General features: G+C 74.7%; 53 protein-coding genes (2 of these 53 running past the window's edge). 23 read left to right on the top strand and 30 right to left on the bottom strand.

All coding sequences use genetic code 11. From position 1 onward, the window contains the following. A protein-coding gene (locus tag B5Y66_RS22785) for a prolipoprotein diacylglyceryl transferase (RefSeq protein WP_139820961.1) crosses the window boundary here: on the top strand, positions 1-1,026 show its end. It extends 1,332 nt beyond the left edge of the window; the window shows 1,026 of its 2,358 coding nt (coding positions 1,333-2,358); the start codon falls outside the window, past its left edge; its stop codon occupies positions 1,024-1,026. 58 nt (positions 1,027-1,084) lie between these two features. On the opposite strand, the gene B5Y66_RS23055 is transcribed toward B5Y66_RS22785, so the two are convergent. From B5Y66_RS23055 to B5Y66_RS17940, 3 genes are read right to left on the bottom strand one after another with little or no spacing between them, the layout of a single operon-like run. Next, complete coding sequence (locus tag B5Y66_RS23055) at positions 1,085-2,230, bottom strand: GNAT family N-acetyltransferase (RefSeq protein WP_079575971.1); 1,146 nt, start codon at positions 2,228-2,230, stop codon at positions 1,085-1,087. Between the two features lie 47 nt (positions 2,231-2,277). Next, positions 2,278-2,772, bottom strand: coding sequence for a DinB family protein (locus B5Y66_RS17945; RefSeq protein ID WP_217700839.1), 495 nt, complete (start codon positions 2,770-2,772; stop codon positions 2,278-2,280). Between the two features lie 8 nt (positions 2,773-2,780). After that, positions 2,781-3,416 (bottom strand): phosphotransferase-like protein, encoded by a 636-nt coding sequence (locus B5Y66_RS17940; protein ID WP_079575970.1) that lies wholly within the window; start codon positions 3,414-3,416, stop codon positions 2,781-2,783. 85 nt (positions 3,417-3,501) lie between these two features. Between B5Y66_RS17940 and B5Y66_RS17935 the strand changes: the two genes are divergently transcribed. After that, positions 3,502-5,247, top strand: coding sequence for a SpoIIE family protein phosphatase (locus tag B5Y66_RS17935; protein ID WP_079575969.1), 1,746 nt, complete (start codon positions 3,502-3,504; stop codon positions 5,245-5,247). Positions 5,248-5,264: 17 nt separating this feature from the next. Here B5Y66_RS17935 and B5Y66_RS17930 read toward each other — a convergent pair whose 3' ends face one another. From B5Y66_RS17930 to B5Y66_RS17900, 7 genes are read right to left on the bottom strand one after another with little or no spacing between them, the layout of a single operon-like run. Next, positions 5,265-6,170 carry an amidohydrolase family protein gene (locus B5Y66_RS17930; protein WP_079575968.1) on the bottom strand — a complete coding sequence of 302 codons (906 nt, stop codon included), beginning with the start codon at positions 6,168-6,170 and terminating at the stop codon, positions 5,265-5,267. Then, a complete protein-coding gene (locus B5Y66_RS17925) occupies positions 6,167-7,174 on the bottom strand; it encodes an aldo/keto reductase (protein ID WP_079575967.1) in 1,008 nt (335 codons plus the stop codon). The genes B5Y66_RS17930 and B5Y66_RS17925 overlap by 4 nt, the downstream gene beginning before the upstream one ends. Continuing rightward, positions 7,144-7,980 (bottom strand): RraA family protein, encoded by an 837-nt coding sequence (locus tag B5Y66_RS17920; protein ID WP_079575966.1) that lies wholly within the window; start codon positions 7,978-7,980, stop codon positions 7,144-7,146. The genes B5Y66_RS17925 and B5Y66_RS17920 overlap by 31 nt, the downstream gene beginning before the upstream one ends. Beyond that, a complete protein-coding gene (locus B5Y66_RS17915; protein WP_079575965.1) occupies positions 7,977-9,962 on the bottom strand; it encodes a hypothetical protein in 1,986 nt (661 codons plus the stop codon). The genes B5Y66_RS17920 and B5Y66_RS17915 overlap by 4 nt, the downstream gene beginning before the upstream one ends. Before the next feature lie 4 nt (positions 9,963-9,966). Further along, entirely contained in the window at positions 9,967-10,926 is a 960-nt protein-coding gene (locus tag B5Y66_RS17910; protein ID WP_245807197.1) for a carbohydrate ABC transporter permease, read from the bottom strand. Beyond that, positions 10,926-11,849 (bottom strand): carbohydrate ABC transporter permease, encoded by a 924-nt coding sequence (locus B5Y66_RS17905; protein WP_079575964.1) that lies wholly within the window; start codon positions 11,847-11,849, stop codon positions 10,926-10,928. Before B5Y66_RS17905 ends, B5Y66_RS17910 begins: the two co-directional genes overlap by 1 nt. Positions 11,850-11,851: 2 nt before the next feature. Continuing rightward, positions 11,852-13,114: an ABC transporter substrate-binding protein gene (locus B5Y66_RS17900; protein WP_079575963.1), complete on the bottom strand. Its 1,263-nt coding sequence runs from the start codon at positions 13,112-13,114 to the stop codon at positions 11,852-11,854. A gap of 186 nt (positions 13,115-13,300) precedes the next feature. Here B5Y66_RS17900 and B5Y66_RS17895 point away from each other — a divergent pair, with 186 nt between their 5' ends. After that, a complete protein-coding gene (locus B5Y66_RS17895; RefSeq protein ID WP_079575962.1) occupies positions 13,301-15,367 on the top strand; it encodes a cytochrome c oxidase assembly protein in 2,067 nt (688 codons plus the stop codon). Positions 15,368-15,439: 72 nt separating this feature from the next. Here B5Y66_RS17895 and B5Y66_RS17890 read toward each other — a convergent pair whose 3' ends face one another. After that, positions 15,440-16,141, bottom strand: coding sequence for a pyridoxamine 5'-phosphate oxidase family protein (locus B5Y66_RS17890; protein WP_079575961.1), 702 nt, complete (start codon positions 16,139-16,141; stop codon positions 15,440-15,442). A 94-nt stretch (positions 16,142-16,235) separates the two neighbouring features. On the opposite strand from B5Y66_RS17890, the gene B5Y66_RS17885 reads away from it, so the two are divergent. Continuing rightward, positions 16,236-17,573, top strand: coding sequence for an aminotransferase-like domain-containing protein (locus B5Y66_RS17885; protein WP_079575960.1), 1,338 nt, complete (start codon positions 16,236-16,238; stop codon positions 17,571-17,573). A gap of 57 nt (positions 17,574-17,630) precedes the next feature. Here B5Y66_RS17885 and B5Y66_RS17880 read toward each other — a convergent pair whose 3' ends face one another. Beyond that, the gene (locus B5Y66_RS17880; RefSeq protein ID WP_176168922.1) at positions 17,631-18,839 is read right to left on the bottom strand and encodes an FAD-dependent oxidoreductase; all 1,209 of its coding nucleotides are present in this window, start codon (positions 18,837-18,839) and stop codon (positions 17,631-17,633) included. 198 nt (positions 18,840-19,037) lie between these two features. On the opposite strand from B5Y66_RS17880, the gene B5Y66_RS17875 reads away from it, so the two are divergent. Next, positions 19,038-21,167, top strand: coding sequence for a S9 family peptidase (locus tag B5Y66_RS17875; RefSeq protein ID WP_079575958.1), 2,130 nt, complete (start codon positions 19,038-19,040; stop codon positions 21,165-21,167). Positions 21,168-21,201: 34 nt separating this feature from the next. Further along, positions 21,202-21,498 (top strand): SRPBCC family protein, encoded by a 297-nt coding sequence (locus B5Y66_RS17870; protein WP_079575957.1) that lies wholly within the window; start codon positions 21,202-21,204, stop codon positions 21,496-21,498. On the opposite strand, the gene B5Y66_RS22775 is transcribed toward B5Y66_RS17870, so the two are convergent. Next, entirely contained in the window at positions 21,485-22,210 is a 726-nt protein-coding gene (locus B5Y66_RS22775) for a TetR/AcrR family transcriptional regulator (protein ID WP_245807205.1), read from the bottom strand. The two genes, B5Y66_RS17870 and B5Y66_RS22775, sit on opposite strands and share 14 nt — an antisense overlap. An 88-nt stretch (positions 22,211-22,298) precedes the next feature. On the opposite strand from B5Y66_RS22775, the gene B5Y66_RS17860 reads away from it, so the two are divergent. Both B5Y66_RS17860 and B5Y66_RS17855 read left to right on the top strand, forming a co-directional pair. Beyond that, entirely contained in the window at positions 22,299-25,217 is a 2,919-nt protein-coding gene (locus B5Y66_RS17860; RefSeq protein ID WP_079575956.1) for an efflux RND transporter permease subunit, read from the top strand. Then, positions 25,214-27,532, top strand: coding sequence for a YhgE/Pip domain-containing protein (locus B5Y66_RS17855; protein WP_079575955.1), 2,319 nt, complete (start codon positions 25,214-25,216; stop codon positions 27,530-27,532). Before B5Y66_RS17860 ends, B5Y66_RS17855 begins: the two co-directional genes overlap by 4 nt. On the opposite strand, the gene B5Y66_RS22605 is transcribed toward B5Y66_RS17855, so the two are convergent. Further along, complete coding sequence (locus B5Y66_RS22605) at positions 27,518-27,691, bottom strand: hypothetical protein (RefSeq protein ID WP_176168921.1); 174 nt, start codon at positions 27,689-27,691, stop codon at positions 27,518-27,520. The genes B5Y66_RS17855 and B5Y66_RS22605 overlap by 15 nt on opposite strands. Positions 27,692-27,786: 95 nt before the next feature. Here B5Y66_RS22605 and B5Y66_RS17850 point away from each other — a divergent pair, with 95 nt between their 5' ends. Beyond that, a complete protein-coding gene (locus B5Y66_RS17850; protein WP_079575954.1) occupies positions 27,787-28,818 on the top strand; it encodes a chymotrypsin family serine protease in 1,032 nt (343 codons plus the stop codon). A gap of 25 nt (positions 28,819-28,843) precedes the next feature. On the opposite strand, the gene B5Y66_RS17845 is transcribed toward B5Y66_RS17850, so the two are convergent. The 4 genes from B5Y66_RS17845 to B5Y66_RS17830 all read right to left on the bottom strand — a co-directional run bounded on the left by B5Y66_RS17845 (position 28,844) and on the right by B5Y66_RS17830 (position 30,654). Then, positions 28,844-29,305, bottom strand: a complete 462-nt coding sequence (locus B5Y66_RS17845; protein WP_079575953.1) for a PTS sugar transporter subunit IIA — start codon at positions 29,303-29,305, stop codon at positions 28,844-28,846. Continuing rightward, positions 29,305-29,535 (bottom strand): glucose PTS transporter subunit EIIB, encoded by a 231-nt coding sequence (locus tag B5Y66_RS17840; RefSeq protein WP_079575952.1) that lies wholly within the window; start codon positions 29,533-29,535, stop codon positions 29,305-29,307. The genes B5Y66_RS17845 and B5Y66_RS17840 overlap by 1 nt, the downstream gene beginning before the upstream one ends. Positions 29,536-29,596: 61 nt before the next feature. Continuing rightward, positions 29,597-29,848: a glucose PTS transporter subunit EIIB gene (locus B5Y66_RS17835; protein ID WP_079575951.1), complete on the bottom strand. Its 252-nt coding sequence runs from the start codon at positions 29,846-29,848 to the stop codon at positions 29,597-29,599. Next, complete coding sequence (locus B5Y66_RS17830) at positions 29,845-30,654, bottom strand: GntR family transcriptional regulator (protein ID WP_079575950.1); 810 nt, start codon at positions 30,652-30,654, stop codon at positions 29,845-29,847. Before B5Y66_RS17830 ends, B5Y66_RS17835 begins: the two co-directional genes overlap by 4 nt. Before the next feature lie 302 nt (positions 30,655-30,956). Between B5Y66_RS17830 and B5Y66_RS17825 the strand changes: the two genes are divergently transcribed. Further along, positions 30,957-32,294, top strand: a complete 1,338-nt coding sequence (locus B5Y66_RS17825; protein WP_079575949.1) for a PTS transporter subunit EIIC — start codon at positions 30,957-30,959, stop codon at positions 32,292-32,294. Beyond that, entirely contained in the window at positions 32,294-33,976 is a 1,683-nt protein-coding gene (ptsP, locus tag B5Y66_RS17820; protein WP_079575948.1) for a phosphoenolpyruvate--protein phosphotransferase, read from the top strand. The genes B5Y66_RS17825 and ptsP overlap by 1 nt, the downstream gene beginning before the upstream one ends. A 42-nt stretch (positions 33,977-34,018) precedes the next feature. Here the strand turns inward: ptsP and B5Y66_RS17815 are convergent, their stop codons facing one another. The 3 genes from B5Y66_RS17815 to B5Y66_RS17805 all read right to left on the bottom strand — a co-directional run bounded on the left by B5Y66_RS17815 (position 34,019) and on the right by B5Y66_RS17805 (position 35,754). Continuing rightward, positions 34,019-34,576: a vitamin K epoxide reductase family protein gene (locus B5Y66_RS17815; RefSeq protein WP_079575947.1), complete on the bottom strand. Its 558-nt coding sequence runs from the start codon at positions 34,574-34,576 to the stop codon at positions 34,019-34,021. A 59-nt stretch (positions 34,577-34,635) separates the two neighbouring features. Beyond that, positions 34,636-34,908 (bottom strand): HPr family phosphocarrier protein, encoded by a 273-nt coding sequence (locus B5Y66_RS17810; RefSeq protein WP_079575946.1) that lies wholly within the window; start codon positions 34,906-34,908, stop codon positions 34,636-34,638. A gap of 69 nt (positions 34,909-34,977) precedes the next feature. Further along, positions 34,978-35,754 carry a TetR/AcrR family transcriptional regulator gene (locus B5Y66_RS17805; protein ID WP_079575945.1) on the bottom strand — a complete coding sequence of 259 codons (777 nt, stop codon included), beginning with the start codon at positions 35,752-35,754 and terminating at the stop codon, positions 34,978-34,980. 100 nt (positions 35,755-35,854) lie between these two features. On the opposite strand from B5Y66_RS17805, the gene B5Y66_RS17800 reads away from it, so the two are divergent. Together B5Y66_RS17800 and B5Y66_RS17795 are read left to right on the top strand one after the other, a co-directional pair. Then, the gene (locus B5Y66_RS17800; protein ID WP_079576016.1) at positions 35,855-36,817 is read left to right on the top strand and encodes an ATP-binding cassette domain-containing protein; all 963 of its coding nucleotides are present in this window, start codon (positions 35,855-35,857) and stop codon (positions 36,815-36,817) included. After that, on the top strand, positions 36,814-37,659 hold the full coding sequence (locus B5Y66_RS17795; protein ID WP_079575944.1) for an ABC transporter permease: 846 nt from the start codon (positions 36,814-36,816) through the stop codon (positions 37,657-37,659). Before B5Y66_RS17800 ends, B5Y66_RS17795 begins: the two co-directional genes overlap by 4 nt. Before the next feature lie 62 nt (positions 37,660-37,721). On the opposite strand, the gene B5Y66_RS17790 is transcribed toward B5Y66_RS17795, so the two are convergent. Together B5Y66_RS17790 and B5Y66_RS17785 are read right to left on the bottom strand one after the other, a co-directional pair. Further along, a complete protein-coding gene (locus B5Y66_RS17790; RefSeq protein ID WP_079575943.1) occupies positions 37,722-38,561 on the bottom strand; it encodes an aldo/keto reductase in 840 nt (279 codons plus the stop codon). Between the two features lies 1 nt (position 38,562). After that, a complete protein-coding gene (locus B5Y66_RS17785) occupies positions 38,563-39,321 on the bottom strand; it encodes a cation diffusion facilitator family transporter (protein WP_079575942.1) in 759 nt (252 codons plus the stop codon). 83 nt (positions 39,322-39,404) lie between these two features. On the opposite strand from B5Y66_RS17785, the gene B5Y66_RS17780 reads away from it, so the two are divergent. After that, positions 39,405-39,650, top strand: coding sequence for a hypothetical protein (locus B5Y66_RS17780; protein ID WP_079575941.1), 246 nt, complete (start codon positions 39,405-39,407; stop codon positions 39,648-39,650). An 87-nt stretch (positions 39,651-39,737) separates the two neighbouring features. Continuing rightward, a complete protein-coding gene (locus B5Y66_RS17775) occupies positions 39,738-39,959 on the top strand; it encodes a hypothetical protein (protein ID WP_079575940.1) in 222 nt (73 codons plus the stop codon). A 3-nt stretch (positions 39,960-39,962) separates the two neighbouring features. Here the strand turns inward: B5Y66_RS17775 and B5Y66_RS17770 are convergent, their stop codons facing one another. Continuing rightward, positions 39,963-40,514, bottom strand: coding sequence for a TetR/AcrR family transcriptional regulator (locus B5Y66_RS17770; RefSeq protein WP_139820960.1), 552 nt, complete (start codon positions 40,512-40,514; stop codon positions 39,963-39,965). A gap of 103 nt (positions 40,515-40,617) precedes the next feature. Between B5Y66_RS17770 and B5Y66_RS17765 the strand changes: the two genes are divergently transcribed. After that, on the top strand, positions 40,618-41,814 hold the full coding sequence (locus B5Y66_RS17765) for an FAD-dependent monooxygenase (RefSeq protein WP_079575939.1): 1,197 nt from the start codon (positions 40,618-40,620) through the stop codon (positions 41,812-41,814). Here the strand turns inward: B5Y66_RS17765 and B5Y66_RS17760 are convergent. Then, the gene (locus B5Y66_RS17760; RefSeq protein WP_079575938.1) at positions 41,807-43,030 is read right to left on the bottom strand and encodes a DUF418 domain-containing protein; all 1,224 of its coding nucleotides are present in this window, start codon (positions 43,028-43,030) and stop codon (positions 41,807-41,809) included. The genes B5Y66_RS17765 and B5Y66_RS17760 overlap by 8 nt on opposite strands. Positions 43,031-43,191: 161 nt before the next feature. Here B5Y66_RS17760 and B5Y66_RS17755 point away from each other — a divergent pair, with 161 nt between their 5' ends. Both B5Y66_RS17755 and B5Y66_RS17750 read left to right on the top strand, forming a co-directional pair. Continuing rightward, positions 43,192-45,165: an NHL domain-containing thioredoxin family protein gene (locus B5Y66_RS17755; RefSeq protein ID WP_079575937.1), complete on the top strand. Its 1,974-nt coding sequence runs from the start codon at positions 43,192-43,194 to the stop codon at positions 45,163-45,165. Positions 45,166-45,200: 35 nt separating this feature from the next. Beyond that, positions 45,201-46,070 (top strand): carbohydrate kinase family protein, encoded by an 870-nt coding sequence (locus B5Y66_RS17750; RefSeq protein ID WP_245807196.1) that lies wholly within the window; start codon positions 45,201-45,203, stop codon positions 46,068-46,070. A gap of 19 nt (positions 46,071-46,089) precedes the next feature. On the opposite strand, the gene B5Y66_RS17745 is transcribed toward B5Y66_RS17750, so the two are convergent. Together B5Y66_RS17745 and B5Y66_RS17740 are read right to left on the bottom strand one after the other, a co-directional pair. Beyond that, positions 46,090-46,815: a response regulator gene (locus B5Y66_RS17745; RefSeq protein ID WP_079575936.1), complete on the bottom strand. Its 726-nt coding sequence runs from the start codon at positions 46,813-46,815 to the stop codon at positions 46,090-46,092. Next, positions 46,812-48,146 (bottom strand): sensor histidine kinase, encoded by a 1,335-nt coding sequence (locus B5Y66_RS17740; protein ID WP_079575935.1) that lies wholly within the window; start codon positions 48,144-48,146, stop codon positions 46,812-46,814. Before B5Y66_RS17740 ends, B5Y66_RS17745 begins: the two co-directional genes overlap by 4 nt. A gap of 132 nt (positions 48,147-48,278) precedes the next feature. On the opposite strand from B5Y66_RS17740, the gene B5Y66_RS17735 reads away from it, so the two are divergent. Further along, positions 48,279-49,118 carry a GAP family protein gene (locus tag B5Y66_RS17735; RefSeq protein WP_079575934.1) on the top strand — a complete coding sequence of 280 codons (840 nt, stop codon included), beginning with the start codon at positions 48,279-48,281 and terminating at the stop codon, positions 49,116-49,118. 16 nt (positions 49,119-49,134) lie between these two features. On the opposite strand, the gene B5Y66_RS17730 is transcribed toward B5Y66_RS17735, so the two are convergent. Further along, positions 49,135-50,166, bottom strand: a complete 1,032-nt coding sequence (locus B5Y66_RS17730) for a phosphotransferase family protein (protein WP_079575933.1) — start codon at positions 50,164-50,166, stop codon at positions 49,135-49,137. A 31-nt stretch (positions 50,167-50,197) separates the two neighbouring features. Then, complete coding sequence (locus tag B5Y66_RS17725) at positions 50,198-50,842, bottom strand: HAD family hydrolase (protein ID WP_079575932.1); 645 nt, start codon at positions 50,840-50,842, stop codon at positions 50,198-50,200. Positions 50,843-50,941: 99 nt separating this feature from the next. Here B5Y66_RS17725 and B5Y66_RS17720 point away from each other — a divergent pair, with 99 nt between their 5' ends. After that, positions 50,942-51,826, top strand: coding sequence for a sugar phosphate isomerase/epimerase family protein (locus tag B5Y66_RS17720; RefSeq protein ID WP_079575931.1), 885 nt, complete (start codon positions 50,942-50,944; stop codon positions 51,824-51,826). A 30-nt stretch (positions 51,827-51,856) separates the two neighbouring features. Here B5Y66_RS17720 and B5Y66_RS17715 read toward each other — a convergent pair whose 3' ends face one another. Beyond that, on the bottom strand, positions 51,857-52,459 hold the full coding sequence (locus B5Y66_RS17715) for a TetR/AcrR family transcriptional regulator (RefSeq protein ID WP_079575930.1): 603 nt from the start codon (positions 52,457-52,459) through the stop codon (positions 51,857-51,859). Between the two features lie 52 nt (positions 52,460-52,511). Between B5Y66_RS17715 and B5Y66_RS17710 the strand changes: the two genes are divergently transcribed. The 3 genes from B5Y66_RS17710 to B5Y66_RS17700 all read left to right on the top strand — a co-directional run. After that, on the top strand, positions 52,512-53,078 hold the full coding sequence (locus B5Y66_RS17710) for a DinB family protein (RefSeq protein ID WP_079575929.1): 567 nt from the start codon (positions 52,512-52,514) through the stop codon (positions 53,076-53,078). A 104-nt stretch (positions 53,079-53,182) separates the two neighbouring features. After that, entirely contained in the window at positions 53,183-54,190 is a 1,008-nt protein-coding gene (locus tag B5Y66_RS17705; RefSeq protein ID WP_079575928.1) for a hypothetical protein, read from the top strand. Between the two features lie 821 nt (positions 54,191-55,011). After that, on the top strand, positions 55,012-55,422 hold the 5' portion of the coding sequence (locus B5Y66_RS17700) for a pirin family protein (protein WP_079575927.1). Its footprint extends 645 nt past the window's final position; 411 of the gene's 1,056 nt are visible here — the first part of the coding sequence; its start codon is at positions 55,012-55,014; the stop codon falls past the right edge of the window.

The following is a 55,422-nucleotide window of genomic DNA, read 5'->3' as shown; positions in this document are numbered from 1 at the left end:
ACCGCGGCGTGGCTGATCGAGCAGGGGCTGACCAGCAACGCCGTCATGCCCCAGCCCGGCTTCACCAGCAACGGCTTCGTGCGCAACACCGACGGGACGACCGACTACGGCTTCACCGCCTCGCTGGTCGGCGGTACCGGTGACGTCCACGTCGAGCTCCGCACGGCGGACGGCGCGCCCTTCCCCGAGGGCGTCGTGCTCGTGGACGCCAGCGGCCGGGTCGTCGACAGCGTCACCCCGGGTCAGAAGGTCTTCGTGCGCGTCCCCGCGGGGATGAAGGTGGCCGACCTCCCGCCGTTCCAGCTGTGGGGGTCCGCCGAGGGCACCGAGCAGGGCAGCCCGCACTTCTACACCGGCTGGGACCACAACAACCATGGCGAGGGAACGACCGACCCCGCGACGGGCGAGTGGAAGCCGGCCGAGTTCCAGCACTGGTTCATCGGCCTGGGCGAGCTCGACCGTCCGTCGACGGCCTGGGACTGGATCGGCGTGTCGCTCGCGGACGAGCCTGAGGACCCGACGGACCCGACGGACCCGACGGACCCGACGGACCCGACGGACCCGACGGACCCGACGGACCCTGCGGACCCTGCGGACCCGACGGACCCGACGGACCCTGCGGACCCCACGGACCCGACGGACCCGACGGACCCTGCGGACCCGACGGGCCCGACGGACCCGGCCGACCCGGCCGACGACCCGGCCGACGAGCCGGCCACGGCCGAGCCGTCCGACGAGCCGAGCGCCGACGACCGGGGCACCACCGAACCGAGCGCGCCGGTGTACGTCAGCCACGAGGGCGTCGTCGTCGCGGCTGCGGACGCGGCCGACCCGACCAACCTCGGTTCGTCGGACTCGCGACCGGCCCCGCAGGTGGTCGCCACCGCGCCGGGTCGCCTGGCGCAGACCGGGAGCGACCCCGCCCTGCTCGCGGCGAGCGCGCTCATCGTGCTCACGGGTACTGGGCTGGTCCTGGGCGCCCGCCGTCGTCGCCGGACGGAGGCCGAGGGTACCGGCGCCGAGTGACGGGACACCGCGACGGCGTGGGCCCGCACCCTCAGGGGTGCGGGCCCACGCCGTCGTGTCAGGGGTCGGTGCGCCGCACGTCGCCGGACGCGTCGACCCGCCAGCCGGCCTCCGCCGCCCAGGCCTCGGCGCGGTCGGTGATCTGGGCGATCAGCTCGCCCTTGGCGTCGGCGTAGGCGTTCATGTCCGACCAGTCCCGGGCAGCGAGCTCCCGCTTGAGGGCAGCGTAGGCGGCGCGGTCGTCGGCGTCGTGCCGGAGCCGGTCGCGGAAGAGCAGGTGCCGGCGCTCCCAGTCGCTGCCCGCCGCGCAGACGTGGACGTGCACGTCGAGCTCGGGCGTGCGGACCAGCCGGTGGCCGGGCTCGCGAGCCCGCAGCACGTACCCGGCGGCGAGGAGCGCGGGGAGGTAGGCCTCCTCGTTCTCGACGTCCGGCACGCTGACGTCGATGTCGACGATCGGCTTCGCCGCGAGCCCGGGCACCGACGTCGATCCCACGTGGTCCACCCGCACCGCGACAGGGCCGAGGGCGGCCTCGACGCGCTCACGCTCCCGCTCGAACCGCGCCGGCCACCCCGGGTCGGGGTCGACGACGACGATCTCGCGCTTCTCGACGCCGCCGACCAGCTCCACCCCGGTGACCTGTCCGGCGGGCACGGGCTGCGCCCGCCACTCGGGCGCGAGGACCGACCAGACCTCGATGTCCTGCCGCACCCCGCGGTGCTCGTGGTGCTCGCGCAGCACGCCGTCGCGCCGCATCCCCAGCCGCCGGGCGACGGCGATGCTCGGCGCGTTGCCCGACGCCGCCCACCACTCGACGCGGTGGATGCCGCGCTCGCGGACCGCCCAGTCGATGATGGCGCGCGCCGCCCGGGTCACCAGGCCGCGCCCCGCGGCCGCCGGCTCCAACCAGCAGCCCGCCTCGGCCGTGCCCTGGGCCACGTCCATCGTGCGGAACAGCACGCCGCCCACCAGCGTGCCGTCCAGCCAGATGCCGTAGAGGCGCCCGGTGTCGGTCGCCGCCTTCTGGGCGTACGCGGCGAGGAACGACCGGCTGGACTCCAGGTCCGTGATCCGGTCGGGGAGGGGCACGAACCGCCCGACGAACTCCCGGCCGCGGTCGATCGTCGCCAGCAGCTCCTCGGCGTGCCACGGCTCCAGCGGGCGCAGCTGGGCGCCGTCGTCGCCGAGGGACCTCGCGAACATCGTTCCTCCTGGTGTGCGGTGCAGTACGGGTGGTCGGTGCCGGACGGTCAGTAGCCGCGCTCGCCGTCGGTGAGCTCGCGCAGGAGGTCCAGGTGGCCGAGGTGGCGCGCCGTCTCCTGCAGGAGGTGGCCGAGGATCCACCGCAGCGAGACGAGCGGCAGGCCCGGTGGCGAGAGCCGCTCGAGCGTATCGAGGTCGTGGGCGGCCGCGATGCGGCGCGACGTCGCGCACTGGGCGTCGTAGGCGTCGAGGAGCTCGGTGAGCGGGGCGTCCGGCACGACCCAGTCGGTCCCCGCCGGGCTGGGGCCCGCCTGCCCGAGGAACGACCGCACCATCCAGTGGTGCTCGACGTGCGTGAGGTGCGCGACGATCCCCACGACCGTCGTCGCGGGGGACGACGGCACGAGCGGCCGCTGTGCCGCCGCCTCGTCCAGGCCCTCGCACTTCGGGCGGACCGTCGCGCGCTGCCAGTCGAGCCACTGGGTCAGCACCTCGCGGTCGTCGGGCTGCGGGGGCGGGAACCGGCGTCCGGGGGCGTCCACGGGTGCACTCAAGCAGGTGGTGGACCCGGTGTCGACGACGAGGCCTGCGTGCCTGGCGGGCCGGGTGGCGCGGGCGCGAGCGGCAGGGCGCCCAGGATCGCGTCCGCGACCTCGGCCGGGCTGCGGGTCGACGCGTCGATCGTGAGGTCGAACGGCTCGCCGTCGGCGACGTCGAGGTGGCCGCGGGCGTTGCCCGGGTGGCGGCCGTGCGTCCGCCCCGCCTCGCGCGCCTCGACCACGGCGAGCGGCGCGGTGAGCCGCACCCACCAGACCCGGTGGCCGGCGAGGTCCCGCCGCCATGCGGGAAGGATCGTCCCGTCGACCGGCATCTCGTCCAGGATGACGTCGTTCCCGGCGTCGAGCAGCGCCCGCACCGCGGCGCGCTGCCCGTCCAGGAGCCGTTGGCCGGCCTCGCCGTAGCGGATCTGGGCGCGCGGCCGGCCGTCGTCGTCGACGGTGTCCTCGTACCAGAATCCCGGGCCCGGCCCGCGCGGGTGCCCGGCCCAGTGGTGCGGGAACATCGCGAAGAAGTGGTCGAGCCCGACCACGAGGTGCGGCGTGGTGAGGCGTTCCTGGAGCACGGCGGCGACTGCCGACTTCCCGACGCTGGACGTGCCGACGACGGCGACGAGGTGACCGGGCATGCCCTGAGTGTCGTGGTCCGCGAGGACGCCGGCAACGACGCCGCCGACGCAGACGACAAGACACCTGTCTGGATATTATTCCGGTGTGGGTCCGGGCTGGTTCGAGGAGGCGACCGCGCGCAGCGCCGTCGGTCGAGAAGCGCGTTCGGTCGCGTGGGAGGCCACGCCGCTGGGGCGCCCGGACGCGTGGCCGGTCTCGCTGCGGCACGCGGTGCGGCTGTGCTTCTCCACCCGCTTCCCCGTGATGATGGTGTGGGGTCCGGACCTGACGCTGATCTACAACGACGGCTACCGCGACATGCTCGGCACCCACAAGCACCCGGCCGCCCTCGGTGCTCCGGCGCCGGTCGTGTGGCGAGAGATCTGGCACGACGTCGGACCGTTGTTCGAGCATGTCCTGGAGACCGGGGAACCGACGTGGAGCGAGGACCTGGCGCTCCTGATGAACCGGTCGAGCTTCGACGAGGAGACGTACTTCACCTTCTCCTACAGCCCGTTGCTCGACGACGACGGCGCGGTGGCGGGCGTCCTCGACATCGCGACCGAGACCACGCACGAGGTCGTCAACCAGCGTCGCCTCATGATGCTGGGGGAGCTGCAGGCGACGCTGCCCACCGCCTACGTGGACCTCTCTTCCTTCGCGGGGCCCGTGATCGACGTGCTCTCCCGCAGCAAGGACCTGATGCGCGCCGCGGTGTACGACGTCGAGAGCCCTCCCGGGATCGTCCGCGAGACGGGCACGGCGCGGGACGAGGGAGAGCTGGCCCTCGTGCAACGAGCCCTCGCCAGCGGTCAGCGGGAGGTCGCCGACGGCGTCGTCGTGAAGCCGGTGCGAGACGCCGGGCAGCCCGGGCACCTCGCTGTCGTCGTGCTGCGTGCCACCCGGTCGCGCCCCTGGGACCCGGACTACGCGCGCTTCCTGTCCGTGGTGGCGTCCACCACGGCCGCGACGCTGCGGGACGTCGTCCACCGGCAGCGGACCGACGAGGCGCTGCGACGCCGGGCGGCACGCTCGGAGGAGGAGAGCGCGCGCGCCCGGGAGGTCTCGATGGCGCTGCAGCGGGCCGTGCTCACCGAGCCCCCGGACCTCGACGGGCTCGAGGTGGTGGTGCACTACCAGCCCGCCGCGGCCGAGCGTGACATCGGCGGGGACTGGTACGACGCGTTCGTCACGAGGGACGGCGCCACGGCGGTGGTCATCGGGGACGTCGTCGGTCACGACCTGGACGCGGCCGTCGCCATGGGGCAGCTGCGAGCCCTCGTGCGCGCGATCGGCTACGACAGCCAGGCGACGCCGGCCAGGGTCCTGGAACGGGTCGACGGGGCCGTCGACGGGCTGGGCCTCGCCGGGCCGTTGACGGCCACCGCCCTCGTCGCGCGCATCGAGGCGGACGGCGGGCCGGGTGGGCGCGCCCGCACGGTGCGGTGGTCCAGCGCGGGCCACCTCCCGCCGATCCTGGTCCGCGGCGACGGGACCGCCGAGATCCTCAGCGTGCGCAACGACCTCCTGCTGGGCCTGAACCCCACGACCGTGCGCACGGACCACACGGTGCAGGTCGCCCCCGGAGACACCCTCCTGCTCTACACGGACGGCCTGGTCGAGCGCAGGAGCGGTGGGCTGCGCGGTCGCATCGACGCGCTCGCCCGACTGCTCGAGGGCACCCAGTCGCTCGCGCTCGAGGACGTCGTCGAGTCCGCGCTGACGGGCATGCTCACCGAGGCGGCCGACGACGACGTCGCCGTGGTGGCGGTCCGGGCGCTCGCCGCGGCTGCGACCGTGGCGGGCGCGGACCCCGAGAGCATCCCGGCTCAGGCGGACGTGCCGGTGTAGGGGGTCAGCGGGGCGAGTCAGCGGCGCGAGCCGTAGAGACGGTCGGCGGTCCCGGACCACACGGCCGCCGCCGCGTCGTCGTCGAGGGCCGGGAGCGCTCGGGCGGTGCGCTCGACGATCTCCGCGTACGGCGCGACGCGCGCCGACATCGGCCAGTCGCTGCCGAACAGCAGGCGGCCCGGCCCGAGCAGGTCGACGGCGGTGCGGACGGCCGCGGCGACGCGGGCCGCGTCGTCCGGTGGCGCGTGGTCGGCGGCGGCCCGGTGCAGGCCGGAGACCTTCGCGTGGGCGCGCGGACGGGCGGCGAGCGCCGCGAGCGCGTCGCGCCAGGCGTCGTCGGGCGCGCCGGTGCCGAGCCCCAGGTGGCAGACGACGACGTCGAGGTCCGGGTGCCGCCTGGCGAGCGCCGCGACGGCGGGGAGCTGCGCGGGCCGCACGAGCGTCTCGAGCACGCGGCCCGACGCCGCCAGGCCCTCGCACAGCGCGTCCAGCCCGACGACGTCGGACAGGTCCGCCGCGCCGCCCGGGACGGCGAGGCGGATGCCCGCGACCCGGACGCCCGCCGGGGTGCCGTCGTCGATCAGCGCCTGCGCCGTGCCGGCCCATGCGGCGGGGTCGTCGGGGCGGGCGCCGTACTGCAGCACGACCGGGCCGGGCAGCGGCCGGTGCACGGAGGCCTCCCGCGCGAGCCAGCGCGCCTCCGCCTCGGTGTCCGCGGCCTGCACGGCCACGGCCGCGCGGACCGGCACCGGCGACGTGCCGGCGGCGCGCCTCAGGTCGTCGGGGCCGACCCGCGCCGGCAGGCCCAGGTCGTCCCGGAACCACGAGATCCGCATCGCCGCCGTGTCCCACAGGTGCACGTGCGCGTCGACGATCCCGGTCGTGCCGCCGACCGTGCAGCTGCGCGCGTTCTGGGCGCTCACAGCGCGCGCAGCTGCATGTTCGGCGCGGCGATCGCGTCGAGCTCCGCCCACAGGTGCTCGGGGACGGAGACGTCGGCGGCGTCGGCGAAGACGTCGACCTCGGCGGGGGTGCGGGCGCCCACGACGACGGCCTCGACGCCCGGCACCCGCAACGGCCAGCGGGCGGCGGCCGCGGCCAGCGTGGCCCCGGCCGCGTCGCACGCGGCGGCCATCCGCAGCGCCCGGTCCACCTGCTCCGGCGACGCCGGGTGGTAGTCGAAGAACGGCGCGGCCACGGGATCCGCGAGCACGCCGGAGTTGTAGACGCCCGCGGCGATCACCCCGACGCCGCGCTCGCGAGCGGCGGGCAGCAGGTCGTCCAGGGCCGTGCGGTCGATCAGGGTCACCCGCCCGGCCGGCATGACGACGTCCAGGGCACCCGCGCTCTCGCGGACCAGTCGCGCCACGGGGGCGTTCCGGCCCATCCCGACGCCCACGGCCCGCACGACGCCCTGGTCACGCAGCTCCAGCAGGGCGGGCAGCGCCCCGCGCAGGGCCTCGTCCACGTCCGCCGGGTCGTGGAGATAGACGACGTCGACACGGTCGGTCCCCAACCGGGCGAGGCTGCCCTCGAGCGAGCGCAGCACGCCGTCGCGGCTGAGGTCGCCGACGGTCGTGCCGCCCGGCCCGCCGGTGCCGCCCGTGGGGACGGGCGCGCCGTCGGCGTCCACGATCACGCGGCCCACCTTGGTGGCGATCACGACCGTGTCCCGGTCGACGTCGGCCAGGGCGCGGCCGAGCCGCAGCTCGCTGACCCCCTCGCCGTAGTGCGGGGCCGTATCGAAGAACCGGACGCCGCGTTCGAGCGCGCGCCCGACCGTCGCCTCGGCGTCGCCCTCCGCCACCGGGGTGAACAGGTTGCCGATGGGGGCGCAGCCCAGGCCGAACGACGACGCGGCGACGGTCCCGGCGCCGCCGTCGGGGCGCGCGGACGTCAGAGGGCGGAGCCCTGCGCGGAACGCCATGCCTCGAACTCCCCTCGGGTGTCGGGGGTCAGGGGGTAGTAGTCGCTGAGGCGGGCGCCCTCGTCGAGGCGGAGCCGGCTGAAGACCTCCCACTCCTCGTGGTCCTGCGCGGACGCCACGACCTGGTCGGCCATCGCCCGGGGCACGATGACGGGGCCGTCGTCGTCCGCGACGACGAGGTCGCCGGGCATGCACAGCACGCCGCCGACGGCGACGGGCACGTCGTAGGCCCAGGGGAACAGCTCCGACTGCGAGGCGTAGTGCGGGGTGACGCCGGTGGACCACACGGGCAGGCCGAGGTCGCGGATCCTGCCGGAGTCCCGGATGCGCCCGTCGACGACCATGCCGGCGCCGCCCTTGCGCTGGAAGTAGCGGGCGAGGATGTCGCCCACGCACCCGGAGAACCGGCTGCCGTACGCCTGGATCACGAGCACGTCGCCGGGCCGCACCGCCTCGAGCACGTGCCACAGCGCCGTGTGCCGCTCCACGTACTCCTGCTCGTCGCCGGCGGCGAGGTCCTCGCGCTGCGGCATGAACTGCAGCGTGAGCGCCGAGCCCACCACGCGGTACCCCGGCTTGAGCGGCCGCGGTCCCTCGACGAACGAGTGCCGGATGCCGAGGCCGTGCAGCTTGGCGCACGCCGTCGCCGACGACACCTGGCCGAGCCGCTCCAGCGTCTCCGTGTCGGCCCGCTCGTACGCCGAGCCGCGCACGGGCAGCGCGATCTCGGGCCGGACGAGCCCTGAGGCGGGGTCGGTGGGCAGGACGTCGACGGGCATCCCGTCGGTGGCGAGCGCGTCGGTCATGGTCGGGCTCCTTCGTGGTGCGGGCGGTGCTGGTGGCGCGGCTGGTGGCGCGGCTGGGCTGCGGCGGGGGCGGTGAGCAGCACGACGTCGGCGCGGTGCGACGGCGGCAGCTCGACGAGCAGGTCGGGGGCGTCCAGCGGGACGGTGGTGGCGGTCCGTGTGCCGGCGCGGGCGGCCGACGCCGTGGACGGGCCGGGCCAGTCGCCGCCCTCCTCGCCCCGCGTGACGACGCCCGTGAGGCGCTCCTCGCCGAACCGCGAAGGCCGCACCCGCACACGCCGGGCGTGCGTGGGGGACAGGTTGACGAGGCTGAGCTCGACGCGGCCGGTGCCGTCGGCGTCGCGGTCGAGCCCGGACACGAGGGCCGCGACGTCCGGCGGCAGGCCGGGGCGGTCGCGGTCGGCGTCGGTGTACGCGACGGCGGCGAACGGCAGGCCGCCGTTGTACAGGGTCTGCGGCGTGCCGGTGATCAGCTGCCCCAGCACCTCGGTGACGACCGGGTTGGCGCGCTGCCAGAAGTGCAGGTGCACCGTCTCGGGGTCCACGGGCTCGGCGTCCATCACCGCGACGCGGCGGGCGAGCTGGCCGAGCGCCATCGACAGCGCGCGCTCCGGGTAGTCGAGCAGCGAGCCGTCGAGGAACGCGAGCCACGGTCCCTCGTGCCCGGCCTCGACCTTGTCGCGGAACGGGCGCACCTCGTCGGAGCCGGGGAGGCCGTCGAGCACCCGGTCCAGGCGCTTGCGGTCGGCGTCGTCGCGCGTCCACCACCACAGCCAGGTGGGCAGGTCGAGCTGCAGCGGGCCGTAGTCGAACCAGCCGTCCGCGCCGAACCGGTACGGCACGAGCGTGGCGGGCTCGGCGGCGTGCGGCCCGAGGCGCTCGAGCCAGCTGCCGCGCAGGCTGAACGGCGTCTCCGTGACGGGCGCGGTGATCGCGTGGTCCAGCGCGGTGTCGAGCATGGTGCGCACGAGGTCGAGCGGCCCGTCGTCCCTGGTGCCTGGCACGGTGCCCGGCACAGCGCCCGACACGAACGACGCGTTGATCGCGCCGATCAGCGTGCTCATGCCCACCGAGTGCAGCCCGTGCGGCCAGGTCCAGCCGTAGTGCCCGCCGTACCAGGCGCCGTCGTGCAGGCCGCCGACGGTGCCGTCGGGCGCCACGTTGTCGGGCATGAGGCCGCCCGCCGCCGCGGCGCGCTCGCGCCAGCCGTCGACGTACCGCGCCACCCACGAGGCGGACGCGGCGTCGCCGTCGTACAGCCAGCGGTTGGTGACCAGGGACGTCGCGGCGAGGTTGACCGCCGTGTCGCCGGCCGCGCGACGCTGCAGCTCGTCGCCCATGAGCCGGGCGTGCGCCGGGTCCTCCAGGTCGGACCAGCGCGTGATGCCGGGCAGCCCGTGCAGCGGCAGCCCGTAGGCCTCCATGTAGTCCAGCGACGCCGGGTAGGTGAGCCACTCGGTGCCGAGCCCTTCCAGCGGCCCTCGCGCCCCGTTGTGCGGCGCGGTGACGATGTTGCGGGCGGGGTCGTAGTTGCCGTGCGCCGGGTCGGTGTACAGGGCCGCGAACCGGCGGGCGCGGTCGGCGAACCGCTCGTCGCCCGGGTCGGCCGCGCACAGGCCGTAGAAGAACAGCAGCGACTCGCCCTGGTGGAACCAGTCGTACCCGTTCTCGTACTCGCCGGTGAGCATGCCGGCCTCGGTGAGCTGCGCCGTCACGCCCTCGAAGTGGTGCTTCGCCGCGTCGAGGATCGCGTCGCTGCCGCCGAGCGCGTAGAACGCGGGCCAGTTGAAGAACGGCTCGTACAGGTCGTCCACGCCGTCGCGGTGCTCGAAGCCGCCCGCGTGCAGGATGCGGCCGTCCGGCCCGGAGTAACGCGCCGAGAACAGGCGCCACGCCTCCTCGGTCGCGTCGAACAGGCGTCGCTCGAGCACCGCCCAGGCGGGGACCTCGTGCAGGGGGGTCGTGGGGATACGTCCGGTCATGGCGTCAGCCCTTCGTCGCCCCGGCGACCAGGCCGCCGATGATGTGCCGCTGCATGAGGACGAAGAACAGGATCGCCGGGGTGACGGCGAGCAGCAGCGTCGGGAACACGGTGGTGTAGTCGGTGGAGAACTCGCCCACGGCGGCGTACACGCCCGTCGTCACGGTGTAGATGCCGGAGCCCGGGCCCAGGATGATCTGCGGGCTGACGAAGTCGTTCCAGACGCTGATGGAGTTCAGCACGACGATCGTGGCGACCACCGGCTTCATGATCGGGAAGATGCACGCCCAGAAGGCCCGGATCTTGCCCGCGCCGTCCAGCGCCGCGGCCTCGTCGATGTCGCGGGGCACGGTGCGCAGGTAGGCGGCGAACAGGAAGATCGTCACCGGCAGGGTGGCCGCCGTCTCGAACAGGATGAAGCCGGGGATGGTGTTGATGAGGCCGAGCACCCGCAGCACGAAGACGACGGGGATCAGCGTCACCTGGCCGGGGATGAACAGGCCGGACACGAAGAGCAGCAGCAGGCCCAGGTGCCACTTCGAGCGGCCGCGCGCGATGACGTACGCGACCGGCGCGGCGAGCGCGATGCCGCACAGGTTGACCAGCGCCACGAACAGCAGCGTGACGCCGTACGCCCGCACGACGTTGAACTTCTCGCTGGTGAGCGCCGCCTGCAGGTACTCCAGGCTGAAGGTGTCCGGGGTGATCGCCAGCGGTGAGGCGATGATCGCGTCCTGCGGCTTGAAGGCGTTGATCACCATGATGTACAGCGGCACCACCATGACCAGCGCCACCAGGCCCAGCACCACCCACTTGAGCACGGTGCCCACGCCGGGCCGGGGGCGGGGGTGCGGCCGTCGGGTCCGCGGGGTCGTCGCGGGGGGTGCCGCGTCGGCCGCCGTCCCCGCCCGGACGACGCCCGCCGCCGCGGCGCCCGTCGCCGTCGTCGTCTCTGTCGTCGCCATCAGTCCGCCACCTTCTTCTCCGCGCCGCGTCGCGCGAACGTCACGGCGAGGCCGAGCACGGCCGTGACGATCAGCAGGATCACGGACTGCGCCGCGCCGAACCCGAGCTCGGACTGGCCGAACGAGTCCCGCAGGATCTGGTACACGATCGTCTGGGTCGACCCGGCCGGGCCGCCGTCGGTCAGGGCGAGCACGATGTCGTAGACCTTGAGCAGCCCCACCAGCGTGAGCACGAGGTTCACGGTGAACACGGGGGCGATGAGCGGCAGCGTCACGTTGCGGAACTGCTGCCACTTCGAGGCGCCGTCCACGGTGGCGGCCTCGTAGTACTCGGTGGGCACCGACTTGATGCCCGCGAGGAACAGGATCATGTTGAAGCCGAAGGACGACCACACGATCGTGAGGATCACGCTCGCCTTCGCGAACCCGACCTCCGTGAGGAACGGCACGGGGCCGACGCCGAGGTGCCCCAGCAGGCCGTTCACCGCGCCCTCGGGGGCGAGCATCGCCGACCAGAGGAACCCGATGATCAGCGAGCTGATGATGTACGGGTAGAAGAAGATCGTGCGCAGCAGCGTGTTCGCGCGGCCGTTGCCCGCGATGAGGGCGGCGATGAACAGCCCGACGGCGTTGCACAGCACCGTGCCGCAGAACGCGACGACGGCGGTGAAGACGGCCGCGTCCACGGTGCGGGGGTTGCGGAAGGCCTCCGCGTAGTTGTCGAAGCCGATGAACGTGAAGTTCAGGCTGTAGCCGTTCCAGTCGGTCAGGCTCAGCACGAACGCCAGGAACATCGGCACGATGAACATCGCCAGGAAGACGAGGACGGCGGGGCCGCCCATGACGATGCCGGGCAGGCGGTCGCGCCACACGCGCGCCGCCGGACGGCGGCGCGCGCGGGCGGGGGAGAGGGTGGCAGCCATCGTCAGCCCGCGGTGGACGCGAACCAGTCGTCCATCGCGGAGTCGACCTTGTCGGCCGACGTGCCACCGATCAGCGCCTGCGTCTGTGCGTTGATCTCGTCCGAGTAGCCGGTCGGCAGCGTGCGCTCGCCGTAGCCCTGGCCGGTCGGGGTGTACGACTCGGCGGGGGTGTCCGCCACGATCTGCAGCAGCTCCTTGCCCAGGTCGTCCATCTCGTACTCGTAGCCGTCGCGGAAGTTGCCGTCCACCTCGAGCTGGCTGGCGACCGCGTCCTGGTCGGTGACGAGGAACTCGACGAGCTCGGCCGCCGCGTCCTGGCTCTCGCTGGACTTGAGGATCGAGTACGGGCTGGCGATGTTCGCGCCCATCGCGGGGGCGTCGACGCCTGCGACGGCGGGGGCCCGGAAGACGCCGATCTCGGCCTTCTCCTCGGCCTTGGCCTCGGTGCCGGCGAACCAGCTGCCCATCGGGTAGATCGCGGTCTTGCCGGTCAGGAAGGCCTGCTCCGCGTCGGGGTACTTGATGCCGAGCGAGTCCTTGGGGATGTAGCCCTTCGCCACCCAGTCGGCGTAGGTGGCCACGGCGTCGCCGTAGGTGTCGGAGAACGTCGCCTCGCCCGCGCTCATGTGCGCGAACCAGTCCGGGTCCTCGGCGATGATCGACGGCAGGCCCAGCGCCTGCAGGGAGTGGCTGGTCATCCAGTCGCCGCCGGTCTGGACCGGCGTCCAGCCGGCGTCCTTGAGCTTGCCGAGCGCCGCGGTGAGCTCCTCGACCGTGGTGGGCACCGCGGCGATGCCCGCCTCCTCGAAGGCGGTCTTGTTGTAGAACCACAGGCTCTGCAGCTGGAATCCGATGCCGGCCATGTAGTACTTGCCGTCGATCGAGTACTGGTCGGCCAGCGGGCCGGACTTCGCCCAGTCGTACCGGGACAGGTCGACCAGCTCGGGGGCGAGGTCCGTGGTCGGGGGCATGGACTGGACGACGTCGGGCGCGTCGCCCGCGGTCAGCAGGCGGGGGAGCGCGGCGGCCACGCCCTCGGCGCCCGGGTTCTGGACGACGACGTCGATGTCCGGGTGGGCGTCCTCGAACGGCTTGACCAGCTCGTTCCAGTACTCCTCGGTGAGGTTCGGGGTGACGTTGACGAGCAGGCTCACCTCGGAGGTGCCGCCGGAGCCGCCGTCGTCGTCGGAGCCGGCGCAGCCGGTGAGCGCGAGAGCGGCCACCGTGAGGGTGCCCACGCTCGCCAGGGTGCGGTGCTTGATCATCGTTGATCCTCTCGGGTTGCCGCCCTGCCGGGGACGCTGCTGTGCGTGCCCGTGACGTTCGGCTACGACTGTGGAGTAACGCCTCGGAGAGTAATCGATAATCGTTGGATTGGGAAGGGAGGTCTGCGGGGGAGCGTCACACCCTCGGCGGCCCGGGCCGCCGCCCGCCGCCCATAGGCTGGACGGGTGACCACCGCAGCCCCCGCCGTGCAGCGGCCGGGCGGTACCCCGAGCGTGCCGCCGCGGCCCTGGTGGCTCGTCGCCGCCGGGCCCGCAGCCGTCCTCGTCGCCGTCCTCGCCGTCCTGTGCGGCGGAGCCTACTCAGGGGCGTTCCAGGCCCTGAGCGGGTTCACCGACCCGGGCGCGGTCGTCCGCTACGGGCTTCCCGTGGCCACCGTGCTCACCGAGGTCAGCGTCTCCGTGACGCTCGGCGCGCTGCTCACGGCCGCGTGCCTGGTGCCGCCCGGGCGCGTGCAGGCGCGCGTGCTCGCGACCGCCGGTGCCGCGAGCGCCGTCTGGGCCGTGGCCGCCGTCGTCCAGCTGGTGCTGCGGTACGCCAACATCTCGGGCACCTCGCCGGCGTCGCCCGCGTTCGGGCAGGGCCTCGCGCAGTTCGTCACCGACCTCGACCTCGGCAGGCTCTACCTGGCGATCATCGTGGTGGCCGCCCTGACCTCCGCGCTCGCGATGGCCGTGCGCGGCGCGGTGGGCGCGCTGTGGACGACCCTCTTGCCGCTCGCCGCCCTGGCGATGCAGTCCACGACCGGGCACGCGTCGGGCGCCGCGAACCACGAGCTCGCCGTCGGCGCGATGCTGCTGCACCTGGTCGGCGCCGCCGTGTGGGTGGGCGGGCTGGGCGCGCTGCTCGTCGTCGTGCTCACCCGGGGTGGCGGACGTGGCGAGGGGCGCGAGGACGTCCGCACCGCCGCGGCCGCCGTGGCGCGCTACTCCCCGGTCGCCGGGTGGTGCTTCGCCGCCGTCGGCGTCTCCGGCATCGTCAACGCGTGGCTCCGCATGGAGTCCTTCGGCGACCTGCTCACCCCGTACGGCGTGCTGCTGCTCGTCAAGGCGCTGCTCATGGTGGCGCTGGGCGGGTTCGGGTTCGCGCACCGGATGTGGATCGTCGGCCGGCTGGGCCGGGCCGACGCCGCGGGCGCCGTGCGCCGGCTGTTCTGGCGGCTGCTCGCCGTCGAGCTGCTCGTCATCGGCGCGGTGTCCGGCGTCGCCGTGGCGCTGGGCTCCACCGCGCCGCCCGTGCCCGACGAGGTCCCCGTCGACGTCTCGCCCGCCTTCCAGCTCACCGGCGAGGCGCTGCCGCCCGAGCCGACCATGTCGCGCTGGTTCACCGAGTGGAGCCTCGACCCGCTGCTGGCGTTCGCGTGCGTGGCCGGCCTGGTGGTCTACGTGCGCTGGGCCGTGCGGCTCGCCCGTCGCGGGGACAAGTGGCCCGTGGGGCGCACGGCGTCGTGGTGCCTGGGCATGGTCGTGATGTTCTGGGTGACCAGCGGCGGCCCGGCCGTGTACGGGCACGTGATCTTCAGCGGCCACATGGTGCAGCACATGGTCCTGGCGATGCTGGTGCCGCTGTTCCTCGTGCTGGCCGCCCCGGTCACGCTGCTGCTGCGTGCCATCCCGGCCCGCAAGGACGGCAGCCGCGGCCCGCGCGAGTGGGTGCTCGCCCTGGTGCACTCCCGGGTCGGTCAGTTCCTCGCCCGTCCGGTGGTGGCCGCCGTGCTGTTCGCCGGAGGCATGATCGCGTTCTACTACACGCCCGCGTTCGAGTTCGCGCTGCGCAACCACGCCGGGCACGTGTGGATGATCGTGCACTTCACGCTGGTGGGGTACCTGTTCGCCAACGCCCTGGTGGGCATCGACCCGGGCCCCAAGCGCCCGCCGTACCCGCAGCGGCTGCTGCTGCTCTTCGCGACGATGGCGTTCCACGCGTTCTTCGGCGTCGTGCTCACGTCCGGCACCTCGCTGCTCGTCGCCGACTGGTTCGGCAACATGGGGCGCCCGTGGGGCCTGCCCGCCATCGACGACCAGCAGCGCGGCGGAGGCGTCGCGTGGGGCATCGGCGAGCTGCCGACGCTCGCGCTCGCCATCGCCGTGGCCGTGCAGTGGACCACGTCGGACGAGCGCGAGGCCCGCCGTCGCGACCGCCAGGCCGACCGTGACGGCGACGCCGAGCTCGAGGAGTACAACGCCATGCTCGCCAAGATGGCCGACCGCGACGACGAGACCCCGCCGAGGTAGTTCGAAACCCCGCGAGGTAGTTCACCTCTCCGCGAGGTAGTGGTCCAGTCCACTACCTCGCGGAGGTCTGAACTACCTCGCGGAGAGTTGGACTACCTCGCGCGGGTCCGTCAAGAGCTCGACGTGCGCGGGGACCGGCTCGCGGGTTTCGGCGTCGGGGACCGCGGCGCCGACCGTGCGCCGGACCGGCACATGCCCGGCCCAGCCCCCGGCGGCGACGTCGGCCGGGTCGTCGACCGGCGCGCCGGCGCGGGTCTTCATCGACGCCTCGCGCAGAGGCACGGCCAGCACCGCCGTCGCGGCGAGCTCCTTGCGGGTGGCGGGGCGCAGCGTCGCGGACCGGCCCGGTGCCAGGTGGTCGACGATCGCGTCCAGGGCGCGGACGCGCTCGTCGTCGTCCGTGACGGGGCGGGCGACGCCGATCACGACCGCCGACCGGTAGTTCATCGAGTGGTGGAAGCCGGACCGCGCCAGGACCAGGCCGTCGAGCTCGGTCACCGTGACGCACACGGTCGTGTCCGTCGCCCCGACCAGCCAGCGCGCCGCCACCGACCCGTGCACGTACAGCGTGCCGCCGTCGTCCGGGCCGTCGAGGTCGACGGCGTAGGCGCAGGGCAGCACCACCGGGTGCCGGCCGGCGCCCTCGCCCACGTCGACGCCGAGGTGGGCGACGAGCCCGTCGGCGAGCAGGGCGTGCAGTGCCGCGCGGTCGGAGACAGCACGGTCCCGGCCGCGCCGCACGGTGGTCCTCGGGGTGGGGGAGAGGGCGTCCATGGCACTACCGTGGTCCCCTGGTTGGCCTGTCGTCACGAGCCATTTCTCGCGCAGTCCGGCAGGCCACTTTCCCACCCGACAGGCAGGAGTCCCGATGGCCGCGCTCCCGGTCCGCCTCGACCGCCGTGGTCGCGACCCGCTCGGGGCCCAGCTGTCCGGCCAGGTCCGCGACCTGGTCACCCGCGGCACCCTCCGGCGCGGCGACCGGCTGCCCAGCACGCGGGCCCTCGCGGCGGAGCTCGGCGTCGCGCGCTCGGTGGCGGAGCAGGCGTACGACCAGCTCGTCGCCGAGGGATGGCTGACCGCGCGTCGCGGGGCGGGCACGTTCGTCTCCGCCGAGGCGGCGCCGCGTCCCGCCGCACCGGCCCGGCGGCCGTCCGGGCCGGGCACCGGGCTGGTGCGCCTCAGCACCGGCGAGCCGTGGATCGACCCCCGCCACCGCGCGGGGTGGCGGCGCGCGTGGCGGGAGGTGTCCGCGGCGACGCCGCCCCGGGGTTACGACGACCCGTGCGGCCTGCCCGAGCTGCGGGCCGCGCTCGCGGAGCGCCTCGGTCGCACCCGGGGCCTCGTCGTGGATGCCGACGAGGTCGTCGTCACCGCCGGGACCACCGCCGGGTTCCGCGACCTGCTCGCGGTGCTGCCCCCCGGCCCCGTCGGCATCGAGGACCCGGGCTACCGGGCCGCCGTCGCGACCACGCAGGCCGCCGGCCGCACCGTCGTCGACCTGCCGGCCGAAGCCCGGCACGAGGCGGCGGCGCTGCGCGGCCTGGCCGCCGCGTACGTGACCCCGGCACACCAGCACCCGCTCGGCCGGGTGATGCCGGCCGCCGACCGGATCGCGCTGCTCGCTGCGTCGCGGGCGACGGGCGCCGTCGTGGCCGAGAACGACTACGACTCCGAGCTGCGGTACGACGTCGCGCCGGTGCCCGCGCTGGCGGCGCTCGGCCGGGACCGGGTCGCCTACCTGGGCACCGCGTCGAAGTCCGCGCCGCCCGGCCTGCGGGTCGGGTGGCTGGTGCCGCCCCCGCCGCTGCTCGACGACGTCGTGCGGCACCGCGCCGTCGTGCACGACGTCGGGGCGTGGCCCACGCAGCGGGCCCTGCTGACGCTGCTGCGGGACGGCTGGCTCGACGCCGTGCTGCGCACGGCGCGGCGCGTGTACGCGGAGCGGGCTGCCCGAGTCGCCGCGGTCATGGCGCCGCACGCCGAGCCGGCCGCGACGTCCGCCGGCATGTACTCCACGTGGCTGCTGCCGCAGGACGCCGCGCTGTCCGCCCGCGACGCCGCGCGCCAGGCGGGTTTCGACCTGCCCCTGCTGTCCGACCTGTGCCGCACCGCCGGGCACACCGGTGTCGTCGTCGGGTTCGGCGGGGTGGCCGACGCCGAGCTCGATCGCGCGCTGGCGGCGATCCGGACGGGGCTGGGCGGCTGACGTAGCGGTTCCTTCGCGTCCCACGCCCCGACGCGAAAGACTCGCTACGTCGGTCGGCTACAGGAGGCCGTCGACGACCTTCGCCGCGAGGCCGAGCGCCGTCGTCGTGCCCAGGCCGTCCGCGACGGTCACGGTGGTGACCCCCGGCGCGGGGTCGGTCACGACGAACGGCGTGCCGGCGAAGGGCCCGCGTCGCGGGCGGGGCACCGCGACGTCGGGCACCGACCAGCGCTGCCGCACCTCGACGGGCCGGCCGAGAAGGGCTCGTGCCTCGCGCAGCAGGAGGGCGTCGGCGGTCTCGGAGCGCTCGGGGTCGCGGTCGTGGCCGGCGTCGTCGCGGCGGTCGGCGTCGGTGCGGCGCGCCTCGCCGAGCAGCAGGGTGTCGCCGTGCGGGGTGAGCGCGAGGTGGACGCCCGCGTCGAGCAGCTCGGGGGCGTCCGTGCGGAGGCGTTCGCGCACGTCCGCCAAGGCGGGGGAGTGCGCGGAGGCGGCGTCGCGCAGCAGGGTGGTGCCGCCCAGCACGGCCGGCCCGGCGGGGTCGTGGCGGGCCGGTGTCGCCACCCGCAGCACCTGCCGCACGTCGTGGCGCAGGCCGGCGCGTGCCGCCTCGTCGGGGAAGAAGCGGTCGAGGTCGGGGCCGACGGCGACCAGCGCGCGTCGCGCGACCACCTCGCCGCGCGACGTGCGCACCAGGGTGCGTCCCGTGCCGGCCTCGAACGTGAGCGCCGTCGTCGACCAGGCGACGTCGGCTCGCGGCCGGGAGTCGAGGGCGGTCGCGAGCGACCGGAGCGCGTCGCGCGGGTCGATGCGCAGGTCGAGCGGGAGGAACGCGCCGCCGACGACGTCCTGCGCCGCCACGTGGGCGCGCTCCGCGGCCTGCGCCGCGCCGAGCAGCTGGGCGTCGCCGTCGCGGGCGGCCACGAGGTCGTCGAGCACGGCCAGCTCGTCGGCGGAGCGCGCGACGACGACGGCGCCGGTGTCCTTGACCCAGAACCCGGCCTCCCGGCCCAGCTTCAGCCAGCGCTCGCGCGACGCCAGCGCGCACGACAGGGTCGCGGCGTCCTGCGTGGTGACGGCGACGTGGCCGCTGCGCCGGGCGGACGCGCCCGCGGGCCGGGGGTCGCGCTCCACCACCAGCACCGAGTGTCCGCGGGCGTGCGCCTCCAGCGCGTGCGCGAGCCCGACGACCCCCGCCCCGACGACGACCAGGTCGGCGGTGGCGGGCAGCGGCGGCAGGTGGGCGGCGCGGGGCGACGGCGGTCTCACGACCAGACCGTGCCCGATCGCGCCGTGCCCGCTCAACCGCAGGAGGCGTCGTCGCGAACAAGTTCAGCGAACGTTCATCCCGCGTTCCCCGTGCGCCCACTCCGGGCGCCGAACAGGCGGTTGTGCACGGAATAGCCGTCCATTCGGTGCACAACGGCCTGGTCGGCGCGGGGCGAGGGGCTGTGGTAGACCGGGCGCGTGACCCAGGACGACGCCCCCACGCCCTTCCACGACCTCGACCGCTACCTGGAGCTTCCTCGCGTCGGCGGGCTCGCGCTCAGCCCGGACGGCATGCGCCTCGTGACCACCGTCCAGACGCTCGACGCGAAGCGCACCGGCTGGACGACGGCCGTGTGGGAGGTCGACCCGACCGGCGTGGCCCCGGCGCGCCGCCTCACGCGCAGCCGCAAGGGCGAGTCGTCGGCGGTCTTCGCGGCGTCGGGCGACGTCCTGTTCACGTCCGCCCGGCCGGACCCGGACGCGGACAAGGACGCCGAGGAGCCGAGGACGGCGCTGTGGCTGTTGCCCGCGGACGGCGGCGAGGCGCGGGTCGTGGCGACGGCGCCCGGCGGGATCGGCGGGGTGGTCGCGGCCCGCGCGGCCGACGTCGTGTCCGTCGCAGCGCCGGTGCTCCCCGGCGCGGCGGGTCTCGCCGAGGACGAGAAGCTGCGCCAGGACCGCACCGACCGCAAGCTCTCCGCCATCCTGCACGCCGGGTACCCGGTGCGGCACTGGGACCACGACCTGGGCCCGGACGAGGACCGGCGGTTCGTGGGCTCCCTCGGCGCGGGCGAGGTCACGACGGGCTCGGCCGGCGGGGAGGGTCGTCTGACGCTGCGTCAGCTGACCGGTCCGGGCCGCCAGCTCGACGAGCACGAGGTCGACCTGACGCCCGACGGCACCACGCTCGTCACGACGTGGAACGTGGCCGACCTGGGGGCGGCGCAGCGCGGCACCCTGGTCGCGATCGACACGGCGACCGGGGAGAGCCGGGCACTGGTGGACGACCCCGACGCGGACGCCTTCGCCCCCGCGGTCTCCGCGGACGGGCGGTGGGTCGCCTACGTGTCCGAGACGATCACGACGCCCGAGCAGTCGCCGGTGGTGCGGCTCGGCCTCGTCTCTCTCGACAGCCCCGACGCCGACCCCGAGATCCTCGCCGACGACTGGGACCGCTGGCCGACGTCGGTCGTGTGGCTGCCCGACGGCTCCGGGCTGGTCGTGACGGCGGACGAGGACGGCCGCGGCCCGGTGTTCCTGCTGACCTTCGGCGCGGACGGCCCCGGCGGGCAGGAGCCCGTCACGGTGGAGCGGGTCACGGCGGACGACGCGACATTCACCGACGTGCGCGTCGCGCCCGACGGGTCGGCGCTGTACGCGCTGCGCACCAGCTACGCCGCGCCGTCTGAGCCCGTGCGCATCGACCTGGCGGCGTTCGCGGCGACCGGCGCCGCGGGCGAGCGCACCCCCGTGGCCGCCGACGCGCTGCGCGGCCCCTCGCCCGCCCCCGCGCTGCCCGGCACGCTCACCGAGGTCGAGACGACGACGGCGGACGGCGCGCGCGTGCGCGCCTGGCTGGCGCTGCCCGGGACCGCCGCGGCGGACGCCCCCGCGCCGCTGCTGCTGTGGATCCACGGCGGCCCGCTGAGCACCTGGAGCGCCTGGAGCTGGCGCTGGAACCCGTGGCTGATGGTGGCCCGCGGATACGCCGTCCTGCTGCCCGACCCGGCCCTGTCGACCGGGTACGGCCAGGACTTCGTGCAGCGCGGCTGGGGCGCGTGGGGCGGCGCTCCGTTCACCGACCTCATGGCGATCACCGACGCGGTCGAGGCCCTGCCGGAGGTCGACGCGACGCGCACCGCCGCCATGGGCGGGTCGTTCGGCGGGTACATGGCCAACTGGGTGGCCGGCCACACCGACCGCTTCCGCGCGATCGTCACCCACGCCAGCCTGTGGGCGCTCGACCAGTTCGGCCCCACCACCGACCACGCCTACTACTGGGCCCGCGAGATGACCCCCGAGATGGCGGAGGCGAACAGCCCGCACCGGTTCGTCGCCGACATCCGCACCCCGATGCTCGTGATCCACGGCGACAAGGACTACCGCGTGCCGATCGGCGAGGGCCTGCGGCTGTGGCGCGACCTGCTCACGGAGTCCGGCCTGCCCGCCGCCGACGACGGCAGCACCGTGCACCGCTTCCTCTACTTCCCCGACGAGAACCACTGGGTGCTCGCGCCCCAGCACGCCAAGGTCTGGTACCAGGTGGTGCTGGCGTACCTGGGCGAGCACGTGCTGGACGCCGAGCCGGAGCTGCCCGCCTACCTCTGAGGCCGGCGGCACCCGTCTGGGTACCGTGGGAGACATGGGCCTCGGGTCGCGCGTGCGGATCCGGCAGCCGTCGCTGCCGCCGGCGACGTGGGTGGTCGACGAGTGGCAGGCCCCGGACGTGTTCGCCTGGACCAGCCGCGCCCCGGGCGTGCGCACGCGAGGCCGGCACGAGGTACGGGCGCTCGACGACCGGCGGAGCGAGGTGACGCTGTCGATCCGGCAGGACGGCGCCCTCGCCGGCCTCCTGTGGCGCTGGACCGGGGCGACCGCACGGCGGTACGTCGACCTCGAGCTCGCCGGTCTCGCCGCGGCCGTGGTCAGGCGGGGGTGACGATGAGGTCCACGAGGACCTCGAGCATGGCGCTGGCGTCGCGGCGGGTGCCGGCGGCGGGGAGCATCGCGGCGCGCTGCCCGGCCTCGTGGGCGCCCAGCAGCAGGTCGATGGCGACGCGCTCGTCGATCGCGAACCGCAGGCCGAGGGCGGCCATGACGCGGTTCAGCGCGGCGATCATCTCCTCGCGCAGCTGGTGCTGCTGGTCCACGTAGCGCTGCGCGACCTGCGGGTCGCGCAGGGCGAGGAGCTCGAACTCGAGCTCCATCACGCACCACGAGGCCTTGGCTGCCTGGTCGGGCAGCACCGAGGCGATGACCTCGCGCACGGTGGCGCGGAACCCCTCGGGCGTCTGCAGGGCCGCGGGGTCCACCGTGGTGACCGCATGCTCGAGGGCGCCGAGGTGGCCGCGGGCCTCGCGCTCGGTGAGCGCGAGGAACAGCTCTTCCTTGCTCGCGAAGTTCGAGTAGAACGCGCCGCGGGTGAACCCGGCGGCCTCGCAGACGGCCTCGATCGACGCAGCCTGCACGCCCACCTGGGCGAACACCTCGAAGGCGGCGTCGAGCAGGCGCTCGCGGGTGCGCTCGCGGCGGGGCGAGCGGCCGGAGACGACCGTAGCCTCGTCGGGAGTCGCGCTCTCGGTGGTCAGGGGTCCTCCTCGGGATGCTGCCGGTACCGGCCCGGTGCGGGCGCCGCGCCCGGCCGGGCCCACTCTAGCCAATACAGAGACGTATCGGATACGTTCGTGCATCGGATACAGTGCCGTATCGAACCCCTGCACCGTCGTCCCGGGAGAGCCTGTGTCCTCCGTCCTGTACTCCCTCGGCCGCTGGGCCGCCCGGGCCCGGCGGCTCGTCGTCATCGGCTGGTTGCTGGTGCTCGCCGTGGTCGGCGGCGCGGCCGGACTGCTCTACCAGGGCTTCGACAACTCCGTGACGATCCCGGGCACCGAGTCGCAGGACGCGCTCGACAGCCTGTCCGCCACGTTCCCGCAGGTCAGCGGCTCCTCCGCGCAGATCATCGTCGTCGCGCCCGACGGCTCCACGATCGAGGACGACGCGGTGCGCGGCCCCGTCGAGGACGCCGTCGACGACATCGGGGAGCTCGACCAGGTCGCCGCAGTGACATCGCCGTACGACGACCAGATGGCCGCGTCGGTCAACGACGACGACACGGCCACGCTCCTGACGATCCAGCTCGACGGCGACCAGTCCGTCATCACCGAGGACACCAAGGACGCGCTGCACACCGCGAGCGACGACCTCGCCGCCGCGCTGCCGGCCGGCTCGCAGGCCAGCCTGGGCGGTGAGCTGTTCAGCGTCGAGTTCCCGGCCCTGAGCATCATCGAGGCGATCGGTGTCGTCGTCGCGCTCGTCGTCCTCATCATCACGCTCGGCTCGTTCGTGGCGGCCGGGCTGCCGCTGATCAACGCGCTCATGGGCGTGGGCGTGTCCATGCTCCTGCTGCTCGCGGCCACCGTGTTCGGTCCGATCAACTCCACGACGCCGATGCTCGGCCTCATGCTCGGCCTCGCGGTGGGCATCGACTACGCGCTGTTCATCGTGTCCCGGCACCGCGAACAGCTCGCCGCGGGGCTCGAGGTGGACGAGTCGATCGCGCGCGCCGTCGCGACGGCCGGCTCGGCGGTCATCTTCGCGGGCCTCACGGTGATGATCGCGCTGGTGGGCCTCGGCGTCGCCGGCATCCCGTTCCTCACCGTCATGGGCATCGCCGCCGCGGTGGCGGTCGGTATCGCCGTGCTCATCTCCCTCACGCTGCTCCCCGCGCTGCTGTCCTTCTCCGGCGAGCGGCTGCGGCCCCGCGCCCCCAGGGCGGCGCGCAAGCCGAAGGGCAAGGCCCGGCGCGCCGCGGCACGGGCCGCCGCGGGGCCGGCCGACGGCGCCCACCACAACCGGTTCTTCGACGGCTGGGTGCGTGGCGCCACGCGCTTCCCCGTCCTGACGATCGTGCTGATCGTGGGCGCCATCGCCGCCCTCGCGTGGCCGGCCACGAACCTCCGCCTCGCCCTGCCGGACGCGGGCACCCTGCCGGAGGACAACAGCGCCCGCGTCACGTACGACCTGGTGGGCGAGGAGTTCGGCGAGGGCTTCAACGGCCCGCTGATCGTCACCGGCTCGATCGTCACCAGCAACGACCCGGTGAAGCTCATGGACGAGCTCGGCGACGAGATCGGTGACCTGCCCGGTGTCGCCGACGTCCCGCTGTCCACCCCGAACCCGTCGGCCGACACCGGCATCATCCAGGTGGTCCCCGAGGGCGGGCCCACCTCGCAGGAGACCAAGGACCTGGTCAACGAGATCCGGGACCAGCACGACCACTACCTCGACACGTACGGCGTCGACCTGTCCGTCACCGGCTTCGCGGCCGTGGGCATCGACGTCTCCGACAAGCTCGGCGCGGCGCTGCTCCCGTTCGCCCTCGTCGTGGTCGGCCTGTCGCTGGTGCTGCTGACGATGGTGTTCCGCTCGATCTGGGTGCCGGTCAAGGCCTCGCTCGGCTACCTGCTGTCCGTCGGGGCGGCCTTCGGGGTCGTCACCCTCGTGTTCGAGAACGGCGTCCTCGCCGACGCCCTCAACGTCACCAAGCTGGGCCCCGTCATCAGCTTCATGCCGATCATCCTCATGGGTGTGCTGTTCGGCCTGGCGATGGACTACGAGGTCTTCCTGGTCTCCCGCATCCGGGAGGACTACGTGCACGGCGGTGATGCCCGGCGCGCGGTGCGCACCGGCTTCCTCGGTTCGGCCAAGGTCGTCACCGCCGCCGCCGTCATCATGTTCGCCGTCTTCGTCGCCTTCGTGCCCGAGGGCGACATGACGCTCAAACCCATCGCGCTCGGCCTCGCGGTCGGCGTGCTGGTGGACGCGTTCGTCGTGCGGATGACGCTCGTGCCGGCGGTGCTCGCCCTGCTCGGGGAGCGGGCCTGGCACATGCCGCGCTGGCTCGACCGCATCCTGCCCACGTTCGACGTCGAGGGCGAGGGTCTCACCAAGGAGCTGCGCCTCGCGTCGTGGCCGGAGCCGGACGCGAAGGACGCGGTCGCCGCGCGCGACCTCGAGGTCGCCGGGCCGGAGGGCTCCGACGTGCCGGTCGTCGGGCCGGTGAGCGTGCGTGTGCCCGAGGGCGGCGCGCTCTGCGTGCACGGCGACGCCGCGGCCCCGGTCTCGGCGCTCCTGCTCGCCCTCGCCGGGCGGATGGCGCCCGACGCGGGCGCCGTCAAGGTGACCGGCCTCGTGCTGCCGGAGCGCGCGATGACGGTGCGCGGTCGCGTCGCCGTCGTCGACGCGCTCGCGGAGCACGGCCGGCCGGCCGCCGTCGTCGACGCCGCCGTGCGCGACGGTGCGCAGGTCGTGGTCGTGGACCGCACCGACGCCGTCGCCGACCGCCCGGCCCGGGAGGCGCTCGCCGCCGCCCTCGCCCGGGCGCAGCGCGGAGGGACGGCCGTGCTGCTGGGTGCCAGCGGCGTCGCCGCGACGGACCTGCTCGACGACGGCACCGGCCGGGAGGTCGCCGTGCTGGACGTCGGCGCCGGTTGGGGCGCGCCCAGCGCGCTCACCGGGGCGGAGGTGCCGCCGCCGGCCCCGCCGGTCGCGAACCAGGCCCCGGTGGTCGAGCCCGTCGAGACCCAGGACGCGGTCTCGACGAGCTCGACCGGCGGTTCGAACGATGAGGACACCCAGATGCAGGAGGTGCGGGCATGACCGCCCCGACCATCGAGAACGCCGTGCGACGGAACCCGTGGCGCATCGCCGCCGTCGCGCTGCTGCCGATCATGGTGCTCGGGCTGCTGCTCGCCGCGCTGTGGAACCCGCAGGACCGGCTCGACCAGGTGCCGGCCGCCATCGTCAACCTCGACGAGCCGGTCGAGGTGCAGGGGCAGACCGTGCCGCTCGGCCGCCAGCTCGCGTCCGGGCTGGTCAGCGGCGGCGAGACCGCCGACGGCGCCAAGGCCGCGCAGCCCGCGGACGACGCCACCAACTTCGCCTGGACGATCACCGACGAGGACTCCGCGAAGGCCGGGCTGGTCGACGGCACGTACGCCGCCGTCGTGACGATCCCGGAGGGCTTCTCCGCGGCCGCCACGTCGTACGGGAACGACGACCCGTCCGAGGCGCGGCAGGCGACCATCGACGTCAGCACGCCGCCCGGCGGCCGCGTGGCCGACGACGCGCTGGCCCGCGTCGTCGCCGCGACCGCGACGTCCGTCATGTCGAGCACGCTCACCGAGACGTACGTGGACAACGTGCTGGTCGGCTTCAACGACCTGTCCGACGGCATCGGGCAGGCGCAGGACGGCGCCGTGCAGCTCGCCGACGGCGCGGGCCAGACGGAGGACGGCGCCGACCAGCTCGCGGACGGCGCGGGCCAGGTCGCGGACGGCGCGGGCGACCTCGCCTCCGGCGTGGGGGAGCTCGGCACCGGCGCGGACCAGCTCGCGTCGGGCGCCGGCGACCTGGCCGGGGGCGCGGACCAGCTCGCGGGCGGAGTCTCGCAGAGCGCGTCGGGCGCGGACGGCATCGCGAGCGGGGTCGAGGACCTCGCCTCGGGCACGCAGGGCCTGGCCGGCGGCGCCCGGGACCTCGCCGACGGCCTCGCGCTGCTGTACGACGGCACCCCCAAGAAGCCCGGCGTCTCCGCGATGCCCGAGCAGACGCAGCAGCTCGCGGACTACGCCGCACTGCTGTCCACGGGCGTCGGCGACCTGGTCGCATCTCTCTCGGGCGCGGCCGACACGGCCGGTGACGCGCTGACCGACCTCTCCGACCGGCTCGGGTGCGACGGCTCGGCGGGCGAGCTGCTTCCGCCGGAGATCGCCGAACTGCTCACGCCCGAGCAGCGTGCCGAGCTGGCTCAGGCCCTCTCCGGCCAGTCGAAGCAGGCGTGCGCCGACATCGCGAAGGCGCAGAAAGATCTCGACGGTCAGACGACGCAGCTCGGCCAGCTCGACCAGCTCGCGACCGGGGTCGCCCAGGGCACCGGCGATCTCGCCGCGGGAACACCGGCCCTGGCCTCCGGGATCTCGGACCTCGCGGACGGCGCGGACGGCCTGGCCGGCGGCATGGAGGAGACGGCGTCCGGCGCGGGTGACCTCGCGGTGGGGGCACGCGGCCTCGCCGACGGCCTCGGCTCGCTGAGCACCGGCGCCTCCACCCTCGCGGGCGGCGCGGGCGAGCTCGCGACGGGCACGCAGGGGCTGGCCTCCGGCGTGGGCGAGCTCGGGACCGGTGCGACCCAGCTCGCGACCGGCACCGAGGGCATCGCCTCCGGGGCCGGCGACCTGGCGGGCGGCGTGGGCCAGCTCGCGTCCGGCGCGGACGACCTGGCCTCCGGCCTCGACGACGCGAAGAACCAGATCCCGACGTACTCCGACGACGAGCGCAAGACGCTCGCGTCGGTGGTCGCGGAGCCGGTCGCGGCGCCGTCGGCGTCCGGCATCAGCACCGGCGCCTCGGGCCCGCTGTTCGCGGTCGTGGCGCTGTGGCTGGGGGCGCTGGCCCTCCTGACGGTGTTCCCGCCGGTGGTCGCGCGGGCCCTGGGCTCGACGCGCGACTCGGTGCGGCTGGCGCTGCAGGCCTTCGCCCTGCCGGCCGCCGTCGGCGCGGGCACGGGCGCCCTGGTGGGCGTGGTCCTCGCGGCGGTGGAGAACCTCGACGTCGGGGGGTGGTTCGGGTCGATCATCGTCGGCGCGGTCGCGTCCGTGGCGTTCGTCGCCGTGCACCAGGGCTTCCTGGGCTGGCTCGGCAACCTGGGACGCGGCATCAGCCTGCTGATCGCCGTCCTGCTCATCGCGACCGGGATCGTCGCGACCGTGCCCACCCTGCTCCAGGGGCTGGTCGACGCGCTGCCGGTCGGCGCCGCCCGCGACGCCCTGACGGCGGTGGTCGTGCCGGCCGCCGGCGGCCTCGGGATGGGCGTCACCCTGCTCGTGCTGTGGGGGCTGGGCGGCCTCGCCCTGGCGGCGCTCGTCACCGCGCGCGGCCGCAGGTTCGGCGTCGGGCGCCTACTGCGCGCCTGAGCGGGCGGCCGCGCGCTGCCACCGCAGCACGAGGACGGCGTCGGCGCGCCGCCGTGCCGCGTGACCCAGGTGGGCCACCTGGCGATGCTCGAGAAGAGCGTGCAGGTCGTGGTCGAGCGCCCAGGACAGGGCGCGGCAGACGTCGTCGAAGTCGGGCACGAACGAGGCTGGAGCGGGTCTCACGCGGGGAGAGATGTCCGACTCGCCGGTTTGTGACAACCGGGTGTGTCACAGGTCTGCACCAGACTCGCCGCATGGACCTCACCCAGGCGCGCGAGACCAAGGCACGGCTCACCGACTTCGCCCGTGACCTGGCCGAACAGCACGGGGTGCCCGCCAGCCCGTACGCGGTGGGCGACGACGCGACGCCGGCTGACGTGGTGCGCGCGCCCACCCTGTCGCTGGGTCTGGCGCCGCAGGGCGACGGCGGCTTCGGCATCGCGGTGCGGTACCGCCTCGGGGTCCCCACGGCACGGTCGTTCGTGCGCAAGCTGGCCGCCGAGGCGGGCGACGCGGTCGACGTGCGCCGCACCGGGCGCATCAGGACTCTCGGGGCTCAGGTCCGCCCGCCGGTCGTGACGGCGCGCGCTCTCGGGGAGACGGACCGCGTGCGCCCGCTGCGCCCGGGCGTCTCCGTCGCGCACGTGGACGTCACCGCGGGCACGCTCGGCGCGTTCGTGCTCACGACCGGCGACGACTCCGCCGCGCGGTACGTGCTGTCCAACTTCCACGTGCTGGCGGGGTCGCCGTCCGCGCAGGTGGGGGACGTCGTCGTGCAGCCTGGGCCGGCCGACAGCGGTCGGGCGCCGGCGGACCGGGTGGGCACGCTGGCCCAGGTCGTGCCGCTGACGCCGGGAGAGCCGGCCACCGTGGACGCCGCGCTCGCGCTCCTGGACGACGGGATCGAGGTGGACCCGGCCTACCCCGTGGGGCCGGTGACCACGACCGCCGTCGCCGCGGGCGGCGAGTCCGTGGCGAAGATCGGCCGCACCACGGCGCTCACCCAGGGCCGCGTCACGGCCATCGAGATGGACGACGTCGTCGTCGGCTACGGGGACGAGCTGGGCGCCCTGTCCTTCGACAACCAGATCGAGGTGGAGGGCGTGGGCGGCACGTTCTCCCGGGGCGGCGACTCCGGCTCGCTCGTGTACCGCGAGGACGGCGTCGCGCTCGGCCTGCTGTTCGCGGGGTCCGAGACGGGCGGCACCGACGGTACGGGCCTCACGTACTGCAACCCGATCGACGCGGTCCTCGAGGCGCTGGGCGTCGCCCTGTCGCCGAGGTAGTCCAAGATGGACTACCTCGGCGGGCTCACCCCCAGGTGAGCAGGTCCTCGCCGTGCTCCACCATCGTGCCGACCTGGGCCAGACGGTCGACGGCGTCGGGCGTGGCCTCGAGCGCGACGACCGGGCAGACGGCGGACCTGCCGCCGTCGCGCACGGCGGCGGGGTCCCAGGTGACGAGCACGGTGCCACGCCGGACGACGTCGCCCTCGGAGGCGTGGGTCGTGAAGCCCTCGCCGCCGAGCCTGACCGTGTCGATGCCGAGGTGCACCAGCACGGCACGGCCGTCCTCGTGCTGCACGACGAACGCGTGCGGGTGCAGCTTGACGATCGTGCCCGTGATGGGCGCGACCGCCTCGCCCCCGCGGACTCCGTCGGGCTCGATCGCGAGCCCGGGGCCGACGAGTCCGGCGGAGAACACCGGGTCGTCCACCTCGGAGACGTCCACGACGGTGCCGGTGACGGGTGCGAGGACGGTCAGGGCCGTCATCAGCGGAGGTCCTCGATGTCCGAGGCGAGGGTGTCGGCCTCGGGGCCGACGATCACCTGGATGGCGATGCCGGAGCGCACGACGGCGATGGCGCCGGCGGCGGTGAGGCCGGCGTCGTTCACCTTGGCGGGGTCCTCGACCTCGACGCGCAGCCGGGTGATGCACGGCTCGAGGTCGACGATGTTGTCGTCTCCGCCGAGCGCGTCGAGGATCTGCTGTGCCTTGCTCATGATGCTCCTTGGTGGGTCCGGGTGGAGATTCCGGGGGAAGGCTGGTGGGGGAGGGCCGGGCTCACATGAGCTCGGCGAGGTCGGAGGCGATCGTGTCGACGCGAGGACCGACGACCACCTGCACGACCCGCCCGTTGATCATCACGCCGTAGGCGCCGGCGCGCTTCAGCAGCGCGGCGTCGACGAGCGCCGGGTCCTTGACGAGGGACCGCAGCCGGGTGGTGCACGGGTCGATCTCCTCGATGTTCTCCACCCCGCCGAGGCCGGTGAGGATCGAGGCGGCGAGCTGCGCGTCGGGGTCGGGCGTGCTCATCGAGGGCTCCCTTCGGGGATGCGTCCGGGCTGGACGGGGCGGCCGGCGTCGGTGCCGGCAGGTCGGGTGCCGGGAACCAGCGTGGGGCGCGCCTCGCGCAGGGGCACGAAGACGCTGTACCGGTCGCCGCGGTAGCAGGTGCGGGAGTACAGGAGGGCGGCGTCGCCGCCGAAGGTGCGGTGCACGGTGCGCATCACGGCCTGCGTGCCGCGCATCTCCAGGCGCTGCAGCTCGTCGGGCGTGCCGTCGGCGGCGGTGATCGTCTCCTCGCCCCAGGTGGGCTCCAGGTCGTGCGCGCGCAGGGCGGCGTAGAGGCTCTCGGGGACACCGTCGTCGAGGAGGCCGGGCACGAGGTCCGCGGGGATCCAGGAGTCCTCGATGCTCATCGGGGTGCCGTCGGCGGTGCGCAGCCGGACGACGTGGTGCACGGGGTCGCCGGTCGCGCGGTCGAGCGCCTCGGCGACGTGCGGGGGTGCCGGGACGGTGGCGGCGTCGAGCACCTCGGCGCCCGGGGTGAGGCCGCGCCGTCGGGCCTCCTCACCGAAGGTGGTCAGGCGCATCTCGAAGTCGGCACGGGGCGGGGCCACGAAGGTCCCGCGGCCCTGCGCGCGCTCGAGCACGCCCTCGGTGACGAGCGCGTCGATCGCCTGGCGCACGGTCATGCGCGAGACGCCGAACTGCTCGGTGAGGCTGCGCTCGGACGGGATCGCGTCCCCGACGGCGAGCCCGCTCGTGACGAGGTCGGCGAGGTACGCACGCACCGCGAGGTACTTGTGCTCGCCGGGGCGAGCGCCGTCCCTGACCATCCTCGTGTCCTGTCCTGCCCTGTGATCGGCATCGATCTGCGTGGTGTCCGACATCGGGACAAGTATCGGGTGTCACACCCGGTGCGCCGTCCCGACCTCGGCCGGAGCCCGCTGAGCGAGCGGGGTTGACACATCATGAGGTCTAGACCACTCTTCCTGCAAGTGGTCCAGACAACCTGCCGGTGGCAGCGTGTGGATCACGGCAATGACGCCCGCACCGCCGTCGCGACACTGCCGCCGGACGACGCAGGCCTGGCCCTGCAGGACACGCCCGCCCCCGGGCCATCCATCGGAGGAGAACCATGACCACGGTCGCAGAGACCAAGCAGAAGCGGGGAATCCCCGGCCTGGCGCAGCTGCAGCGCGTCGGCCGCTCGCTGATGCTGCCCATCGCCTCGCTGCCCGCCGCCGCACTGCTGCTGCGCCTGGGCCAGCCCGACATGTTGGGCGCCGACGGCGTGGCCGGCACGCTCCCGTGGATGCAGCCGGTGGCCGACGTGCTCGGTGCCGCGGGCAGCGCCCTGATCGACAACCTGCCCGTGCTCTTCGCGCTCGGTGTCGCGGTGGGGTACGCCCGGAAGTCCGACGGCACCACCGGCCTGGCAGCGCTCATCGGGTACCTGGTCTTCACCGGTGTCACCGACGTGCTCTCGCCGGCCATCGGCCTCGGCCTCGACGAGAACGGCGAGCAGGTCCTCATCAACTACGGCGTGCTCGGCGGCATCGTCATCGGTCTCACCGCCGCGCTGCTGTACCAGAAGTTCTACCGGATCAAGCTGCCGGCCTATCTGGCGTTCTTCGGCGGACGGCGCTTCGTCCCCATCATCACGGCCGGCGTCTCGGTGCTCATCGGCGTGGTCTTCGCGCTCATCTACCCGGCCTTCGACTGGCTCATCAACGACCAGATCGGCGCCTTCGTCACCGGCTCCACGGTGCTCGGCGGCTTCATCTTCGGCACGGTCAACCGGCTCCTCCTGCCGTTCGGCCTGCACCACCTGCTGAACTCGCTGCCCTGGTTCCAGTTCGGCTCGTTCACGAACTCCGCCGGCGACGTCGTCCACGGCGACATCGCCCGCTTCCTCAACGGCGACCCCACGGCGGGCACGTTCATGACCGGCTTCTTCCCGATCATGATGTTCGCCCTGCCCGCCGCGGCCCTCGCGATGATCCACACCGCCAAGCCGAAGAACCGCAAGGTCATCGCCGGTGTGCTCGGCTCGGCCGCGCTGGTCGCGTTCGTCACGGGCGTCACCGAGCCGCTCGAGTACGCGTTCGTCTACGTCGCCTACCCGCTGTACGCGATCCACGCGGTGCTCACCGGCACCTCGCTCGCGCTCGTCAACGCGATCGGCATCCGCGACGGGTTCGGCTTCTCCGCGGGAGCCATCGACTACCTGCTGAACTTCCGGATCGCCGAGATGCCGGTGCTGCTCGTCCTGATCGGGCTCGGCTACGCGGTGCTCTACTACTTCTTGTTCCGGTTCGTCATCACCAAGTGGAACCTCAAGACCCCCGGCCGTGAGGACGACCCGGAGGAGACCGCCGCCGTCGTCGGCGACCAGGCCGCCGAGGAGCAGAAGGAGGCCGCCGAGGCGGCCGCGGGCGGCGCGGGTCCCGCGAAGGAGAGAGGCTCGGCCTGATGAGCATCACCCTCACCGGTGCCCCGGTGAGCCCCGGGCGGGCGGCCGGCGTCGTCGTGACGATGCCGGCCCCCGTCCCGGAGCCCCCGGTGGCGGCCCTCGACACGTCCGACGCCTCCGGCGCCGACGAGGCGGTGTCCCGCCTGGGCGCCGCGACGTCGGCGGTGCAGGAGCGCCTCGCCGCGCAGGCGGCGCAGGCCACGGGGACGGCGGCCGACGTGCTCGCCGTGACCGCGGCCATGGCGGCCGACCCGACCCTCGCCCGCGACGCCGAGCGCCGCGTGCGCGAGGAGTCGCGGACCCCCGAGCGGGCGGTGTGGGACGCCGCGAACGCGCTCGCCGCGCAGCTCGAGCCGCTCGGCCCGCCGCTGAGCGAGCGGGCCCGCGACGTGCGCGACGTGCGCGACCGCATCGTCGCCGAGCTCACGGGCGTGCGCCCGCCGGGCGTCCCCTCGCCGGGGCACCCGTTCGTGCTGGTCGCGGAGGACCTGGCGCCCGCCGACACGGCGACCCTGGACCCGGAGGCGGTCGTCGCCATCGTCACCAGCGGCGGCGGCCCCACCTCGCACACCGCGATCCTGGCGCGTGCGCTCGGCATCCCCGCGATCGTGGCCGTGCGCGGCGCCGACGACCTCGCCGAGGGCGAGACCGTCGTCGTGGACGGCGGCGCGGGCACCGTGCTGCGCGACCCGTCGGACGCCGACGTCGAGGCTGCGCGGAGCGCCGTGCGCGTCGAGCGCGAGTTCGACGGTCATGGCCGCACCGCGGACGGGCACCGGGTGGAGCTGCTCGCCAACGTGGCCGACCCCGAGGCCGCACGGGCCGCCGTCGCGGCCCACGCCGAGGGCGTGGGCCTGTTCCGCACCGAGTTCTGCTTCCTGGGGCGCGACGTCGAGCCGACCGTCGAGGAGCAGGTCACGGCCTACCGCGGCGTGCTGTCCGCGTTCTCCGGCCGCAAGGTCGTGGTGCGCACCCTCGACGCGGGGGCGGACAAGCCGCTGCCCTTCGTCACGGCCGACGACGAGCCCAACCCGGCGCTGGGCGTCCGGGGCCTGCGCACCGCCGTCGCCCACCCGGAGGTGCTCGACCGGCAGCTGCAGGCGATCGCGGAGGCTGCCGCGGCGGAGTCCGCCGACGTGTGGGTGATGGCGCCGATGGTCGCCACCACGGACGAGGCGCGGTCGTTCGTCGCCGCGTGCGAGGCGCACGGTCTGACGCGGGCCGGCGCGATGGTCGAGGTGCCCGCGGCCGCGCTGCGGTCGCGGTGGGTCTTCGAGCACGCCACGTTCGGCAGCATCGGCACCAACGACCTCACCCAGTACGCGATGGCGGCCGACCGGTTGCTCGGCGACCTCGCCGCGCTCTCCACGTCGTGGCAGCCCGCCGTGCTCGAGCTGGTGCGTGCGACCTGCCAGGGCGCGCACTCCCGCGGCCGCCCGGTGGGCGTGTGCGGGGAGGCGGCGGCCGACGCGGTCCTGGCCCCCGTGCTCGTGGGGCTGGGCGTGACGTCGTTGTCCATGACGCCGCGCGCGCTCGCGGACGTCGCGGCCGTGCTGTCCGAGGTGACGTTCGTGCGGTGCCGCGAGCTCGCGCGCGTGGCGCTGGAGCAGCCCGACGCCGACGCCGCCCGCTCCGCCGTCCGGCGCGAGCTGGCCGACGTCCTGGAGCCCCTCGGTCTTTGACCCTGCCGAGATAGAGCGCGTGTCCTGCGCTCTATCTCGGCGTCAGGCGAAGAGGGCGACCCCGTACTTGAGCAGCACCGCGACGGCGAGCAGCGCGAACCATGTGGCGGTGAGGATGCCGAACGCGCCGGAGCGCACCAGCGACATCGCCCAGGACTGCATCCGCGCGGGCCAGTAGAGGTTGTCCTCGAGGATGTTCCAGTGCAGCATCGACGCGAAGACGAGCGTCGTGGAGACCGTGATCGTCAGGCACCACGGGCACAGCGCGCCGATGACGGACATCGACTGCCAGAAGAGCCAGTACGCGAAGACGAAGCCCAGCAGGTAGACGGTCTGGGCGGCCGTCATGAACCAGCGCGGGAACCGCACGCCGGCCAGCCCGGCGACGGCGACGGTGATCACGACGGACTCGGCGATGAGCCCGAGGAACGCGTTGGGGAACCCGAACAGGCTCGCCTGCCACGACGTGCCGACCGTGCCGCACGAGATGACGGCGTTGATGTCGCACGACAGGGCGGCGTCGGGGTCCGCCGCGAGCTCGACGGCGTCCACGGACAGCACGAAGGCCGCGACCAGCCCGACGAGCGCGCCGACGAGCATCTCGCCGAACAGCCAGCCGGGCGAGTGGAAGAACCCGCGCGGCCGGAGGGCCCGGTCCGTCAGGCCACCGCTTCGGAGGACAGGAACTCGACGAGCGCGTCGAGCGCGGCCGTCGCGTCGTCGCCGTCGGACTCGGTGCGCAGCACCACCTCGTCGCCGACCGACGCGCCGAGCGTCATGATCCCGAGGATGCTCGCCGCGTCCACGGCGTCGCCGCCGGCGGTCTTGGCGATCTTCACCGGCACGGGCTGCTGGCCGGCCTTCTGCGCGAAGAGCGCGGCCGGGCGGGCGTGCAGGCCCTCGGTGATGGCGACGACGACGGTGCGTTCCATGGGGTCCTCCGGGGACGGTGGTCTGGACCAGTTCATCGTAGGGAGGGCGAGGCGGGAAGGGAAGCCCGCTCAGCGCGCGCCGCGCGCCCGGTCGATCGCCATCTCGACGGAGTCGAGCAGCCGGTCCAGCGACGCGTCGAAGGGGGTGGCCTCGGCGTCGAAGCCCCCCGCGTCCCAGATGCGCAGCATCGTCGGGTAGCGCTGCGGGTCGAAGTGGTCCACCCAGAAGCTGCTCATCGACGTCCAGTACTCGTCGTTGCTCTGCCCGGAGGCGTCCTTCTCGGTCGACTCCGCCACCGTGGAGCGCGCCAGCCCGCGGACGAACGCGTCGACGAGCCCGAGGATCTCCACCACCTGCCGCTCGGGCAGGCCGGTGTCCACGAGGGTGCGCAGCCCGCACTCCTGCGCGTCGAGGACCGCCGGGGTGAGCGGGAGGCGCCACATGTTGGTCTGCAGGATCCACGGGTGGCGCTGGAACAGCTCCCAGTGCGCGCGGGCGTAGGCGGCGAGCCCGTCGCGCCACGTCGCCGTGGCGGGCGGCAGCGGGAGCTCGGCGAAGGCACGGTCGATCATCAGGTCCAGCAGCTCCGTGCGCCCTGGCACGTACGTGTACAGCGACATCGCGCCGACGCCGAGCCGTGCCGCGACCTTGCGCATCGACAGCGCCTCCAGCCCCTCGGTGTCCGCGATCGTGGTGCCCGCGCCGACGACGTCGTCGAGGGTCAGGCGGGCGCGGCGGCCGCGCCCCGACGGCTGCGGCGGGTCCCAGAGGAGGGCGAGCCGGCGCACGACGTCGGGTGGGCGTGGGACGCCGTCGGCCGGCGGCTGTGACGAAGTGCTCGACATGAGTCGTCATCCTCCCATCCTGGCGAAGGGGGGCCTTGTCGGACCCCCCGGCTAGGTTCGACACTAGTTCCAGTACACCGTACGAGAGAGGGGTGTGGTCATGATTCGAGCACGCGGGCTGACCAAGACGTTCAGCCGCCGCAAGGAGACCGTCGAGGCAGTCAAGGGGATCGACGTCGACGTGGCGGAGGGCGAGCTCGTCGCCTTCCTCGGCCCCAACGGGGCCGGCAAGTCCACGACGCTGCGGATGCTGACGTCCCTGCTGGAGCCGACGGCGGGCGAGGCGACCGTCGCCGGGTACGACGTCGTCGCGCACCCGGCGCAGGTACGGGCGCGGCTCGGCTTCATCGGACAGGGCAACGGGGGCGGGTTCAGCTACAAGGTGGTGGACGAGCTGCACAACCAGGGGCGCTTCTACGGGCTCGCGCCGGAGGTCTACAAGGAGCGCGCCGCCGACCTCATGGCGGCGCTCGAGCTGGGCGGCCTCGAGAAGCGGTCGGTCCAGTCGCTGTCCGGAGGCCAGCGCCGGAGGCTCGACGTCGCGCTCGGGCTGATGAACCACCCGCCGCTGCTGTTCCTGGACGAGCCCACCACCGGCCTCGACCCGCACTCACGAGCCAACCTCTGGGGCCACATCACCGCGATGCGCGAGCGGTACGGCATGACCGTGGTGCTCACCACGCACTACCTCGACGAGGCGGACAGCATGGCCGAGCGCGTCGTCGTCATCGACCACGGCGAGATCATCGCCGACGCCGCGCCCGGCGTCCTCAAGCGCCGGCACGCCGACGACTCCCTCACGCTCGTGGTCGCGACCGACGACGGGGCTGCGGTCCGCGCCGCGCTGCCCGACGACCTCGGGGACGCCGAGCTCACGGCACACGGGACAGGGCTGCAGGTGCGGGTGCGCACGGCGCAGGGCGCCGAGGAGCTGCCCGTCGTCATCGAGGCGCTTCGTGTCGCCGGCATCACCACCACGTCGGCGAGCGCCCGCCAGGCCAGCCTCGACGACGTGTTCCTCAACCTCACCGGCCGGAGCCTGCGCGAGGAGGCGGCAGCATGACCGAGCAGACCCGCACCACCACGACGACGCAGCGCGAGGCGCCCCGAATCGTCACGCGCACCGGCCCGGGCAAGTTCTTCGCGGACACCGCGGCAGTCTTCACCCGCGAGATCCTGCTGGTGCTGCGCGACCCGTTCACGCTGATCTTCTCGCTGCTGCAGCCGCTCATCTTCCTCGGCCTGTTCGGGCCGTTGCTCACGGGGACCTTCGGCGGCGGCTTCGGCGCCGAGGGCGCGAGCACCGCGGACACCCTGCAGTGGTTCGTGCCCGGCGTGATCGTCATGATCTCGCTGTTCGGCACCTCGATGACCGGCTCCAACCTGCTCTACGAGGTCATGACCGGCTCCTACGAGCGGGTGCTCGCCACCCCGCTGGACCGGTCGGCGATCCTCGTGGGCCGGGCGCTCAAGGAGTTCGCCCCGCTGCTGGTGCAGGGGCTCCTCATCGCGGTGGTCTGCATCCCGTTCGGGTTCACGTTCCACCTGCTCCCGGCACTCTTCGGGCTCGCGCTCCTGGGCCTGTTCGGCATCGGCGTCGGCGCCCTGTCGCTCGCGCTCGCGCTGGCGTCGAAGAACCGCGAGTGGCTGTTCTGGGGCGTGCAGCAGTCGCTGCTGTTCCCGCTGCTCATCCTGTCCGGGATGATGCTGCCGCTCGAGGCCGGCCCGTCGTGGATGCAGACGGCGGCGAAGTTCAACCCGCTCACGTACATGGTCGACGCCGAGCGCGTCCTGTTCGGCGGCACCTTCGCCGACACGGCCGTGCTGTGGGGCGTGGTCGCCGCGGCCGTCACGTGCGCCGTCGGCCTCCTGGTCGGCATCCGCGCCACGCGCAAGGCCGTCTGAGTGCGCCACGCTGGTTGAGCCTGTCGAGACCCGGGTCTCGGCAGGCTCAACCACCGATCGGGTCAGCGGCCGGTGTTGTTCATGTGGTCCGGGTGGGAGCCGATGCGCTCGTCGCGGTCGAGGCCGGTGATGGCGGCCATGTCCTCCCCGGAGAGCTCGAAGTCGAAGATCTCCAGGTTCTCGCGGATGCGCGACGGCGTCGCGGACTTGGGGAAGACGACGTCGCCGCGCTGGACGTGCCAGCGCAGCACGACCTGGGCGGGCGTGCGGTCGTGGTCGGTGGCGATGCGCGCGAGCGTCGGGTCCTCCAGCACACGGCCGCGGCCCAGCGGGGACCAGGCCTCGGTGACGATGTCGTGCTCGGCGTCGAACGCGCGGACCTCCTCGTTGCCGAACCACGGGTGGATCTCCACCTGGTTGACGGCGGGCACCACCGTGCCCTCCGCGAGGATGCGTCGCAGGTGCTGCGGTTGGAAGTTCGAGGTGCCGATCGCGCGGGCGCGCCCGGAGCGGTAGAGCTCCTCGAGCGCTCCCCACGCCTCGACGAAACGGCCGACCGCCGGCAGCGGCCAGTGGATGAGGAACAGGTCCACGTGGTCCAGCCCGAGCTCCTCGAGGGAGCGGTCGAACGCCTCCAGCGCGGCGTCGTGCTCGTGGAACGCGTTGTTCAGCTTGGTCGTGACGAAGAGCTCGTCGCGCGGCAGCCCGGCCGCCGCGATGGCCTCGCCGACGCCGCGCTCGTTGCGGTACATCTGTGCGGTGTCGATGTGCCGGTAGCCCGCCTCGAGGGCGGTCAGCACCAGCTCGCGGGTCTGCTCCGGCGGGACCTTGAAGACGCCGTAGCCGAGCTGCGGGACCGACGTGCCGTTGTTCAGGGGCAGGGACGGGATCTCGGTGCTCATGTCACCCATCTTGTCCCGGGCGCGCCGGCGTCGCAGCGACGGTGTCCGATGGCGCGCAGCAGCCGTCGTCGCACCCGTCCTCGCAGGAGTCGCAGCCGTCGTCGTCGGCCGCGAGGAGCGCGCCGACGGGGGTACAGCAGGCGTCGCCCCGCCAGGCCTCGACGCCCTCCCGGACGGCGAAGCCGGCGATGACCAGGGCGGCGAGCGGGTCGGCCCACGACCAGCCGAGCGTGGCGTTGAGCACCAGCCCGACCAGCAGCACCGCCGACAGGTACGTGCAGATCAGGGTCTGCTTCGAGTCGGCGACGGCCGATGCCGAGCCGAGCTCGCGGCCCGTGCGACGCTCGGCCCACGAGAGGAAGGGCATGATCGCGAGGCTGACCGCCGCGAGGGCGATGCCCACGGGGGAGTGGTCCGGCTCCGCCGCGCCGAGCAGCGTCCGGGCGGCGTCGAGCGAGACGAACAGGGCCAGCCCGAAGAACGACACGGCGATGAGGCGCAGCGCGAGGCGCTCGCGGCGGCGCGGGTCCGGCGCGGCGAACTGCCAGGCGACCGCGGCCGCCGACAGCACCTCGACCACCGAGTCCAGGCCGAAGCCGACCAGCGCCGCCGACGACGCCGCCCGCCCCGCGGCGATCGCGACGACCGCCTCGACGACGTTGTACGCGATCGTCGCGGCGACGATCCAGCGCACCCGGCGCTCGAGGAGCGCGCGGCGCACGGGCTGCAGGGGGCGTAGCGGGAGGCTCGTCACCCGCATGACGGTACACGGATACCTGTACCGTTGACCAGGGTCGATGGAGGTCGCCGCTCCGCGGAGGTACCAGCAGGCATGCTGTACCCATGTCGAAGAGTCTGCCCCTGGGCCCCACCGTGATCGACGACGACAGCGAGGTGCGGTTCGTCGCGGGGACGAGCCAGTTCGCGATGCGTCTCAAGGACGGGCACCTGCACGTGCGCGCCATCGACGTCGGCGAGGGCGAGGCGCAGATCTCGGTGGTCCCGACGTCGAAGAGCACCCTCAACCTGCACATCGAACGCCGGCCGTCGCACGGCCCCGTGGAGGTCGAGGGCCCGACCGTGCGGTAGGCGGGCGCCCGCGAGGACGCAGGTCACGGTGCTCGGACTGTGGCCCTGCTGGCGGGTGGCGCACAATGGAGGGGTCGGAGGTGTTCCATGGTCACGATCGACGAGGCGCGAGCCGCCAAGCCCGCCCTGCGCGAAGCGCTCGAGAGTGTCGAGGGGGTGCGCGGCGTCGGGCTCGCCCAACGCGGCGACGAGGCGGACTGGGTGCTGCAGGTGAACGTCGTCTCGCTCCGCGCCCGCAAGGACGTGCCGCCCCAGGTGGACGGCGTCCCCGTGCAGGTGCAGGTGGTGGGCGCGGTCACCGCGCTCTGACGATCAGGCGGCGAGCGCCGCCAGCGCGGACACCTGCTCCAGCAGCTCGTCCGCCCCGACGGTGTCAGCAGGGTCGAGAAGCACCCGCGACACCGCCCCCAGCAGCAGCATCTGCACGAGCGCGCCCTGCGCCCCGGGGACCCCGAAGAGCTCGGCCAGCGCGGTGCGGGCGTGCGCGTTGTCGGCGGCGAGGGCGGTGGCTCGCTCCGGGTCGCGCGCGGCGGCCGCGACGAGCTCGAGCTGCACCGCCCAGAGGGCCCGGTCGTCGGCGACCGAGGCCATGACCCGCTGCCACACCGCACGGAACCGTCCGCCGGGCGACGCCCCCAGATCTGCCGCCCCGATGGACTCCAGCACGTCGCCCCAGTCGCGCAGCGCGTCGACGAGGGCCGCGTCGAGCAGCGCCTCCTTGCTGCCGAAGTGATAGCCGATCGCCGCGAGGCTCACGCCGGCCGCGGTGGCGACGTCGCGGGCCGTGGTGCGGGCGTACCCCTTGTCGCGGAGGCAGGCCCGGGCGGCGGCGAGGAGCGCGGCCCGGTTGTCGATGGAGCGCATCGGCCCATGGTAGCTCGAACGTCTTACACGAACGTCTTGCACATATGTCTTAATCGGGTCTAGCGTGGTGCGCGCCACCTTCCTCACGGTCAGGAGAACTCCCATGAACCGCTCCGTCCTCGTCTCCGGCGGCGGCGTCGCCGGCCTCGCTCTCGCACACCGGCTCGCCGCGCGCGGCGACGTCGTGACCGTCGTCGAGCAGGCCCCCGCGCCCCGCGCCGGCGGCTACAAGGTCGACGTGCGGGGCGCCGCGCTGCAGGTGCTGGACCACATGGGCCTGCTGGAGGAGGCCCGGACCCTGCGCACCGAGGTCCGCGCCGGCAGCGTCGTCGACGCCCGCGGGCGCCGGGCCGCCAGCATGGACGGCGACACCTTCGGCGGCCGCGGGCACGACGACGTCGAGCTGCTGCGCGGCGACCTGCATCGCCTCCTGCGCGAGGGGGCCGCCGGGGCCGAGCACGTCTACGGCGACTCGATCGCGAGCCTCGAGGACACGGGCGACGGGGTGGAGGTCGAGCTCGCCTCGGGCCGCACGGGGCGCTACGACGTGGTGGTCGGCGCCGACGGGCTCCGCTCCCGGACGCGGAACCTGGTGCTCGGCCCGGACGAGCGGCACGTCGTCGACCTCGGGTACTACGTCGCCGTGGCGACCGTCCCCAACCGGCTCGGCCTCGACCGCGAGGAGGTCACGTACGTGGGGCCCGGCCGCACCGCGCTGGTCTACGCGACGGCCCGGGAGGAGGGGGCGCGAGCGATGTTCCTGTGGTCGTCGGGGCCCCTCGGCCACCGGGACCTCGGGCGCGCGGGCCGCGAGCGACTGCTCGCCGACGCGTACGCGGGCGAGGGGTGGGAGGTGCCCGGGCTGCTGGCCGACGTGCCCGCGTCGCCCGACCTGCTGTTCGACTCCCTCAGCCAGGTACGCGCCGAGCGCTGGTCGGCCGGGCGCACCGTGCTGCTCGGCGACGCCGCGTACTGCGCGTCGGCCGCCTCCGGGCAGGGCACGAGCCTCGCGCTCGTCGGCGCGTACGTGCTGGCCGCCGCCCTCGGCACGCACGACGACCCCGCCGGGGCGTTCGCGGCCTACGAGCGCAGGATGCGCCCGTTCGTGGCGGCCAACCAGGCGCTCGGCCCCGCGAACATCAAGCGGATGGTCGTCGGCTCGAAGGGCCAGGTCCGCGCCTCGCTCGCGATGCTGCGGGTCATGGACAGGCTGCCCGGCAAGGACCGGATGATGGCCGCGATGACGGCCCCCATCCACCGGGCGGCGAACGCGATCGAGCTGCCCGAGCTGGTCAGCTGACCGAGCCCGTCGGGCGCGGGAGGCGCGCTCGCCGCGGGCCGCGCCCGCGAGATGCCAGGTGCCGCAGCAGCCGCTCGGCCGGGCCCCGGACGCCCCGGCCGTCCAGCGCGGCAGAGACGACGACCGTCGTCGCCCAGACCGCGACGGCCAGCAGGGTCGCCGCCGCCGTGCCCAGGTGCGCGCCCAGGCCGACGAGAGGCAGGGTCAGGAGCAGCACGAACACCACGGACTGGCTGAGGTAGGCGCTCAGCGAGCGTCGGCCGGTGGCGGCGACCGCGCCGACGACGACCCCGGGGCGGCCGGGGGACCGGGACGCCAGCAGGGCGAACACCGCCGCCAGTCCCAGGCCGCCCGCCACGCCCGTCAACGCATGGACGACGGCGAGCGTCACGGAGCCGGAGACGCCCGGGGCAGGGAGGTAGCCGCCCGCGACGATACCGCTGGGGGCGCCGCCCGCCACGGCCAGCAGGATCCCGACCAGCGCCGTCCGGCGCAGCAGCCGTCGGTGGAGGAACGGCTGCTCGAGGACGTGGTGCCGGGCGGCGACGACGCCGACGAGGGCGGCGGTGACCACCGGGAGCAGCCCGAACGGCGCCATGACCCACTCCATCGGGCGGGAGGCGAGCGCGGCGAGCGGGTCGGTCATCTCGAACGACCAGAGGAAGCCGCGTTCCGGACCCGTCGCCAGGCCGTAGACCAGGCCGGTCACGACGGCTGCGGGCACCAACCAGAGCCCGGCCACCCACAGCAGCGCACGGTCCGACCGCCGCATCAGCGCCGCGAGCAGCAGACCGACGACCCCGTACCAACCGAGGATGTCGCCAGGGAAGAGGAGCATCCCGTGGACCGCGCCGAAGGCGATCAGCACGACGCTCCGCCGCCGCTGGAACTGCCGGACCTCCGCGTCGCCCGCGCCCTCGCTCCGTCGCCGCTCGGACAGCTGGACCATCCCGTACCCGAAGAGGAACGCGAACAGGGGGTAGGCCCGCCCGTCGACCAGCGTCACCACGGCGGCGGACACGGCGTGGTCCACCGCGCCGTCCTCGACGACGTGCTGGCGAAAGCCGTACGGGCGACCGACCAGGTAGATCATCACGTTCGCTACGGCAATCAGCGCCAGCATCCAGCCGCGGGCCAGGTCCGGGGCCGGCGACCGCCCGAGGAGCGGCGGAGCCGAGGGTGTGCCTGCGGGCACGGCCGTGGGGAGAGGGCTCATGCCGTCACGCTAGGGAGCGGCAGGTCGAGCGCGGGTCCCCCGGTCGGCCCCGGTCCGGGACTGCGCGGACGGACACTGCCGTCCACCGAACGGACGACGCGCGGTCGGCCCGCGGCCGGCGTCCGTGATGGAGGGACCCGGACCTGCCGCAGAATGGCGGGGTGACCTCTTCGACCCGCCTGCCCCGCGTCCGCGCCTCCGAGCTGGTCGGCCGCGGCTGGCTCAACACCGGCGGCCGCGACGTCGCCCTCGCGGACCTGCGCGGCAAGGTCGTCGTCCTCGACTTCTGGACCTTCTGCTGCGTCAACTGCCTGCATGTGCTGGACGAGCTGCGCGAGCTGGAGGAGGGGCACCGTGACGAGCTGGTGATCGTGGGCGTGCACTCGCCCAAGTTCGCGCACGAGGCGGACCCGGACGCCCTGGCCGCCGCCGTCGAGCGGTACGAGGTGCGCCACCCGGTGCTCGACGACCCCGAGCTGGTCACGTGGGGCGCCTACACGGCGCGCGCCTGGCCGACGCTCGTCGTTGTCGACCCGGAGGGGTACGTCGTGGCGCAGATGGCGGGGGAGGGCCACGCGTCGGCGATCGAGGCGATCGTCGAGGAGCTGGTCGCCGAGCACGACGCGAAGGGCACGCTGCACCGCGGCGACGGGCCGTACGTGCCGCCCGAGCCCACGCCGAGCACGCTGCGCTTCCCCGCCAAGGCGGTCGTCCTGCCGTCGGGGAACCTGCTCGTCGCCGACGCCGGTCACCACTCCCTGGCGGAGCTCGGGCCGGACGGCGAGACCCTGGTGCGCCGCATCGGGTCCGGCGAGCGGGGCCTCGCCGACGCGCGGGGCTCCGCGGACGAGGCGCGGTTCAGCGAGCCGAACGGGCTGTGCCTGGTGCCCGACGAGCTGCGGCCGACCCTCGGGTACGACGTGCTCGTCGCGGACACGGTGAACCACGCGCTGCGCGGGGTCGACCTGGCGACCGGCCGGGTGCGGACGGTGGCGGGCACCGGCGAGCAGTTCATGGTGGGCGGGCAGGAGAACGTCGTCGGGACGACAGACGCGTTCGACCCGGGCGCGACCCTCCCCGCGGCGTCCGTGCGGCTCAGCTCCCCGTGGGACGTCGCGTGGTCGCCGCGGCTCGGCGCGTTCGTCGTCGCGATGGCCGGGAACCACACGCTGTGGGTGTTCGACCCGCTCGCGCTCGAGGGCCACGGCAGCCTCCGGCTGCTCGCCGGCACGATGAACGAGGGGCTGGAGGACGGCCCGGGGGCGCAGGCGTGGTTCGCGCAGCCGTCCGGGCTCGCCGCGGCCGCGGGCCCGGACGCGGGCGACGCGCTCTGGTTGGCCGACGCGGAGACGTCGGCCCTGCGCCGTGTCGTGCCGGACGACGACGGCACGGTCACGGTGAGCACCGCCGTCGGACAGGGGCTGTTCGACTTCGGCCACCGCGACGGCGCCGCGGCCGACGCGCTGCTGCAGCACCCGCTGGGCGTGGCGTCGCTGCCCGACGGCAGCGTGGTCGTCGCGGACACGTACAACGGCGCGCTGCGCCGGTACGACCCCGCCACGCAGCAGGTCACCACGCTCGCCACCGGCCTCGCGGAGCCGAGCGACGTGCTCGTCGAGACAGCGGTCGGCCCTTCGACGGGCTCGGGGCAGGCGCGCCTGCTCGTCGTGGAGTCCGCGGCGCACCGGTTGACGCGGGTCGCGCTGTCGGCGGACGTCGCGGGCCAGGTGCTCGACGGCGGTGCGCACCGCACGGCGCGCCCGGCGACGGAGGTCGCGCCCGGAGAGCTCCGCCTGGACGTGCCGTTCGTGCCCGCGCCGGGCCAGAAGCTCGACGACCGCTGGGGCCCGTCCACCGAGCTGCGCGTCAGCGCCACCCCGCCGGAGCTGCTGCTCGACGGCGCGGGCGACGGCGTCGAGCTCGATCGCGTGCTGGTGCTCGACCCGGACGTCGCCGAGGGCGTGCTGCACGTGACCGCCAAGGCGGCGTCGTGCGACGTCGTCCCGCTCGGCCCGGACGGCGAGCCCGACCCCGAGGTGTTCCCCGCCTGTCACCTGGCGCAGCAGGACTGGGGCGTGCCGGTCCGCGTGACGCCGGACGGCGACGCCTCGCTGACGCTCCCGCTGCGCGGCTGACCGGCGCCGCCGGCCCCGCGGCCTAGGGTTCCGGCGTGACCACCACCCTGACCCCCGGCGACGTCCTCGTCGCCGGCCCTGTGTCCTGGAACCGCATCGTCCACCTCGACGCGCTCCCCGAGCCGACGCCCCACACCGTCTTCGCGCGCGGCGCCTACGACACGGTGGGCGGCACGTCGGCGGGCAAGGCCCTCAACCTGGCGAGCCTGGGGCGCGGCGTCGTGCTGCGCACCGTGCTCGGCGACGACGACGAAGGCGCGCGGGTGCGCGACGTGCTCGACGACGCCGGGGTGCGCGTGCTGGCCGAGCCGTCACCGGACGGGCGCACCGAGAGCCACCTCAACCTCATGGATCCGGTCGGCGACCGGGTGTCGGTCTACCTGCGTGCGCCCGGCGAGGTCGCCGCCGCAGGGCCCGGGTGGGACGCGGCGCTCGCGGCCGTGGACGACGCCGCGGCCGTCGTCGTCGACCTCGCCGCGCACTCCGTCCCCGTGCTGGCGGCGGCGGCCGAGCGGGGCCGCGACGTGTGGGTGGACCTGCACGACTACGACGGCGTCACCGCGTTCCACCGCCCCTGGGCGGAGGCCGGCACGCACGTCTTCCTCAGCTCCGACCGCCTGCCCGACCACCGCGCGTTCATGGCCGGGCGGCTCGACGCCGGGGCGCGGCTCGTGGTGTGCACGCACGGCGCGCGCGGCGCGACGGCCCTGGACGCCGACGGCTTCGTCGACGTGCCCGCCGAGCGGGTGGACGACGTCGTGGACACCAACGGTGCGGGCGACGGCTTCTTCGCGGGCTTCCTCGACGCGCACCTGCGCGGCGCGGGCCTCTCCGAGGCGCTCGCGGCGGCGGCCGCGCACGCCGCGCGGGTGGTGCGCAGCCGGGCTCTCTCCCCGGCGGGGTGACGGGAGGCGGGGCGCCGGGTCAGGCCAGGCCGACGTCCCGCGCGACGATCGCCGCCTGCATCCGGGACACCACGCCCAGCTTCGCGAGCACCCGCGACACGTGCGTCTTGGCCGTCGCCTCGGTGATCACCAGCTCGTCGGCGATGCCCTGGTTGGACAGCCCGCGCCCCAGCGCGCCGAGCACGTCGACCTCGCGCGGGGTGAGGTCCGACAGCCGCGGGTCGGCGGGCGCCGCCGGCGGCCCGTCCACGTCGGGCGCGGGCCCCGGGGCCGCGCCCGTCAGCTGCGCCAGCACGCGCCGCGTCACCTCCGGCGCGAGCACTCCGTCCCCGGCGGCGACGCGGCGCACCGCGTCGAGCAGCGCCACGGGCTCCGCCGTCTTGAGGAGGAACCCCGCCGCGCCCGCCCGCAGGGCGCCGTCCACGTACTCGTCCAGGTCGAACGTGGTGAGCACCAGCACGTCGGCCAGGCCCTCGGCGACGATCGCGCGCGTGGCCGCGATGCCGTCCGTGCCCGGCATGCGCAGGTCCATGAGCACGACGTCGGGGCGCAGCGCGCGGGCGTTGGTCACGGCGGCGTCCCCGTCGGCCGCCTCGCCCACCACCTCGACGTCGTCCGCGGCGTCGAGCAGCAGCCTCAGCCCTGCGCGGATCGCGGCGTGGTCGTCGGCGACGAGCACGCGGACCGCGCCGCCACCGGTCCCGCCGTCGTCCGCGAACCCGGCCCCCGCCTCCGTCGTCGTCATCCCGCCGTCCCTTCGTTCCTTCCGCCGGTCTCCGCGCCGGCCGGCACCCGCGCGCGCACGGCCCAGCCGCCGTCGTCCGTCGCCCCGGCCTCGAAGGTGCCGCCGAGCGCCTCCGCGCGCTCGCGCATGGTGAGCATCCCCGTGCCCGCGCTGAGCGGCATCCCGGCCGCGTCCACGGCAGGCCCCGGCCCTGTCGGCGGCGGCGCGTTCCGCACCTCCAGCAGCACCGCACCGCCGCGGGGGCGTGGGCCGCGGGCGAGGCGGACCGTCACCGGCGCCCCGGGGGCGTGCTTGCGGGCGTTGGTGAGCGCCTCCTGTGCGATCCGGTAGAGGGCGTGCCCGACGGCGGCCGGCAGGTCGGCGCGGGCGACGCCGCCCGGGTCCTCGGTCGTCACGGCGGTGCCGGCAGCCCGGGCGACGTCGAGCAGGTCGTCCAGCCGGTCGAGCCGGCCGGGCGCGGCGAGCGGGTCGCGCGGGGCGTCCGCGCGCAGCAGCCCGATCATCGACCGCATCTCCGTGAGCGACGCGACGGCGCTGGCCCGCACCTGCTCGAGCGCGCCGCGGTCGCGCGCGGCGTCCGGCGGGGTGCTGAGCGCGGCGCCGGAGTGGATGGCGATGGTCGACAGGTGGGAGGCGATGACGTCGTGCAGGTCGCGCGCCATCGCCGCCCGCTCTGCCCGCACGGCCTCGTGCCGGTCGAGCTCGGCGATGCGCGCCAGGTCGGCGGCCCGCTCGCGCTCCAGCTCCGCCGTCCGGCGAGCCTCGTCGGCACGCGACCGCTCCACCGCCGCCAGCTCCGACTTCTGCCGCACGTTGGTCGCCCACCACATCGGCACCAGCAGGATCGCGCCGAGGTTCAGCCCCGCGTAGACGAACGCGCGCACGTCGCGCGACGACTCTCCCGCGGCGACCGCGCCGGCGACGCTCAGCACGATCGCCGTGCCCCACAGCCACCGGCGCGCGGTCGTGCCGGACCACATCGCCGCCGCGTACAGCAGGTCCCACAGCACGAGCAGGATCGCGAGGCTCCCGCCCCAGGCGAGGTCGACCAGGGTGACGCCGACGCCGCCGGCGAGCGCCAGCATCGGGCGGGATCGCTTGGCGAGCGTGAGCGCGCACCCGACGGCGAGGAGCGCGACGCGCCACCACGGTTCGGGGGTCGTCGCGCCGAAGGGCCCGCCGTTGAACAGGTCGACGAGCCCGACCTGGAGGAAGAGCCAGCCCAGCACGAAGAGCGTCACGGCGGTGGTGACGTCGCTGCGGCGGTCGTCGCCGCTCCACAGCCCGACCAGCCTGCGCAGGCGGGCGGTCGCGGCGTGGTCCGTGGTCACGGCCCCATCCCAGCACAGCGGCGTCGCCCGGGGATCGTCCGAAAGGGGTATGCCCGCCCCGGGGGACCCGGCGGCCGAGGATCACTCGTTCGGCGGACGCCCCGGTCGGCGCCTCGCCACCAGGATCGTGGGATGGACCTTCCCTTGGACCTCGGTGGCCTGGAGGGCGCCGGGCTCGGCGCCATGGCGGGCGTGCTCGTCGTGCTGGCGCTCATCGACTCGACCAGCTTCGGCACGCTGCTCATCCCCGTGTGGCTGCTCATGGCTCCCGGCCGGCCCCGCGCGGGGCGGATGTTCGCCTACCTGGGCACGGTCGCCGTCTTCTACCTCGCGGTAGGGGTCGCGGTGCTGCTCGGCGCGGGCGCCTTCCTGGACAGGTTCGGGGACGCGCTGGACTCGCGGCCCGCGCTGATCGTGCAGCTCCTGCTCGGTCTCGGCCTGTTCGCGCTGAGCTTCCGGTTCGACGGCAAGCGGGCGCGGGCGCGCGCCGCGCGGGAAGGGGCGCGGCCGGGCCGGCTCGTCCGCTGGCGGGAGCGTGCGATGGGGATCGAGACGGCCGGCGCCGTCATCCCGGCGGACGCCACCCCCGGCCTGCTCCCCGCAAGCACGACGGCGACGGCGGTGCGGCAGCGCTCCTCGCTGCTGCCGCTCATGGGCCTCGCCCTCGGCGCGGTGGCGCTCGAGGTCGGCACGATGCTGCCGTACCTGGCCGCGATCGGCCTGATCACGACGTCGGACCTCGGGACCGGCACCGGCGTCGGTGTCCTGGCCGTCTACTGCGTGGTGATGGTGCTCCCCGCGCTGCTGCTCCTGGGGGGCCGCCTGGTCGCGGCCCGGGCCGTCGACCCGCTGCTCGTCCGGCTGGAGAGGTGGCTGTCGAAGAACGCCGCGGAGATGACGGGCTGGGTGCTGGGGATCCTCGGGGTGCTGCTCGCGCTCAACGCGATGGGCAGCCTCGGCTGGACCGGCTGACCGGGCGCGGCGACCGTCAGGCGCCCAGCTCGTCCAGCATCTGCAGCAGGTTGGCGCGCGCGGTGCGCTCGTGGCCGGCCACCCAGTCGCCGGCGTACGCGCGGGGCACGATCTCCACCACCAGCAGGCACGCGAAGTACGCCCGGTACAGCCGCAGGCGCTGCCAGGCGTCGGGGTCGCCGGAGCCCGGGGTGCCGTCGCCGATGCCCAGGTCGCCGCCGGCGTCGCGGTACCCGGCCAGCAGGTCCGGGTCCACGGCGCCGGCGCCGAGCTGGTCCGCGCCCACCAGCTCGAACACCGGGTCGCCCCACAGGGCTCGTTCGCCGTCGAGGGCCCCGACGACGGTCCGGTCGGCAGGGTCGAGCAGCAGGTTGCCGGGCCACAGGTCGGCGTGCACGAGCCGGGGCGTCGTGACGTCGGCGAGCAGGTCGCGGTGGTCGTCGACGGCGGCGAGCAGCCGCGCCGCGGGGAGGTCGACGCCCCAGCGCGCGGCGTCGTCGAGGGCGGCCCGCACCATCCCCGCGAACGCCTCCGGCCAGGTGGGCGCCGCGAGGCCGGCCTCGGGCGCCGGGTACCCGAACCGTCTGCCGTCGTCGGGGGCGCCGTCCTGGCGCGTGAGGTCGTCGCGCGTGAGGCGGTGCAGCCGGGCCATGAGCGAGCCCAGGGACCGGCGCGCCCGGGCCGCGGCGGCGTCGTCCAGCTCGAGCGTGCTCCACGGGTCGCCCGCGAGGAAGGTCGTGACGAGGGCGTCGCCGTCCACGTGGGCGCGGGTCGTGTCGACGTGCAGCACGCGCGGCACCGGCAGACCGGCGGCGTGGGCGATCCGGTCGACGGTCGCCTCCGTGCCCAGCACGCCGTGCTCGTAGCGCAGCAGGCGGGTCGTGTCGGCGCCCGTCACCTTGACCACCACCGTGCGCCCGTCGGCGAGGTCCGCGCGCACCACGCTCGCGAACAGCCCGCCGCTCAGGGGCGCGACACGGCGCACGGCACCGAGCGGAGCGAGCAGCGCGGCGACCTGGTCGTCGCTGATCTCGGTCTTGGTGAGCACGCGCGCGAGCGTAGCGGAGGGCGGGAACCGGTCAGGGGGCGAGCAGCGCGGGCAGGTCGAGGAGCGAGTCGACCACCGTCGCGCGGGCCGCCTCGGCCCGTTCGGCGTGCAGGTAGCCCCACGGCCCGCGCCGGATCAGGACCGGCATCATCCCGGCGTCCGCGGCGGGCAGGACGTCGTTGTCGAGGCGGTCGCCGACATACGCGATCTCGGCGGCGGGGAACCCGCTGAGCTCCGCGACCCTCGCGAAGAACTCCGGGTCCGGCTTCTGCACGCCCCATTCGTCGGAGGTGCGGATCGCGTCGACGGGCAGGTCCATCGCCTCGAGCGCGGCGCGGGCCTGCGGCGGCTGGTTCCCGGCGACGACGACGGCGAGGCCGGCGGCGCGCAGCCCGGCGAGCGCCTCGCGCACGTCGGGGTACAGGTCGTCGGCGTCGAAGTTCTCCCGCAGGCCGTGGGGGTCGTCGCGGGCCCAGCGCTCGAGCTCGGCGGGCACGTCGACGCCGGGCCGCACCATGTCGAACGCGTGCCGGTGGGACAGGTCCAGCGCCGCGCAGCCGCCCAGCACGCCCAGGAACGTCAGGGCCGGCACCCCCAGCCGGTCGGCCCACCGGGTCCAGATCCGCGTCTCGTCGATCAGGGTCTCACCGACGTCGAATACCACCGCGCGCACCATGCCCGTGACCCTATCCGCCGTCGGCGCCGGACGATCGTGGCGGGACGAGGACAGCCGCTTGTCAGGAGCCGTTCAGCCGTGGCGGCTATCGTGCGAACCATGGCCGGCCCCCGCGAACCCTCGTCCGTCCCGGTGACCCTGTCGACCGCGTCGGTGTACCCACGCCGCGCGGCGTTCGCGTTCGAGGTCGCCGCCGAGCTGGGGTACGACGGCGTCGAGGTCATGGTGTGGTCGGACGCCGCCACCCAGGACCCGGCGGCCCTGCAGCACCTATCCGACGAGCACGGCGTGCCGATCCGGTCCGTGCACGCGCCCACCCTGCTGGTCAGCCAGCGGGTGTGGGGCCGGGCGCCGGCCGACAAGCTGCGCCGCTCCGTCGACATGGCGGGCGAGCTCGGGGCCCGGACCGTGGTGGTGCACCCGCCGTTCCGCTGGCAGTACAAGTACGCCCGGCAGTTCCAGGACCTGGTGCACGAGCTCAACGAGGCCAGCCTCGACCAGGCCGACGGCGTGACCGTCGCGGTGGAGAACATGTACCCGTGGAAGCCTCGCTCGCGGGGCGACCGCGAGCTGAAGGCCTACCTGCCCGGCTGGGACCCGGCCGACCACGACTACGAGGCCGTCACGCTCGACCTCTCGCACGCCGCGATCGCGCAGCAGGACGGGCTCGCGCTGGTGCACGGCTTCGGCGACAAGCTGCGCCACGTCCACCTGGCTGACGGCACGGCGTCGGGCCGCGACGAGCACATGGTGCCCGGCCGCGGCGACATGGCGTGCGACAAGGTGCTGGAGGAGCTGGCGCGACGCGACTACGACGGCGACGTCGTCGTCGAGATCTCGACGCGCAAGGCGCGCACCGCGAGCGAGCGCCACGCGGACCTCCAGGCGGCGCTGAAGTTCGCCCGGGCGCACCTCGCCCCGGTGCCGGAGCCGTACCAGCCGCCCCCGCCGGAGCACCACCACCTGCCCGCCGACGCCTGGTGACGGCCAGGGCTGACGGCCGGCGCTGAAGGGTCAGGCCGCGGCGACGCGGGCGCCGACGGCCCGCAGCACGAACGCCTCGGTGGCGCGGATCGCGCGCTCGCGAGCGTCCGGGGCATCGGGGATCAGCCGGCCCGACAGGCAGGCGTTGACCAGCTGCACCGTGGGCTCGATGTCCTGCTCGGGGAACTCGCCCTCGGCGATCCCGGCGCGCAGGATGCGCTTGAGGATGGACTCCACGATCTCCGCGTGCTCCCGCAGCCGCGCCTGCGTGGTGCGCGACAGCACGGTGCGCAGGTCGGGGCCGGGGGCGAGGTGGAAGACGCGGGTGAGCTGGGCCTGCTGGCGGATGTACGTCCGGAGCTGCTCCACGGGGTCGTCCACCTCGGCGAGCGCCCGCTCCAGGGTCTGCGCGTACTGCTCGGTCTCATGGGTGATGAAGCCCAGCAGCAGCGCCTCCTTGTCGGGGAAGTGGTTGTAGACCGCGGTGCGCCCGACGCCGGCCGCCGTCGCGATGTCGGCCAGGGTCACGGAGTCGAACCCGCGCTCGGACATCAGCGTCGAGAGGGCGGTGAACAGCTTGTGCCGGGTCATCTGGCGGTGCTCGTGCAGGCTCTTCCCGATGATCTTGGGCATGCTGACATCATAGGCATCTGTTGTCAGCACCTCGGGACGCTAAGGTGCCGGTGTGACCGACCCCACCGCGCCCTCCGAGCAGCGGCCCGCCGCACAGGCGGACGGCATCGTCCCCGACACCAAGGACTGGACGTGGGTGCTGGCGCGCCCGTGCCCGGAGTGCGGCTTCGCCGCCGCCGAGGTCGAGCCCGCGGACGTCGGCCCGGCCGTGCGCGCGACGCTGCCCCGCTGGCGCGCGGTGCTCGCGCGGCCCGACGCCGCGGTGCGGCCCCGCCCCGAGGTCTGGTCGCCGCTCGAGTACGCCGCCCACGTGCGCGACGTCTTCCGGATCTTCGACGAGCGGCTCGGCCGCATGGTCGCGGAGGACGACCCGGCGTTCGCGAACTGGGACCAGGACGTCGCGGCGCTCGAGGGCGACTACGCGCACCAGGACGCGGGCGTGCTCGCGGACGAGCTGGACGCCGACGGCGAGGCGGTCGCGGCATCCTTCGACGCCGTCGCGCCGGGCCAGGCCGAGCGCACCGGACGCCGGTCCAACGGGTCCGTCTTCACCGTCCGCACGCTGGGGCAGTACTTCCTGCACGACGTCGTGCACCACCTGCACGACGTGCGCGCCTGACACCTCCCCCGCCCGCGGAGCCGCAGGTCACGGTGCCGCGACGTCACCTGACCGCAACATGGCCGTGACGTCCCGGTGACCGCGCGACCGGTACGGTCCGCGCCATGGCCAGGGTCCCGGCGGTCGTCCCCGCGGAGCACACCTCCGACCACGTGCTCGTCGTGCCCCGGCCGCCGGGCGGCGACGCCCCGGAGGGGCATCCCTTGCCGGGGCTGGCCGCCGCCTGGTTCGACGACGTCGGCTGGCTGAGCCCGCCATCCGCGGCCGCGCCGTCGCGGGCCGGGGGCGGCGCGCGGTTCCACGGGGTGCGGGCCGTGACCCGCCCGGCCGCCGGGGTGCTGCGGCTGGGCGACGAGCACCGCGCGACCGGCCCCTTCCCGCTCGACGCCGCCGCGGCGGCCGCGCTGGGGTGCGCGCACCCGGCCGACGCCTGGGCGCTCGGCCGCGCGGACGGCGCCCTCGACGCGCGGGGCGGTCGGCCCGCCGCGTACGACGACCGCGACGGGATCGCGCGGGCGTTCGCCGCGGCGCTGCCCGTCGGGGAGGAGCTGCGCCTCGTCCGTTGGGCCGTCGCGGTGGCGCGCCGCACCTCGGGGATGCTGCTCGCCGACGGGCGGCAGGTGCTGCGCCCCGACCCGGCGGCGTCCGTCGACCTGGTGGTCTGGCCGGCGCGGCCGGTGCCGGCCGGGGAGCTGCTCGAGGTGGTGCGCTCCGTGGTCGCGACCTCCACGCTCGAGGCCGCGCCGGGTGGCGAGGCCGGCCATCGGGTGCTGGCCCGGACGCCGTACGACGGCGACCTCGTCGTCACCCACGAACGGGCCGGCGGGCCGCCCCGGGCGCTCGCGGCGGAGCCGTGGCCGGACGGCGCGCCCGCGACGGTGCACCGGCTCGCGTGGCTGCCGCAGGACCCGTACGAGCTGCAGGTCTCCGATCCGTCCGGGCTGCACGTCATCGCCCGCGACCGGGCGCGGGCCCTGCTGGCCCGGGTCGCGTCGCTGCTGCACGGCCGGGCGGGCGGCGCGGTCGTCGACGACGCGGGGTTCGTCCTCACCGCGCGCGACCTGGAGTCGCGGCGGGCCGACCCGTCGCCGGGGGCGCGCGCCTGGGTGTGACCCGGCGTCGTCCACAGGCACTGTCCACAGCGACTGTCCACAGGATGTGTCCACAGGGCCGGGCAGGAGCGGGAGATGCGGCCCGGTGGTCCTCACCTGCGACGTTCCAGGGTGGAACGGTGTCGGGGGCGCGATCGGGCAGCGCCGGCGCCGGCGTGACGGAGTGAGGGGATGGTGCCACGAGCCGCGGGATTCCGCGGTTTCTGCCGGGTCGGCACCGGGGCCGTGCCACGGGCCGGCAGGGTCGGGCGGGAGGGCCGGGGCCCGTCGGCGGCGTGGCAGCGCGTGTCGCGCCCGGCGCGTCGTCCACAAATTTCTTCCACAGGGCTGTGGGCGGTGTGGGGATTCCGCGGGTCCACCTGTGGACGAACCTGTGGTCGGATCGGCCGTCCCGAAAACCTGCTCCCCACCCCTTGCACCGCACCGGCAGCAGGTCTAGAAACGTGCGTACCGGTCTTGCGGAGATCCGGGCCGACGATCACCTGAGAAGGTCGGTCGTCAGCCCTCTCCACGGGACACGGTCAACCGGAGAACGACGGGCCGTCCCGTACCGCGGTGCGGGTTGTGGGTGACGACACAGGAGCCTGTACGGGGCCGGAAGACCACCCGCGCCCGGCTGTTCGCGGAGAACGTGTTCCTGAGAGGCGACGACGCACCAGGCCTCGACGGGACGCGGCGAGCGGTCGGGGTCGTGACGTCGCCACGGCACCCCTGGTCCCCGGGACCGTCGATCAGGGGTACGCGGTGCTCTCCGAGGCCCCCCGGCCGCCCCGGGGGGCCTCGGCATGTCGGGGGCGGGCGCGTCGTCCTACCCTCGGCCCATGAGCAACCTCGAGACGCGCCCCACGGAACGCACCTGCACCGCGGGGGACCGCCCGACGGGGGTGGAGCTGCTCACCGCCCGCGAGGTCCCGCTCGGCGGCCCGCGCGCGATGACCGTGCGGCGCACGATCCCGCAACGGCAGCGCTCGCTGGTGGGCGCCTGGTGCTTCTGCGACCACTACGGCCCGGACGACGTCTCAAGTTCCGTGGGGATGCAGGTGCCCCCGCACCCCCATATCGGGCTCCAGACCGTGTCGTGGCTGTTCGCCGGCGAGATCCTGCACCGCGACTCGGTGGGCTCGCTGCAGACGGTCCGCCCGGGGGAGCTCAACCTCATGACGGCGGGGCTCGGCATCTCGCACTCGGAGGAGTCGCCGGCCGAGGGGCGGCCGCCGTCGCTGCACGGCGTG

Source organism: Krasilnikoviella flava (genome assembly GCF_900167525.1).
Taxonomy (GTDB): Bacteria; Actinomycetota; Actinomycetes; order Actinomycetales; family Cellulomonadaceae; genus Isoptericola; species Isoptericola flavus.
This window is presented reverse-complemented; position numbering and strand designations above follow the sequence as displayed.

Bases quoted from the DNA above. Each gene is read 5' to 3' on its own strand.
- B5Y66_RS23055 (WP_079575971.1), bottom strand. From the start codon at position 2,230: ATGTTCGCGAGGTCCCTCGGCGACGACGGCGCCCAGCTGCGCCCGCTG.
- B5Y66_RS17940 (WP_079575970.1), bottom strand. From the start codon at position 3,416: ATGCCCGGTCACCTCGTCGCCGTCGTCGGCACGTCCAGCGTCGGGAAG.
- B5Y66_RS17925 (WP_079575967.1), bottom strand. From the start codon at position 7,174: ATGGCGTTCCGCGCAGGGCTCCGCCCTCTGACGTCCGCGCGCCCCGAC.
- B5Y66_RS17920 (WP_079575966.1), bottom strand. From the start codon at position 7,980: ATGACCGACGCGCTCGCCACCGACGGGATGCCCGTCGACGTCCTGCCC.
- B5Y66_RS17915 (WP_079575965.1), bottom strand. From the start codon at position 9,962: ATGACCGGACGTATCCCCACGACCCCCCTGCACGAGGTCCCCGCCTGG.
- B5Y66_RS17910 (WP_245807197.1), bottom strand. From the start codon at position 10,926: ATGGCGACGACAGAGACGACGACGGCGACGGGCGCCGCGGCGGCGGGC.
- B5Y66_RS17905 (WP_079575964.1), bottom strand. From the start codon at position 11,849: ATGGCTGCCACCCTCTCCCCCGCCCGCGCGCGCCGCCGTCCGGCGGCG.
- B5Y66_RS17900 (WP_079575963.1), bottom strand. From the start codon at position 13,114: ATGATCAAGCACCGCACCCTGGCGAGCGTGGGCACCCTCACGGTGGCC.
- B5Y66_RS17890 (WP_079575961.1), bottom strand. From the start codon at position 16,141: ATGGACGCCCTCTCCCCCACCCCGAGGACCACCGTGCGGCGCGGCCGG.
- B5Y66_RS17885 (WP_079575960.1), top strand. From the start codon at position 16,236: ATGGCCGCGCTCCCGGTCCGCCTCGACCGCCGTGGTCGCGACCCGCTC.
- B5Y66_RS17870 (WP_079575957.1), top strand. From the start codon at position 21,202: ATGGGCCTCGGGTCGCGCGTGCGGATCCGGCAGCCGTCGCTGCCGCCG.
- B5Y66_RS17855 (WP_079575955.1), top strand. From the start codon at position 25,214: ATGACCGCCCCGACCATCGAGAACGCCGTGCGACGGAACCCGTGGCGC.
- B5Y66_RS17850 (WP_079575954.1), top strand. From the start codon at position 27,787: ATGGACCTCACCCAGGCGCGCGAGACCAAGGCACGGCTCACCGACTTC.
- B5Y66_RS17845 (WP_079575953.1), bottom strand. From the start codon at position 29,305: ATGACGGCCCTGACCGTCCTCGCACCCGTCACCGGCACCGTCGTGGAC.
- B5Y66_RS17840 (WP_079575952.1), bottom strand. From the start codon at position 29,535: ATGAGCAAGGCACAGCAGATCCTCGACGCGCTCGGCGGAGACGACAAC.
- B5Y66_RS17835 (WP_079575951.1), bottom strand. From the start codon at position 29,848: ATGAGCACGCCCGACCCCGACGCGCAGCTCGCCGCCTCGATCCTCACC.
- B5Y66_RS17830 (WP_079575950.1), bottom strand. From the start codon at position 30,654: ATGGTCAGGGACGGCGCTCGCCCCGGCGAGCACAAGTACCTCGCGGTG.
- B5Y66_RS17825 (WP_079575949.1), top strand. From the start codon at position 30,957: ATGACCACGGTCGCAGAGACCAAGCAGAAGCGGGGAATCCCCGGCCTG.
- ptsP (WP_079575948.1), top strand. From the start codon at position 32,294: ATGAGCATCACCCTCACCGGTGCCCCGGTGAGCCCCGGGCGGGCGGCC.
- B5Y66_RS17815 (WP_079575947.1), bottom strand. From the start codon at position 34,576: ATGCTCGTCGGCGCGCTCGTCGGGCTGGTCGCGGCCTTCGTGCTGTCC.
- B5Y66_RS17810 (WP_079575946.1), bottom strand. From the start codon at position 34,908: ATGGAACGCACCGTCGTCGTCGCCATCACCGAGGGCCTGCACGCCCGC.
- B5Y66_RS17805 (WP_079575945.1), bottom strand. From the start codon at position 35,754: ATGTCGAGCACTTCGTCACAGCCGCCGGCCGACGGCGTCCCACGCCCA.
- B5Y66_RS17800 (WP_079576016.1), top strand. From the start codon at position 35,855: ATGATTCGAGCACGCGGGCTGACCAAGACGTTCAGCCGCCGCAAGGAG.
- B5Y66_RS17795 (WP_079575944.1), top strand. From the start codon at position 36,814: ATGACCGAGCAGACCCGCACCACCACGACGACGCAGCGCGAGGCGCCC.
- B5Y66_RS17790 (WP_079575943.1), bottom strand. From the start codon at position 38,561: ATGAGCACCGAGATCCCGTCCCTGCCCCTGAACAACGGCACGTCGGTC.
- B5Y66_RS17785 (WP_079575942.1), bottom strand. From the start codon at position 39,321: ATGCGGGTGACGAGCCTCCCGCTACGCCCCCTGCAGCCCGTGCGCCGC.
- B5Y66_RS17780 (WP_079575941.1), top strand. From the start codon at position 39,405: ATGTCGAAGAGTCTGCCCCTGGGCCCCACCGTGATCGACGACGACAGC.
- B5Y66_RS17775 (WP_079575940.1), top strand. From the start codon at position 39,738: ATGGTCACGATCGACGAGGCGCGAGCCGCCAAGCCCGCCCTGCGCGAA.
- B5Y66_RS17770 (WP_139820960.1), bottom strand. From the start codon at position 40,514: ATGCGCTCCATCGACAACCGGGCCGCGCTCCTCGCCGCCGCCCGGGCC.
- B5Y66_RS17765 (WP_079575939.1), top strand. From the start codon at position 40,618: ATGAACCGCTCCGTCCTCGTCTCCGGCGGCGGCGTCGCCGGCCTCGCT.
- B5Y66_RS17760 (WP_079575938.1), bottom strand. From the start codon at position 43,030: ATGAGCCCTCTCCCCACGGCCGTGCCCGCAGGCACACCCTCGGCTCCG.
- B5Y66_RS17745 (WP_079575936.1), bottom strand. From the start codon at position 46,815: ATGACGACGACGGAGGCGGGGGCCGGGTTCGCGGACGACGGCGGGACC.
- B5Y66_RS17735 (WP_079575934.1), top strand. From the start codon at position 48,279: ATGGACCTTCCCTTGGACCTCGGTGGCCTGGAGGGCGCCGGGCTCGGC.
- B5Y66_RS17725 (WP_079575932.1), bottom strand. From the start codon at position 50,842: ATGGTGCGCGCGGTGGTATTCGACGTCGGTGAGACCCTGATCGACGAG.
- B5Y66_RS17720 (WP_079575931.1), top strand. From the start codon at position 50,942: ATGGCCGGCCCCCGCGAACCCTCGTCCGTCCCGGTGACCCTGTCGACC.
- B5Y66_RS17715 (WP_079575930.1), bottom strand. From the start codon at position 52,459: ATGCCCAAGATCATCGGGAAGAGCCTGCACGAGCACCGCCAGATGACC.
- B5Y66_RS17705 (WP_079575928.1), top strand. From the start codon at position 53,183: ATGGCCAGGGTCCCGGCGGTCGTCCCCGCGGAGCACACCTCCGACCAC.